The sequence below is a fragment of the Pseudomonas sp. NPDC008258 genome, from assembly GCF_042956345.1.
Taxonomy (GTDB): Bacteria; Pseudomonadota; Gammaproteobacteria; order Pseudomonadales; family Pseudomonadaceae; genus Aquipseudomonas.
The window spans coordinates 1-57671 of record NZ_JBIBGE010000033.1 but is presented as its reverse complement, the minus strand read 5'-3'; the positions used below and the strand labels follow the sequence as shown (position 1 = coordinate 57671).

Here is a 57671-nt window from a genome sequence, read left to right as displayed (position 1 = left end):
ATACGGCACGCCAGAGCCTGGCGAAGATCACTGCACGCCCCGAGTTCGCCCCGCTGCGGCCGATCCAGGCTGGCCAGGCCCATGGCCTGTGGCATGACTTCTACAACTCGCCGTTCAACATCCTGGCGATCGAAGCCATGGCCCGCTGGGTGCACCCGGAGCGCTTCAAGGACCTGGACCCACAGGCGACCATGGGCGAAATCAACCAGATGCTCAAGGTAGGCCTGGACGGCCACTACTGGGTCAGCGCCCAGTGACCGCGCAGGCTCATCCGGGCGCCGCGCAGGCCGCCTGGCACTACCGCCGGTTGCTGTGGCGTCGTACCTGGCTGGTGGTGGGCCTGGCCCTGTTGCTACTGCTGTCGGTGCTGGGTGACTTGGCCAGCGGCGCTTCTGGCATGAGCCTGGGGCGCCTGCTGCAAGGGCTTGGCGACCCGGCAACGCTCACTGCCACCGAGCGGGTAATCATCTGGAACGTGCGCCTGCCCTACACGCTGATGGCCGTGCTGGTGGGCGCGGCATTGTCGCTTGCCGGCGCCGAGATGCAGGCGATCCTCGACAACCCGCTGGCCAGCCCGTTTACCCTGGGTGTGTCGTCATCCGCTGCGTTGGGCGCATCGCTGGCGATTGCCTACCCGCTGGGCATCGCCTGGCTGGCGCCCAGTGCGCAGGTGACCGTGATGGCGTTTGTTTTCGCCTGCCTGTCGGTGGTGCTGCTGCAGGCCATGTCGCGCTTGCGTGGCGCCGGGGTGGAAAGCCTGGTGCTGTTCGGCATTGCCCTGGTGTTCAGCTGCAACGCGCTGGTGTCGTTGCTGCAACTGCTCGCCACCGAGGACGTGTTGCAGCAACTGGTGTTCTGGACCTTGGGCAGCCTGGCGCGGGCCGATTGGCAGAAGCTCGGCATCCTGGCGTTGGTGCTGGCGCTGTTGCTGCCGTTCTCGCTACGGGCGGCACCCGCCATGACTTTGCTGCGCATGGGCGAGGACCGCGCGCGCAGCTTTGGCGTGGACACCCGGCGCCTGCGTCTGGCCTCGCTATTGCGCATCAGCCTGCTGTCGGCAACGGCGGTGGCGTTCGTCGGCACCATCGGTTTCGTCGGCCTGGTCGGGCCGCACATCGCCCGCCTGCTAGTGGGCGAGGACCAGCGCTTTCTGCTGCCGGCCAGTGCGCTGGTGGGGGCGCTGATGCTGTCGCTGTCGTCGATTGCCAGCAAGGCGATCTTGCCGGGTGTGATCGTGCCGGTGGGTATCGTCACCGCGTTGGTGGGGGTGCCGGTGTTCGTGGTGTTGGTATTCCGCCGTGGGAGAAGGTTGTGAGCCTGTTGATCGAGGGTGTTTCGGTGGCGTACGGCGCACGGCAGATCCTGCATGGGGTGAGCCTGCCGGCCTTGCCGGCCGGTAGCCTGGTGGCGCTGGTCGGGCCCAATGGCGCGGGCAAGTCGACGCTGCTGAGGGCATTGGCGGGGCTGGAACGGATGCGCGGCGGCGTGAGCCTGGATGGCCAGGACGTGACCCGGCTGGGTTTTGCCGAACGCTCGCGGCGCCTGGCCTACATGCCTCAACAATTGCCGCCCGGCATTGCCTTGGGCGTGCTGGAAAGCATTGTCGCGGCCTTGCGCGTGAGTGGCAGCGACGACCTGCTGGGGAGTGCTTACGAGGCGTTGCGCCAGTTAGGGATCGAAGCGTTGGCAGAGCGCTCGCTGGACGGCCTGTCTGGTGGGCAGCGGCAGTTGGTGGCGCTGGCACAACTGATGGCGCGCAATCCGCAGGTTTTGTTGCTGGACGAGCCGACCAGTGCGCTGGACCTGCATTACCAGTTGCGGGTGATGGATGCAGTGCGCGAGCGGGTGCAGGCGCATCGGTTGCTGGCGGTGGCGGTGCTGCACGATATCAACCTGGCAGCCAGCCATGCCGATTGGCTTGTGGTGTTGCGTGAGGGCAGGGTGGTGGCCTGCGGGGCGCCGGCGGATGTATTGCAGCCGGGGTTGCTGGCTGAGGTGTATGGCGTGGAGGCGCGGGTGGAGTGTTGTTCGCAGGGGCGCTTGCAGGTGCTGGTGGACCGAGCGTTGGCCTGAGGCCTTGTAGCTGCCTGTGCTGGCCTATTCGCGGGCGCGCCCGCTCCCACAGGATTATCACAGGCCCTGAACATGTGCATTTCCTGTGGGAGCGGGCGTGCCCGCGAAGGGCCGCTCAGCGGCCCCTATTCGGGCAACAAACGGTCGCGGCTGTTGGACAGGTGCAGGCAGATCGCCGCCCGTGCTGCATCCGGGTCTTGGCGGCGGATGGCGTTGAGCACCGCTTCATGCTCAAGATTGGCCAGGTACGCCTGCCGCGCCAGCTTGGCCCCGCCGCGTTCGGCCAGGGCCATGCGGTTGCGCGGGATCAGGCTGTTACCCAGATGCAGCAGCATCTCGGTGAAGTACAGGTTGCCAGTGGCCTCGGCGATCAGCAGGTGAAAGCGCCGGTCGGCCTCGATGCAGCTATCGCCAGCGGCCGCCAGGTCCTGATAGTCATCCAGCGCCTGGCGCATGCGTGCCAGGTGCCCCTCGTCACGGCGCAGCGCAGCCAGGGCGGCGGCCTGGCCCTCCAGGCCAATACGCAACTCCAACAGGTCGCGCACGCTGGCCGCGCTTTCTGCCGCGATGCGCAGCCCGGCCTGGGCCTGGCGCTCCATTACGAAAGTACCGATACCGTGGCGCGGCTCCACCAGCCCCGAGGCCTGCAACTTGGACAAGGCCTCCCGCACCACCGTGCGGCTGACCCCATGCTCGCGCACCAGCGTGTTCTCTGACGGCAACTTGTCACCCGGTTTGTAGGTGCCCAGCAAAATCTGCTGGGTCAGGCTGGAGACCAGGTCATGGGCGCGGCTGTGGCCACGTTTGTGCGCGTGTACGGATTCCACGGTGTGATCCCTTTCTTGTTTTGCTTGTACGACAAGTTAATCGATAGAAATATTTTTTGCCGAATTTTCCGATGGGCAATGCAGCGTTTAACCAAGCTATTTTTGCAAGATCGCAACATATTAGCGTTGTGACAGCTTGTATTTTGCTATTTTGCCGACGTTATTGATCTTGTCGTACAACCGCGCTGCGCATATGCTCATCCCCACTGCCCTGTCAGACAACCAATACCCGCACAAAAACAATTAGTGGGAGATTCACAAGTGAACGACACCCTCGCTCCGCTTGCCCGGAATGACGGCGACGCGTTGGCCAGTGCCGTGGCCAAGGTCAAGCGCCACGTCCTGCCGCTGTTCGTCATCATGTTCATCGTCAACTACCTCGACCGCGTCAATATCGGCTTCATCCGCCCGCATCTGGAAAGCGACCTGGGCATCAGTGCCGCAGCTTATGGCTTTGGTGCCGGCTTGTTCTTCATTGGCTACGCATTGTTCGAAGTGCCTTCGAACATGTTGCTGCAGAAGGTGGGGGCGCGGCTCTGGCTGACCCGCATCATGTTCACCTGGGGGCTGGTGGCCACGGCCATGGCCTTTGTACAGAACGAAACCCAGTTCTATGTGTTGCGCTTTCTGCTGGGTGTTGCCGAAGCGGGCTTCTTCCCGGGGGTGATCTACTACTTCACCCGCTGGCTGCCAGGCGCCGAGCGCGGCAAGGCAATTGCCATCTTCCTCAGCGGCTCGGCGCTGGCCTCGCTGATTTCCGGGCCGCTGGCCGGTGCGTTGATGCAGATTCAGGGCCTGGGCATGCACGGTTGGCAATGGATGCTGTTCATCGAAGGCATGGCCTCGGTGGTGCTGTGCTTCTTCGTGTTCTTCTGGCTGGACTCCAAGCCCCAGGATGCCAAGTGGCTGAGCCAGGCCGAGCAGGAGGCGCTGGTGGCCACCATCGACCGCGAGCAGCGTGAACGCGAAGCCGTTGGTGCGGTGAAGCCTTCTGCCTGGAGCCTGCTGAAAGACCGCCAGATCGTGCTGTTCTGCCTCATCTACTTCTGCATCCAGCTGACCATCTACGCCGCCACCTTCTGGCTGCCGAGCATTATCAAGCGCATGGGCGACCTCAGCGATTTGCAGGTCGGCTTCTTCAACTCGATCCCGTGGCTGATCTCGATCATCGCCATGTACGCCTTCGCGGCCGGCTCTGCGCGCTGGAAGTTCCAGCAGGCGTGGGTGGCCGGGGCACTGGTGGTTGCCGCAATCGGCATGTTCATGTCCACCACCGGCGGGCCGGTGTTTGCCTTCGTGGCCGTGTGCTTTGCAGCCATCGGTTTCAAGTCGGCGTCGTCACTGTTCTGGCCGATCCCGCAGGGTTACCTGGACGCCCGCATCGCGGCGGCCGTGATCGCCCTGATCAACTCGGTCGGCAACCTTGGCGGCTTCGTCGCCCCTACCACGTTCGGTTTCCTGGAGCAGCAGACCGGCTCGATCCAGGGCGGGCTGTACGGCCTGGCGGTAACCTCGGTGCTGGCGGCCATTGCCATCTTCTTTGTACGCACTCGCCCAAAGGGCGCTCCTTCTGACGACCTCAAGGCCCCTGCGGGCCTGGGCCAGACCCACTGATGACTGCGAGACAACAACCATGAATATGCAGACCAATCCCGCCGTTCACACCAGCACACCTGTGGTCACCGACCTGCGCGTGATCCCCGTGGCTGGCCACGACAGCATGTTGCTGAACCTCAGTGGCGCCCATGGCCCGTACTTCACCCGCAACGTGGTGGTGCTGCGTGACAGCGCTGGCAACACCGGCCTGGGTGAAGTGCCGGGTGGCGAGAAGATTCGCCAGACCCTGGAAGACGCCCGCAGCCTGGTGGTCGGCCAGCCGATCGGCCACTACCAGCGTGTGCTCAACGCCATGCGCCAGACCTTTGCCAACCGCGACTCGGCGGGCCGCGGCCTGCAGACGTTCGACCTGCGCATTACCGTGCATGCGGTAACCGCTATCGAGTCTGCGCTGCTCGATCTGCTTGGCCAGCACCTCAATGTGCCAATGGCGGCGCTGCTGGGCGAGGGGCAGCAGCGCGATGCGGTGAAAATGCTGGGTTACCTGTTCTATATCGGCGACCGCCAGCAAACCGACCTGGCTTACCGCAATGAAGCCGATGCCGATGACGACTGGTTCCGTGTGCGCCACGACAAGGCCCTGACCCCGGAAGCGGTGGTGCGCCTGGCCGAGGCGGCCAAGCAGCGTTATGGCTTCAGTGACTTCAAGCTCAAGGGCGGTGTGTTGCGTGGTGAGGAGGAGATGGAGGCAGTGACGGCGCTGGCCGAGCGCTTCCCCGAAGCACGTATCACCCTCGACCCGAATGGCGCCTGGTCGTTGAAGGAGGCCATTGCGCTGTGCCGCGACAAGCACGATGTCCTGGCCTACGCCGAAGACCCGTGTGGTGCCGAAAACGGTTACTCGGGCCGTGAGGTGATGGCCGAGTTCCGCCGTGCCACCGGCCTGCCCACCGCCACCAACATGATTGCCACCGACTGGCGGCAGATGGGCCACGCGATCCAGTCGCAGGCAGTGGACATTCCGCTGGCCGACCCGCACTTCTGGACCTTGCAGGGTTCGGTACGTGTTGCACAGATGTGCAATGACTGGGGGCTGACCTGGGGTTCGCACTCCAATAACCACTTCGACATTTCGCTGGCGATGTTCACCCAGGTGGCGGCTGCGGCGCCGGGCGAGATCACCGCGATCGACACCCACTGGATCTGGCAGGATGGCCAGCGTCTGACCCGCGAGCCGCTGCGTATCGTCGACGGGCATGTGCGGGTTCCGGCGCGGCCGGGGCTGGGGGTGGAACTGGATGAAGACCAACTGGCGAAGGCGCATGAGTGCTACCGCAACATGGGCCTGGGGGCGCGGGATGACAGCGTGGCGATGCAGTTCCTGATTCCGGGTTGGAGCTTTGATAACAAGCGGCCCTGCCTGGTGCGCTAAGGCTGCTGGCCCTTTCGCGGGCACGCCCGCTCCCACAGGGTATGTACAGTACCTGTGGGAGCGGGCGTGCCCGCGAATGGGCCATCACTTTTTATCCTGCTTCAAAGAACGCCCGCGCCATTTCTACGAATGCCCCCAGCACCGGGTTGGGGTTGTCCCGGCAGTACGCCAAAAAAATCTCCGCCTGCTGCTCCATCCCCGCCAGCGGTCTGAACACCACCTGCTCCAGGCGCAACGCCTGCGCCGAGGCCGGCACCACAGCGCACCCCAGCCCTACATTGACCAGGCCCAGAATCGAATGCGTCTGCCCCAACTGATGCAGGTACCTGGGCTGCACTTCATGCCGGGCAAAGAGGTTCGCGATGCGGTCATGGAAGTAGCGCCCTTCGTTGGCGCTGTACATCACGAACGGCTGCTCATGAAAATCGCTCGGCCTTATCCGCTCACGCACCGTCAGTGCATGCCCGGCAGGCAGGGCGGCGACAAAGGGTTCGCGGTGAATCGGCACGTACTCCACGCGCGCACTGGGCAGCACCTGGCGTACCAGCCCGACATCGATCAGGCCGGCTTCCAGGTCATGCACCTGGGCGCTGGAAACGCGCTCGCTGAGCACCAGCTCGATGTCTGGCACTGTTTGCCCGGCATGCACCAGCAAGCGCGGGATCATGCTGTAGGCCCCGACCGCCGTAAACCCCAGGGTCAACCGGCCTGCTTCGCCATGGGCGATGCGCCGTGCCGAGTGGCTGGCCGAGTCGGCGATTTGCAGGATGCGCCGGGCGTCTTCAAGGAAGCTCTGGCCCGCCAGGGTCAAGCGCGCCTGGCGGTTGTTGCGCTCAAGCAGCAGCACGCCCAGGGCATGCTCCAGCAGCTGGATCTGCCGGCTCAAGGGCGGCTGGGTCATGTGCAGGCGGGTGGCGGCGCGGCCGAAATGCAGCTCTTCGGCAACGGCGACGAAGCAGCGCAACTGGTGCAGCTCCATGATTCAATTCCTGAATTATTCGATCCACTATCTATATTAGACCTGTATCAATTGCAGGCCTAGCATCAGGTCATGACTCGCAACTGCTGGATGCCTACGATGAACAACAACCCCATTGAAGTGCTGTTGACGCAGCCGGTACCTGAGGCCATCGATGCCCAACTGGTCAGCGCTTATCAGGTACACCGCCTGTATCAGCAGCCCAACCCGCAAGCGCTGCTTGACGCCGTTGGCCCGCGCATTCGTGGCGTGGTCACCGGGGGCGCCAAGGGCCTGGCCAACGCATTGATGGACCAACTGCCGGCCCTCGAAATCATTGCCATCAGCGGCATCGGCACCGACGCCGTGGACCTGCGCCACGCCGCCAGCCGCGGCATCCATGTCAGCACCACGCCGGGCGTGCTCACGGCGGATGTCGCCGACCTGGCCATGGGGCTGATCATCAGCAGCCTGCGCCGCTTGGGCGAAGGTGAGCTGCTGGTGCGCGATGGCTTGTGGGGCAAGGTCGAGCTGCCGCTGGCGCGCCGGGTCAGTGGCATTGAACTGGGCATTGTCGGGCTTGGCCAGGTGGGTAAGGCCATCGCTCGCCGCGCCGCGGCCTTCGACATGCGCATTGCCTACAACGGGCGGCGTGAACAGCCTGATACGGGGTACCGCTATGAGCCCGACCTGGTTGCGCTGGCGCGCTCGGTGGATGTGCTGGTGGTGGCCGCTGCTGCCGACGGCGGGCAGGTGCTGGTGACGGCCGAGGTGCTGGAGGCGCTGGGGCCGCAGGGGTATCTGGTGAATGTGGCGCGCGGCAAGCTGGTCGATGAGCACGCGCTGGTCGAAGCGCTACGCGAAGGGCGCATCGCCGGTGCCGGGCTGGATGTGTTTGTCGATGAGCCGCATGTGCCGCCAGCGTTGCTGGACCTGAACCAGGTCAGTCTGCAACCGCACCGGGGCAGTGCCACGCTGCAGACCCGGTTGGAGATGGGGCGCATGGTTTTGCTCAACCTGGAGGCCTGTTTCCGCGGTGAGCTGCCGCCGAATCGGGTGGTTCACCCTTAGGGCCCTTTCGCGGCGGTTCGACGCCTCGACACGCCCGCTCCCACAGAGGTAAGCACAGGTCCTGAGCAGTGTGCAGTACCTGTGGGAGCGGGCATGCCCGCGAAAGGGCCGGCACTGCCAACACAAGGCTCCAAGAGCCACCCCTTCTGCGCACAAGAACAATCGCTTCCACCGAGAAGCAAGAGGGTTAACATGAACAGCAAATCCGCCGTTGCCGCACCGCAGGCCGTGGCCGGGATCGGTCGCCATCGCTTCCTGGTCCTGGCACTGATCTTCGTCATCACCGTCATCAACTACGCCGACCGCGCCACCCTGTCGATCACCGGCACCGAGGTGCTGAAGGACCTTGGCCTGGATCCGGTCATGCTGGGCATGATCTTCTCCGCTTTCGCCTGGGCCTACGCCCTGGGCCAGGTGCCTGGCGGCTGGCTGCTCGACCGTTTCGGCGCCCGCCGCGTGTATGGCATCAGCCTTATCCTCTGGTCGCTGTTCACGCTGTTGCAGGGGACTGTGGGCTGGATGGGCCTTGCCGGTGTGTCTGCGGCAGTGGCGCTGTTCTCCATGCGCTTCATGCTGGGCCTGGTGGAGTCGCCAGCGTTCCCGGCCAACTCGCGCATTGTCAGTTGCTGGTTCCCTACCCGCGAGCGTGGCACTGCCTCGGCACTGTTCAATTCGGCGCAGTACATGGCGGTGGTGGTGTTCGCCCCGCTGATGGCGTGGATGACCCACACCCTGAGCTGGGAGCAAGTGTTCATCTGGATGGGCGTGTTGGGGCTGGTGCTGAGCGTGGTGTGGTTCCGCCTTTACCACGAGCCGCACAGCGCACCGGGGCTGAGCCGCGAAGAGCTGGACTACATGCGTGAAGGTGGCGCCCTGGTTGACCTGGAGCAGGAACGCAAGGCAACCCAAAGCAAGCCGACCCGTGCCGAGGTCATGCAACTGTTCACCAGCCGCAACCTGTGGGCGGTGTACCTGGGCCAGTACTGCATCACCGCGCTGACCTACTTCTTCATCACCTGGTTCCCGATCTACCTGATCAAGGGCCGTGGCATGACCATCATGGAGGCGGGCTGGGTGGCCGCGCTACCTGCCATCTGCGGCTTCACCGGCGGCATCCTGGGTGGTTTCGTTTCCGACTGGCTGATCCGTCGAGGCGTGCATCCCTCCAGGGCGCGCAAGACGCCGTTCATCATCGGCATGGCGCTGTCGACCAGCCTGGTACTGGCCAACTATGTGGAGGGTAACGCGGCGGTAATCGCCCTGATGACCCTGGCCTTCTTTGGCAAGGGCCTGGCAGCGGTGGGCTGGGCGGTGCTGTCGGATGTGGCGCCGAAGAAGATGGTCGGCTTGTGTGGCGGCGTATTCAACGGCATCGGCAATATCGCCGGCATCATCACCCCGCTGGTGATCGGTTATGTGGTGGCCAGTACCGGCTCGTTCCACAACGCACTCTGGTTCGTGGCCGCCCATGGCGTGCTGGGGATCCTCGCTTACCTGTTGCTGGCCCGGCGCTTCGAGCGTACCGGGCAGGCGTAGGCAGACGCCTTGGCAACAGAGGCCCCGGGAAACCGGGGCTTTTTTGTGGCTGAAAATTGTTGCGTCAGTGCAGGCCTCTTCGCGGGCTCGCCCGCTCCCACAGGTACTGCACGAGCCTCTGTGGGAGCGGGCGCGCCCGCGAAGAGGCCTGCACAGGCAATACACATCCAAATGGAAAACAAAAGCTTCATACGGCCCGGTGGCGCGATCGGGCATGCCATTCGCGACATCTGGCGGTAATGGAACTGCCCTGTCGTGATCGAACAGTTCCGGGGCGTTCTCGTGTAATTTCCCACAGCCCTGCGCGGCTTAAATGAAGCCCGAACCGCACCGGCACGTTGCTTTGTGATGCGCGCCAAAGATCAACAACAGCGCGCCAGCAACCTGTCGACTTACTCAATTCAAAGGAGATATTTTCGCCTACCTCTGCCCCCATCCTTGTGTCAGCAAAAAGAGAACAACATCAATGAGCACCGTGGGATCTGATGGCAACCTTGCACAAGGTTTCAAGCCGCGTCATGTAACGATGCTGTCCATCGCCGGCATCATCGGCGCCGGACTTTTCGTAGGCTCTGGGCACGCCATCGCGGCGGCCGGGCCAGCAACCATAGTTTCTTATTTCGTGGCCGGCACCCTGGTGGTACTGGTCATGCGCATGCTCGGCGAAATGGCCGTGGCACACCCCGATACCGGATCGTTTTCCACCTACGCCGACCAGGCCATCGGCCGCTGGGCCGGCTACACCATCGGCTGGTTGTATTGGTGGTTCTGGGTGCTGGTAATCCCTATCGAAGCCCTGGCCGCAGGGCATGTGCTGAACGCCTGGTTCCCCCAGGTAGACAGCTGGATCTTCGCCCTGGCCTCGGTGTTGCTGTTGGCCGGCACCAACCTGTTCAGCGTGGCCAAGTACGGTGAGTTCGAGTTCTGGTTCGCCATCCTCAAGGTGACGGCGATTCTGGGTTTCATCGGCCTGGGCTTTGCTGCGCTGATGGGCTGGTTGCCCAACCGCGAGGTCAGCGGCCTGAGCGGGCTGATGGCGGAGTATGGCGGCTTTGCGCCGAAGGGCTGGTCGGCGGTGGTGGGGGCGTTCATCACTGTGATGTTCAGCTTCATCGGTACCGAGGCGGTAACCATTGCCGCGTCGGAATCCAGCGACCCGTCGCGCAACATCGCCAAGGCCACCCGCTCGGTGATCTGGCGGATCAGCACCTTCTACATCCTGTCGATCTTCGTGATCATCTCGGTGGTGCCGTGGAACGACCCGCAGCTAGCCGTGGTGGGCTCGTACCAGCGTGCGCTGGAAATCATGAACATCCCCAACGCGGCATTCATGGTTGACCTGGTGGTGCTGGTGGCCGTGACCAGTTGCATGAACTCGTCGATCTACATTGCCTCGCGGATGATGTATTCACTAGCCAAGCGCGGTGACGCCCCGGCCTTCCTCAACAAGACCTCCAAGGTTGGCGTGCCGCGTGCTGCGGTGTTTGGCAGCACCCTGATCGGCGCAGCCATTGCCATCCTCAACTACTTTGCGCCGAAGGGCGTGTTCGAGTTCCTGTTGGCCAGTTCGGGCGCCATCGCCCTGCTGGTGTACATGGTCATTGCCATCTCGCAGCTGCGCATGCGTCGGCGCCTTGAGCGGGAGAACACCGAGCTGAAGTTCCGCATGTGGCTGTTCCCGTACCTGACCTGGGCGGTGATCATCTTCATTGCCGGGGCACTGGCGGTGATGATGTACACGCCTGAGCACCGGGTAGAGGTGAGTTCGACATTGGGCCTGGCGATCGTGATTTCCTTCCTGGGGATCGTGACTTCGCGGGGCCATTCGCAACCCGTGGGGGTGCGTTCGATGGGGTGATCCATATCACCTCGCAGTAAGGCAAAGGGCACCCTGGGATGGGTGCCCTTTGTTTTTTTAGCCGCGCGAGCAAGCCGCCAGTGACGCTGCGCAGCAGGCCAGATCGCGTCGGCGCAAGACGGCCCTGGCCTGTCCCTTCATTGGTAGTGGTTGCGGTCATGGCGACCCTGTCTAACCTTGATTCCTCTCAGTCGGCAATTGAAAATGCCGCGCGCAGTAGATGGCGAACGACCCGGAGTCGATCAAGGCGCAGGTGGAATCATCTCGCACACCGCGCTCAAGTAGATTTTCCAAGTAAGGACACTAGCATGACCAAGTACAAACTCATCCTGCCCCTGCTGGCAGCTGCGGCAATGGCGGGCTGTGTAACCACCGAGCAGATGCCGGACGGGACCACCAAGATTCGCTTTTCGGATGAGGCTGTCAGTTCGCTGACTTCGATGATGCCCAATGCGCTTGTGACCGGGGTTGCGGGTAGTGCGGGTGGGGGGGCGGTCAACCTTATCCCCACTACAAGCCCGCTGGGGACCGGTGAGCAGTTGTACCTCAACGGGCAGTTCGAGCTGCCATGTGCATCCGCTTTGCTATACAGCGCCAAGTCTGGCCGGCCGCTGGATGCAGAGGTCAGCAACAAGTGCCGCTCCAGCTACTTCTTGCGCCAGGAGCAGCTCAGGATGGCGGGTAAGTCGTATGACCGAGGGGCGCCAGCCTATAACCCTTCAAATCCGCCAAATGAGTACTGGGCCAACGTGGTGGGCCGCACGGTAAGCCAGCTGGCGGCTACGGATCAGTTCACTGCGCGGTTTGCCGGGTACCCGCGGATAGAGAGCGGTGGCGGCATTACGATTTCCGTACGTTTGCTGGGGGAGACTCAAGGGGCGTACGCTGCCTTGGCGACCACGCCAGCGCGCACGCCGGTTGTGCTGGATGACGCGCAGTTCGAACTGGGGGTGCGCCAGCGTGCTGCTCGGGCAAACACTCAGGTCGTGGATGCGATCGCGTGCGATGCCGTGCTTGCATACAGCAAGACGCTCGACAAGGGGCCCAGGCCAGCAAGCATTTCTGCCAGTGCATACACGCGGTATGAGGTGTTGTTCACCGTTGCCTCCATGGGGTGCAGGGACAGCACCCGGCAGTTCAAGACTGCTTCGCGCTAGGGTGTGAATTCGCCGGCTTTTGCTGGTGATGCGATCCAGAATCGATTGCCAGCAGAGGGCGGAATTTTACCCGCTCGTGGTTGCATTGGACGGTGACGCGCAATCGTGTGCGCACCTTGATAAGGATATTTGTATGCATGACGAAGACAAACCAGGCAATGGAGCCGGGCCTGCTGTCGAATTGCCTCCCGGCGTATTTCCACCAATGCCAGGCTACACCACTGCAGATCTGCTCGCGGTTGCCAACGCGCCTGTCGAGGCGTTGCTCAAACACACGATATTGACCCGGGCCTGATTCGCGAAACCGTTATTGCCTTGGCCGAGCATTTGTACAGGGCCTTTGAGCGGGACGACATCCAATACCAGATCGCCACGTGGTACCAGAAACCGTATGACGAGCCCTGGATGCGCAAGCACAGTGTCGAAATCATTGCCGAGCAGTTCGGCATCGTTACGGTAGAGGCGGCGGCGGATTCACTGGAAGGGTCACCGCTGCGGGGCTTGGGCAAAACGTTTTTCGGTGAGTTCATCGAAAAGGCCGGCCAGGCCATACAGGCCCATATTCTGAAGTTGAATGAAGGCTGCATTGACTAAGGTTTACCGGCGTATGACCCCGAAGACACGCCGATCCAAGGAGGTGGCGAGATGGACCATAACTGGGCTGCACGCAAGGGCAACATGAGCCTGGACGGCGGTTACAACGGCTCTGTACAGCAAGCCATTGCCAACCTCCATGTAGGCCGCGACCAGGGGCGCCAGGAAGGTTACCAAGAGGGTTACCAGAAGGGTTACCAGGAGGGGCGAGGTCACGGACACAAGCAGGGTTTGCGCAAAGGACGCTCCCATGGCTATACAGAGGGCTGGAGTGCGGGTGTTGCGCGTGCGAACGAGAAGCTTGAGCCATTGCGTGGGTATGTTCGCCAGTATTTTGAAGAAACCGTGCAGCTCAGGGGCGAAGCGGAGCGCCTGCGTGAACTGATCAAACTGATGCACGGGCAAATGTCGCAGATGGCACAGGCGAACCGTGCACACGCCGCACAGGACACCCCGGCGGCTGGCCTGGCCGCGGAGGTTGAAACACTGCGCAACGCCAATCGGTTGCTTCATTCAACCATCGAGGCGATGGAGGCACAGTTCCAGTCCACCTTTGCGCAGTCCGGCCTGAAGACGCAGCAGTACAACAGAACTCTGGTGTTCATGCATGCGGCACAAGGGCTGCTGGAAGAGCTGGTTGCTGACGACACGCCTGATGCGCAACTGATCCGTGAGCGTTTTGTGGAGCGTTACCAGCAGGAGGTTGCGCTGAGCTTGCGCGAAGGAGACATCCAGGTGACCCCAGAATTGGATGAGGCGTTCGGCAAGCAGTTGCCCGAAACGCAAAGGTTCATCATGGCCATGCTGCAATCGGCAACCCCGCAGCAGGGTGCTGACGACGCTGATCCTGCGTCCTGAATGTAGTGCGGGAGACCGCCCGCCTGTGTGGTCGGCTCGTAGCGGTGAGGTGTGAATTACAGTAAAAATAAATGAGGTGTTTTCTCATTCTCGTTCGGCTTGTAGGTAAGGCCGGATTACAGGCCGCCCCGCCGACCCCCTACACGGAGCGAGAGAATGAGTTTTACCCCGGTTCCACAGCGCCACCCATTGAACCGTGCCTTGCACGCCGCACTCTTTGGTCTGGTTGTCAGCACCTATGCCTTGCCGTCGCTGGCGCAGCCTTCGGGCGCTGACCACAGCAGCCCGCTCAAGCAGTGGAACATTCCTGCCGGCCCGCTTGCGCCGGCCCTCGACCGCTTTGCGCGGGAGGCGGGGATCAGCCTTTCTTTCGATGCGCAGAACGTGGCCAACCGCAATACCCAAGGGGTGCAGGGCGCGCTGGATACCCAGTCGGCATTGTCGTCGTTGCTGCAAGGGACCGAGTTGCAGCTTGAGCAGCAGGGCCCTGCTGCCTACCTGGTGGTGCCGCAGCCAAAGCCTGCCGGCCCGCTGGAGCTGGGCGCGACCGAGGACTACCGCCTGGCGCCGGTCATCATCAATGCCAAGGTCAAGGCCAGTGCCGATGACGACACCAACTCGGTGGTTGCCAAGGAGCTGTGGGTAGGCGGCAAGGTGGCGACCAGCATCCTCAATACGCCAGCTTCCGTGTCTGTGGTGACCAACAAGGAAATGCAGCAGCGCAGTGTCAGCACCACGGAAGAGGCGCTGCTGTACACGCCGGGCGTGGTCAGCGACTTCTACGGCTCGGACGACCGCAACGACTACTTCCAGATCCGCGGCTTTCAGGCCACTACCTACCGTGACGGCCTGACCTTGAGCTCGATGCGCGGTGTGCGCGAAGACCCGTTTGCCTACGAGCGCATCGAAATTCTGCGCGGTGCCAACTCCACGCTGTTTGGCCCGGCAGACCCGGGCGGCTCGGTGAACTTCGTGACCAAGCAGCCGCGCTTCGAAAAGTTCGGGCAAGGCTATGTGACCTATGGCTCCTATGATCACGCCGAGACCGGTATCGATGTAGGCGATGCCTTGAACGATGAGCAAACCCTGGCTGGCCGCTTCACCGCCAAGATGCAGAACAGCGACCGCGAGTACGACCATTCGCGGGACGACAACCGCTTCGTGATGGGCGGCCTGACCTGGGCACCTACCGACTTCACCTCGGCTACGGTGATCCTGGACTACCTGAAAACCAACAGCTCGCCGAACAGTGGTGGCTACCCACTGGACAAGGAATACGACCGCAGCGATTTCTTTGGTGAGCCCAGCTACAACTTCCACGATGTGGAGCGCACCAGCCTCAGCGGCAATATCACCCACGACTTCGACAACGGCTTCACCTTGCGCAGCAACCTGCGCTACAGCGAGCTGAGCGATGATTTCGGCTATGTCTACCTGAGCGACAGCGCTTCGCGTGTTGGCACCGTCATTCCCCGCTACGTGTTCGGCACCGACAGCGATGCCGACCAGCTCAACGGCAACCTGATGCTGCAATACGATGCGCAGTTCGAGCACATCGACAGCAGCACCTTGGTGGGTGTGGAATACCTCGACTCAAGCACCAAACAGAGCTCGGTCTACAGCCTTGCGCCGTCTATCGACATCGCCAACCCGGTATTCACCGGCGTTCCGGGCGGCGTCACGCCCTATACCCGCAAGAAGAACGACGCCACCACCAAGGCCGTGTTCCTGCAGCAGAACCTGTCCTTCTATGACCGTGTGATTGCGACAGCAGGTGTGCGTAATGACTCCATGGACCTGTCCAGCACCGAATACGTCGGTGGCGTGAGCAAGCAGAGCGACAACTTCTCCGAAACCTCGTACCGCGGTGCGCTGACCTACATCGTCAACGATGAGGTCTCCACTTACGTGAGCATGGTGGAGTCGGTTTCGCCTCCGCAGGTTGGCGTAACCCCGCAGACCGGCAGGCAGTACGAAGTGGGTGTGAAGTATTCGCCACTAGGCATGGATGCGTTGTTCTCTGCTGCCGTTTATGACCTGACCCAGGAAAACGTCACCATCGCCGTGGTGCTGCCGAGCGGGATCATCGAGCAGCAGACGGTGGGTGAGTCACATGCGCGGGGCCTGGACCTTGAGGCCAAAGCGCAGGTCACGCAAAACATTAGCCTGATCGGTGCTTATTCCTACATGGAGACGGAGGTACTGCGGGGCTCGCTGTATGACGGCTCTTCGCTCAAGGGCAAGGAATTCACCGTAGCGCCGAAGCATACGGCATCGCTGTGGAGCTACTACGACATTCCGGATACTGACGTAAGCGTTGGCCTGGGTGCGCGGTATGTTGGGGGCTACTACATGGATGCTGCCAACACCAAGAAAAGCGATGGGACCACGCTGTTTGATGCGGCTTTGAACTACAAGATTGCCAAGGGCACCGACCTTGCGCTGAATGTCAGCAACCTGTTTGACGAGCAGCATGTGGTGGGGTCGGGGACGGCGAACTACTACAACCCGGGGCGTGAGGTTACGGCCAAGTTGAGTTATAGCTGGTAAGGCTCAAGAGTTGGTTTTTATGGTTTTCTGCCCGCCTCATGGCGGGCATTGCCAACTGGAATCCAAGGTGGGCGGGAATGCTAACGTCTTAAGATTTCGGGTTATGGAAGGGGGCGCTATAGACGCCTCCTTGATTGGAGTCGGGTAATTCCTCCTATCAGCACCTAACTGAAGCTAATAGCGTCGATGAGCTTTGGCAACAATTCCCGAAATTCGGCCGGGGCTCGATGGATCGATACAGGCTATGAAACGGATTTTCTTTTTCAAGGCCTTGGTAGCTGCCGTAAGTGTTTCGCTTTCCTCGAACAATGTGAAGCTGTTGCAGCAGTCCATTGCTAAAACAAGGTCGTGGACGGTATGTTCGCTGAGATCGATCAACTCGCCGTCTTTCGTGCTATTGATGTATTTGACAATGTCCAGATTGTCGAAGATAGCGTAATCAATCCCATCCTGGTTTTTTGCCAGATAGACGTGATGTGGAGCCGATATGGCGCTATCCAGCGTCGTATTGTGTGCGATCGTTACAATGTCTCTGTCAACGATATCTGATAAAAAAGGACCTGCCGCTGCGTTAGCTTTTGGCTTAGTCCGAAGCATGTTCGAAACGGTGCTGTGAGCTTTGACCCAAGTGCTCGTTGATGCGGACCTGTATGCGGTTACGTCAAGAATTTTACGAAGCCAGCAATTAATATCATCGTCAAGAATTGGCTCGTGATGCGCTATTCTGTTTCGAAATTTATTGAGGTCTCTGATGATCGGCTGAAACATTTTTCGGGTAATTGTTGTCTCCGGGAAAAGATTTGGCATGTTCGTCTGCCAAATTGATCGGTCATATTCGTCCCCGAATAAGTTTGACCAGAAGTCCAGGCTCAGCTCTGAGATTACTTCATCCTTTGACGGTATTTTTTTCTTGAAGCGGTTAATTGATTTTTGAAGTGAGTTGTTGCTTTTCTCACTCAGGATATCTCTGAACGACTGTTCGTGAGGCCAATTTTCGCCAAATTGATTGCTGAGAACCGAGTCGATCCCGTTTCGTAGGGAAACCTCCATGATGTGGAGGGGAAACAGGATGGATTTTGCCAGCCGAGCGTTGTAGAGATAGAGTTGAATTGCATAGTTTCTATGGTGGCCAGCACGGCGGACATACGCAGAAAATCTAGGAGATGAGAGATTTAACTCCAGTTCCTGGATCAGTGGCTGGGTGTAGCTGTAGGGGGCTTGACTCTCTGCCATGGAGGGGGTACTGTCCTTGTTCACTAGCAGCTGGTAAGGCCCCTCTGACTTCGGTCAAGCGCTCCAGCACTAGATCCAGATCCCCGGGACCGGCGCAAGCTGCTCCCGGGGTTTCGCTTTTTAAGGGGCTGCATTCCGGCATCTTAGCGCTTGATTCAGGCGCTTGCACCTGCTTCGCTCGGCCCGTGAAAAGCTGCTCAGTAAATGTGCGGCTTTACCCTTCCCTAGTTGATGTGGCAGCCATCTGGTTTGCTTCAAGCCGGCCACTAGCCGTACCAAAACAGCTTCAACGCATCATGCCGAGCTCGGCATCGTCTAGCAGTGCTTTGCCCAAAGCACAGAGGTAGTGTGCCGCCCAGATCAGCTTCGGTTTGTCTTCCATCAGCCCATCGATGGTCAGGTCCCGTGCATAACCCATCAGCTCAGAAGCCTGCTCGCGGGCGCTCTGGCAAGGAATACCTGCTTCGATACGGAACAGTGGGTGAGTCTGGTCTTCGCCTTGAAAGAAGACGGTTTTACCGACTGTGCATTTCGTGTCTTCGCTGGTCATTGATCAATCTCCCTGGTCTTGTGGTTGCCTGGGCTGGCCTTATCGCCGGCAAGCCGGGCTCCCACAGGTTTTCGCTCGGTATGCGAGTCAATGCATCGGTTGCGGGTTTGCTGGCTGCTGGATTAGCGCAAGCGCTGATTCGAGTAATCGGCGCAGGGTTTCAAGCTCGTGCATTGACGCCATGATCAACACCGAAGCGGGAGATCTCGGCTGCATCAGCATCGCCTGCTGGGCTACGGCTTCTGCGCAGAGTGCGTAGTCCGAGGCCAGCATGATGGTGTCTTCCAGGGAGTGGAGGTGAGGCGGGTCAGGAACAATCTTTAGCATTGTGCTGTGTTCTCGATAGGGGCCACCGCCAACCCGCTGTCAAACGGAAAGGTGGCAGCTGTGCATGGGTTGACAGACCGGCGAACACAGAAACCGGCGCACGCGAGCGTGCCCCATGCACAACCGCCATGAACGGTTGAGCGCGCTGTGTATCGTTGCGGCCTGTCAAAGCCGGTCGTTGATGTGCAACGACCCACCGAGACTAAAACCCTGAAAAAATGACCGCAACGGAAAACAGGCGCTGGGAGTATCTTTGGGAAACGCCCTACAAGGAAGGGGTTAAATCCGACTTTTTGACCCGCAGATCGCAAATCCCAGACACAAAAAAAGACGCCCGTGGGCGTCTTCTTTCCAGGATTTGGTGGAGCCGGGGGGATTTGAACCCCCGTCCGCCAGTACTCCGCTGTCGGTACTACATGCTTAGCCGTGTCTACTGATTTAATCCGCAGCCGCCCGACGGGCAGGGTGCTTTGGATGAGTTGTGTAAGTTTTAGTCACTTCGCCCACAACGTGCTACGCGACGATCCTGTTCTGTATGACAATCAGTTCGGGTTTACAGGCATCCCCTAGTGATTGCTGGAGCCGAAGCTACCAGAAGCAACGGGTCAAGAGGGCCGCTTACGCAGCCAGCTTGTACTCCGCGCCGTAGTTTTCGTCATTGGCAACTATAAAAGTTGCAACAGTGGATTTACGAGTTCTGTTACCAACTCGGCATGCACCTAGAGTTTCGCTACCGGCGTCGAATCCTAATCGGCCCCACACTAGCGTTACGCTAACGCACCTTACGGCACGTGGGGTGGAGTATACGGCATTGTGCGGGCGACGTCGACAGCCGGTCCTGTCGCCCGCTTTCAGGCTCACGCGCCGCCGCTGCCGGTGCCGCTGCCTTTCTCGGTTTTTTCCAGGCGTTCCAGCACTTTGCTGGTGATGGCGATGCATTCCTTGGTGTCGCCCGAGGCCTGGGCGGCCTTGGCTTTGTCGACGTGCTCGGTAATGGCTTTGTCCAGGCCTTCGGAGGTGGCGCCGGCGGTGGCCATGCTGTCGTCGATCTTTTGCAGGTTGGTGGTGCAGAGGTCATCGGCGGCGAACACCGGCGAAGCCAGCAGGGTGGCGGCCGCGAACAGGGCCGAAAGCGCGGTACCTTTCATGGGTGTCTCCTCTGGGGCCTCTGGAAGGTGGGCCTGTAAGGTGGACTGTGGGGGATTGGCGGGGGTTCAATCGGGATCGGTGTGGCATGGCACCGGCTTTGCCGGTGTTCGCGGCTGAAGCCGCTCCCACAGGTACAGTGCTAATTCGAATTCAGCGCAGTCCCTGTGGGAGCGGGCGTGCCCGCGAAACAGGCGACGCAGTGGATGGCACCGGCTTTGCCGGTGTTCGCGGGCTCGCCCGCTCCCACAGAGACTGTGCAAGCTTTTAGACTATGAGCAAGACAGTTGCTCCCACAAATGAAGACGGCGCCGGCCTTTAGATGCTGCGTGGCCGGGTAACGCGGTCCACCAGGTAGACCAGCCCGTGGTAATCGATACCGCTGTGGCTACTCAAGCCAATCTCACAGGTGCGGCTGGTGGAGATGCCTTCGCTGCAATACTGCACCGCATCCTTCAGGCTGCGCAGCGAGTGGGCATTGAGCTCGGGGGTGGTGAAGCCTTTGTCACCGGCAAAACCACAGCAATGTATGCCTTCCGGGATCACCACCTGCTTGCTGCAACGCCGCGCCAGGTCGATCAGTGCCTGGCTTTCGCCAAGATGCTGGGTGCTACAGGTCACGTGCACGGCCACCGGCTCGTCCTGGGGGGTGAACTCCAGGCGGTCGAGCAGGTGGGTGCGGATGAAGCGCACCGGGTCGTACAGGTCCAGCCGGGTGTCACCCAGGTCTTGCACCAGGCGCAGGGTGCAGGGGCTGGTGTCGCAGTAGATCGGGTCAAGGCCGCCGCGGCTGGCGTGCAGCAGGGCGTTGATCAGCTCCTGGCGTTTGTGTTCGGCCTGCTCGGGGTAGCCTTTGGAGGCGAATGGCTGGCCGCAGCACAAGCTGTCGGAGTTTTCGGGGAACACCACCTGGTAGCCGGCCTTTTCCAGCAGGCTGCGGGTTTTGTCCAGCAGCGAGCTTTGCTCACGGTCGGCATAGGCCGGGCCCATCACCCGCGATACGCAGGCGGCCAGGTACACCACGCGGGGGCGGGCGTCGTTACTGGCCGGGCCGAAGCTGATCGGGCGCAGGGGTTGTGGCATGGCCGGTGTCCACTGGGGCATGCGGCCTTTGCTTGCTTTGTTCAATGTGGCGGTCAGGCGGCCCAGGCGCGGGGCGCCGAGCAGCTTGCGTGCAGTATTGGCGGCTGTGAGGGTAAGGCGTGCGCCACCCAGTGCGGTGTGGAAGTGTTCGGCCAGCCAGTCGGCGGTTTTGTCATGGTCGGCGGCCTGGCTGCGCAGTTTCTTCACCAGCTCACCGGTGTTGATGCCGACCGGGCAGCGCTGGGCGCACAGGCCGGTGGCGGCGCAGGTGTCGATGCCCTGGTACTGGTAGGTCTGCATCAGCTCGCGGGTGTCGATGCCGGCGCGCTGCCTTGCCTGAATGTCACGCCACATGACAATGCGCTGGCGCGGGCTGAGGGTCAGGCCCTTGGACGGGCACACCGGTTCGCAGAAGCCGCACTCGATACACTTGTCGACGATTTCATCGGCGGCGGGCAGTGGCTTGAGGTTCTTCAGGTGAATGTCCGGGTCTTCACTCAGCACCACGTCGGGGTTGAGGATGCCGTTGGGGTCGAGCAGTCGCTTGAGCTGCCACATCAGCTGGTAGGCGTCATGGCCCCATTCCAGCTCCACGAACGGGGCCATGTTGCGGCCGGTGCCGTGTTCGGCCTTGAGCGAGCCGCCGAACTCCACGGCCACCAGCTGCGCCACGTCGTCCATGAACGCCTGGTAGCGGGCGACTTCCTCGGCGCTGTTGAAGCCCTGGGTGAAGACGAAGTGCAGGTTGCCTTCCAGCGCGTGGCCGAAAATGATCGCTTCGTCGTAGCGGTGCTTGTCGAACAGCTGGATCAGGCGGTTGACGCCCTCGGCCAGTTGCTCGACCGGGAAGGTCACGTCTTCGATGATGACCGTGGTGCCGGTCTGGCGCACGGCGCCGACGGCGGGGAAGGTGTCCTTGCGGATTTTCCACAGCTGGTTGTACACGGCCGGGTCTTCGCTGAAGTCCACTTGCTGTTCCAGCGGGAAGTCAGCGATCGAGGCCATCACTTGTTGCAGTTGCACGTGCAGCAGGCTCTGGCTGGCAGCGCGGGACTCGATCAGCAGGGCGCAGGCATTGTCCGACAGGCCTTTTACCCACAGCGGCATGCCGGGCATGTTCTGCACCGAGCGCAGGCTGCGGCGGTCGAGCAGCTCCACGGCAGAAACCGGCTGTTGCTTGAGCACGGTCACTGCACGGCAGCAGCTTTCGACGCTGGGGAACACCAGCAGTGCGCTGGCCTTGTGTGGGTGGTCGGGCACGGTGTGGTAAGTGACGGCGCTGATGAAGCCCAGCGTACCTTCGGAGCCGACCAGCAGGTGCTGCAGGATGTCCAGCGGCTGGTCGTAATCCACCAGTGCGTTCAGCGACAAGCCGGTGGTGTTCTTCAGCCGGTACTTGTGCCGGATGCGCTCGGCCAGTGCAGTGTTGGCGCGGGTTTCGCGGCCCAGTCGGGCGAGTGATTCCAGCAGCTCGGCGTGGCTGCTTGCAAAGGCGGCGACGCTGGCCGGGTCTTCGCTGTCGAGGCGGGTGCCGTCGGCCAGCACCAGGCGCAGGCCGGCCAGGGTGTGGTAGGTATTTTGCGCGGTGCCGCAGCACATGCCGCTGGCATTGTTGGCAACGATGCCGCCAATCTTGCAGGCGTTGATCGAGGCAGGGTCCGGGCCGATCTTGCGCCCGAACGGGGCCAGCCAGGCGTTGGCCTGGGCGCCGATGACGCCGGGTTGCAAGCGGATCTGCTCACCTTGGCCGCGGATCTCGCGGCCATTCCAGTTGTCGCCGAGCACGATCAGCACCGAGTCGCTGATGGCCTGGCCGGACAGGCTGGTACCCGCAGCGCGGAAGGTGACCGGCACCCGCTCGCGCTGGGCCAGTTTGATCAGGCCGACCACTTCGTCTTCGGATTCGACGCGCACCACCAGTTTGGGGATCAGCCGGTAGAAGCTGGCGTCGGTGCCAAAGGCCAGGGTGGAAGTGGGGTCGTCGAAACGGCGTTCGGCGGGTATCAGGCGCTCGGCATCACGCAGGAACGCGGCGGGCAGGCTCATGCAGTCTCCTCGCGGGGCCGTGGCGTCTGTGCGCCACATGCCCCGGGTCAATCAGGCGGTGTTTCTGGCAGGCGATCAGGCGCCCAGTTCGCGTACCAGCGAGTCGCGGGTGATCTCGCTGATCGACTTGGCACCGGTCAGTACCATGGCCACGCGCATTTCCTTCTCGAACAGTTCGAGCAGGTTTTTTACCCCGGCTTCGCCGTGCACGGCCAAGGCCCACAGGAAGGCGCGACCGATCAGCACGGTGTCGGCGCCCAGGGCGATCATGCGCACCACGTCGAGGCCGCTGCGGATGCCCGAGTCGGCCAGGATCTTGATATCACCTTTGACCGCATCGGCAATCGCCGGCAGGGCGCGGGCGCTGGACAGCACGCCATCGAGCTGGCGGCCGCCGTGGTTGGACACCACGATGCCGTCGGCACCGAACTTGACCGCATCGCGGGCGTCATCGGCATCGAGAATGCCCTTGATGATCATCGGGCCGTCCCAGAACTCGCGGATCCACTCCAGGTCTTTCCACGAAATCGACGGGTCGAAGTTGTTGCCCAGCCAGCCGATGTAGTCGGCAAGGCCCGTGGGGTTGCCGCGGTATTTGGAGATGTTGCCCAGGTCGTGCGGGCGGCCCATCACGCCCACATCCCACGCCCACTCGGGGTGCGTCATGGCTTGCAGCACACGGCGCAGCGGGCCATTGCGGCCGCTCATGCCCGAGTGGGCATCGCGGTAGCGGGCGCCGGGTACGGGCATGTCGACGGTGAATACCAACGTCTTGACCCCGGCAGCCTTGGCCCGCTCCAGGGCGTTACGCATGAAGCCACGGTCCTTGAGCACATACAGCTGGAACCACATCGGCCGGTCGATGGCCGGGGCCACTTCTTCGATCGGGCACACCGACACCGTGGACATGGTGAACGGGATGCCATGGGCTGCCGCCGCACGCGCCGCCTGCACTTCGCCACGGCGGGCGTACATGCCGGTGAGGCCGACCGGGGCCAGCGCCACCGGCATGCTCAGGGTTTCGTCGAACAGGCGGGTAGAGAGGCTGAGCTCGGACATGTTGTTCAGCACGCGCTGGCGCAGGGCAATGCCGGCCAGGTCCGACACGTTGTGGCGCAGGGTGTGCTCGGCGTAGGCGCCGCCATCGGCGTAGTGGAACAGGAAGGGAGGCAGCTTGCGTTGGGCCGCGGCGCGATAGTCGGTAGAGGCAGAAATGATCATGGATTCTCGCAGCGTTGCTTGTGGGGAGTGCCGGGCGCGATGGCGCCCGGCCCCTTTCACTTTAGTGATGAACCAGCATGCCGGTCAGCCAGTAAGCCTGGATCAGGGTGATCAGGCCAACGATGGTGGCGAAGAACAGGCTGTGCTTGACGGTGAAGCGGAACAGGTCGGATTCCTTGCCGACCAGGCCGGTGGCGGCGCAGGCCACGGCAATCGACTGCGGCGAGATCATCTTGCCGGTCACGCCACCGCTGGTGTTGGCAGCTACCAGCAGGGTGTCGTTGACCCCGATCTGGTGAGCAGTGGTGGCCTGCAGCGAGCTGAACAGGGCGTTGGACGAAGTGTCCGAACCCGTCAGGAATACGCCCAGCCAGCCAAGGAACGGCGAGAAGAACGGGAACGCGGCGCCGGTGCCGGCCAGTACCAGGGCCATGGTCGAAGACATGCCCGAATAGTTGGTGACGAAGGCGAAGGCCAGCACCATGCCGATCGACAGGATCGGCCAGCGCAGCTCCCAGAAGGTCTCTTTTAAAGTGGTCAGACCAGTTTTGAAGTTGATCTTCAGCACGGCCATGGAGATCAGCGCCGAGAGGAAGATTGCAGTGCCGGTGGCAGAGATCGGGTCGAGCTTGAACACCGCTGGCATGGCGGTGGGGGCGGCAACGATCGGTGCGGTCTTGATCACCAGTTGGTCGAGGTGCGGGATGGCGAAGTTGAACACGAAGTTGTACATCGCGCCGCCCGGGGCAAAGGCTGCCTTGAACGGCTTCAGGGTCCAGATGGTGACCAGCACGGTCAGGATCAGGAACGGCGACCAGGCTTTGAAGATTTCGCCGAAGCTGTAAGGGGTGGGCTGGCTGCCGCTTGGCTGCACAACCGCTGCGCCGACACTGCCTTTGGCTTCGCTGAACGAACGCTTTGGCTGCCAGACTTTCAGGAACAGGGTAAGGCAGATCAGGCTGGCCAGTGCCGAGGTGATGTCGGGCAGTTCCGGGCCGATGAAGTTCGAGGTGAAGTACTGGGTAACGGCAAAGCTCAGGCCGGCAACCAGGGCGGCAGGCCAGGTTTCCTTCACGCCACGCAGGCCATCCATCATGAATACCAGCCAGAACGGCACGAACAGCGACAGCAGCGGCAGCTGGCGGCCGGTCATGGCGCCGATGTGGAAGGCGTCGATGCCTGTCACCTGGCCGGCCACGATGATCGGGATGCCCAGGGCGCCGAAGGCAACCGGTGCGGTGTTGGCGATCAGGCACAGGCCGGCGGCGTACAGCGGGTTGAAGCCCAGGCCCACCAGCAGCGCGGCAGTGATTGCCACCGGTGCACCAAAGCCTGCTGCACCTTCCAGAAAGGCGCCGAAGCAGAACCCGATCAGCAGCACTTGCAGGCGCTGGTCGTCGGTAATCGACAGCACCGAGCTGCGGATTACTTCGAACTGGCCGCTCTTGACCGTGAGTTTGTACAGGAACACCGCGGCAACGATGATCCAGGCAATTGGCCAGAGGCCATAGAGGAAGCCATAACCCGCGGCGGCAAAGGCCATGTCGACAGGCATCTGGAAGGCGAAGATGGCCACCAGGATCGACAACGCGAGGGTGATGCTGCCGGCGACGTGGCCTTTGAGGCGGAACACGGCGAGGGCAAGGAAGAAGAACACGATGGGAATGACCGCCGCCAGTGCGGACAGGCCAAGACTACCAAGCGGGCTATAGAGTTGTTGCCAGGTTTGCATATGGGGTGGCCCCTAATTGTTGTTGGTCAGCACTGGCATTGGATAATTGGTAAGACCAATTTACAATGGCTGGTCGCTAGGTTAAAAGCGCTGTCAGGGGTGTGTCAATTTGTCCTGTGCAAAACTTTGGTCGCGTGCCGATGAGCGGGCGTCTGATGCGCTGGGAAAATCACGCGTTGATGGGTGTTTGCGCGGGCTGGATCGGCGAGAATAGGCGCCCCCTGATATTTGCCGGGGGTTTGTGGAGAGCATGTGATGGTTTTTGATCAGGTCCGCCAACGGCGCCTGTCCGACGACATCGTCGACCGGTTGGAAGGGATGATTCTGGAGGGCACGCTGACCTCGGGGCAGCGTCTGCCGGCCGAACGCGCCCTTGCCGAACAGTTCGGTGTGTCCCGCCCGTCACTGCGTGAGGCGATCCAGAAGCTGGTGGCCAAGGGGCTGCTTGTCAGCCGCCAGGGTGGAGGCAATTTTGTTGCCGAGTCCCTGGGCTCCACCTTCAGCGACCCGCTGCTGCAGTTGCTTGAGCACAGTGCCGAGGCGCAGCGAGACCTGCTTGAATTCCGCCATACCCTGGAGGCGTCGTGTGCCTATTACGCGGCCCAGCGCGCCACCGAGCCAGACCGTGCGCGCTTGAAGGCGGCCTTTGACGCGCTGCAGGACTGTTACACCCGGGTCGATCAAGTGACCCGTGCGGAAGAGGGTGCTGCCGATGCCAGCTTTCACCTGGCAATCGCCGAGGCCAGCCATAACGCGGTGTTGCTGCACACCATTCGTGGTTTGTTCGACCTGCTCAAGCGCAACGTGGTCACCAACATTGGTGGCATGTACCAGCAACGGACCGAGACCCGGGACATGCTGATCAGTCAGCACCGGGAGCTGTACCTGGCGATTGTCGAGGGCAGGGCGGACGATGCGCGGGAGGTGTCCAGCCGGCACATTCTGTATGTGCAGGAGGTGCTGGAAGAGGCGCATGAGGAAGCGCAGCGGGTGGCGCGGGCGGAGCGGCGTAGCGGGCGCTGATAGCTGCGTGGGCTTCTTCGCGGGCGCGCCCGCTCCCACAGGGTCGCGCATAACCTGTGGGAGCGGGCGTGCCCGCGAATAGGCCAGAACAGGCTTACAGAAGAATCAGTCTTCCTTGCCCTTGTTCCGCACGGCCCGCTGCAGCTCGCGGTTGGAGTCGCGCTCGCGCATGGTGTCGCGCTTGTCGAATTCCTTCTTGCCCTTGCCCAGTGCGATTTCACACTTGATCAGGTGCTTGCTCCAGTACAGCGCCAGGGCTACGCAGGTGTAGCCCTTTTGCGCCACGGCCGCTTCCAGGCGCTCGAGCTCGCGCTTGTTCAGCAGCAGCTTGCGGGTGCGGATGGGGTCGGCGATGACGTGGGTGCTGGCGGTGGTCAGCGGGGTGATGTGGCTGCCGAACAGCCAGGCTTCCCCGTCCTTGAGCAGCACGTAGCTGTCAGTCAGGTGTGCCTTGCCGGCTCGCAGGCTTTTTACTTCCCAACCGGACAGGACCAGCCCGGCCTCGAACTTGTGTTCGATGAAGTAATCGTGACGCGCCTTTTTATTCTGCGCGATGGTCCCTGTCGGATGTTTTTTTTGCTTAGCCATAGGGGCGGCATTATAGGCAAGTCCGTGCGTCGTTCGCTATGGGATTTCGGTGTGCTTGAGCCACCGGAATGAATACCGGACAATACAAGCCCTGTCATACGCACAGAACCTGTTTTCGGCACGCTGCGAAGCGCCGCCACCCAGCCTTGGAAGTGACGCCTGGATGACTACCCATATTCAACGCTCCGCCCTGCTGCCATACCCCGCCCAGGCGCTCTACGATCTGGTCAACGATGTGGCCAGCTACCCTGAGTTTCTGCCGTGGTGCTCTGCCTCGACGGTGATCGACGCCAGTGACACGCACATGCGTGCCAGGCTCGAAGTGGCCAAGGGAGGCATGAGCCAGCACTTTGTGACGCGTAACGTGCTGGTGCCGGGGCAGTCTATCGAGATGAACCTTGAGGAAGGGCCATTCACCCAACTGCATGGTGTGTGGGTGTTCAAGCCGCTGGGAGAAAAGGCCTGCAAGATCAGCCTGGACCTGTCCTTCGATTATGCCGGGCCGATTGTGCGCGCCACGCTGGGCCCGCTGTTCAACCAGGCGGCCAACACGCTGGTCGATGCTTTCTGCCAGCGCGCCAAGCAACTGAATGCCTGACGGATAGCCGCAAACAAAAAGCCCGGACCAGGTCCGGGCTTTTTTTCGGCTGCTGTTCCCGCTTAGCGGGTTTCCAGCGGTGCCGGGGTTGGGACCGGGGTGGTCTCGATGGTGTCGATCTCGCGCTGGATGGACTCTTCGGTCGAGCCAGGCTTGGCCGGTTTTTCCTCGGGCTGTGCGGCTGGCTGCTCGGTCTGGCCTGGCTCGGCGGCTGGGCTGACCGTGGTATCGCTGCTGCCACCAAGGATTTCCTGGTCCTTGCTGACGCCTGGCATGAAGTCGCCAGACAGGCTCACCAGCTGGTCGCTTTCATTGAAGAAAATGCTCATGCGCTCTTGCTGGCGTTTACCGCCACCAGGCTGCAGGCTGTACAGGTAATCCCAACGATTGGTGTTGAAAGTATCCTGAATCAGCGGATTGCCCATGATAAACCTTACTTGCCGTCGGGTCATTCCCGGGCGTAATTGGTCTATCATATCCTGCGTGACGACATTGCCCTGCTGGATGTCGATTTTGTAAACCCCGGGAAACGAGCAACCGGCGAGTGCGAGCAGTCCCGCGAGGGCGAGGCTGTTTAGCAAGAGCTTGGTGTTTTGCATCGGTGGGCGACTTCCACTATCTTGGCTGGACAACGTAAACCCCGATCATACCCGTATTAAGAGAAGCTGCGAAGCAGCATCGGCGAGAAAGCTGACCATGGTTGAAAATAGCGAATTGCGCAAAGCCGGTCTCAAGGTGACCCTGCCTCGAGTCAAGATCCTTCAGATGCTCGACTCTACCGAGCAGCGTCACATGAGTGCCGAGGATGTCTACAAGGCGCTGATGGAGGCGGGCGAGGACGTAGGCCTGGCCACCGTCTATCGCGTACTGACCCAGTTCGAAGCGGCAGGCTTGGTGGTTCGCCACAACTTCGACGGCGGCCACGCAGTGTTCGAGCTGGCTGATGGCGGTCACCACGACCATATGGTGAACGTGGATACCAGCGAAGTCATCGAGTTCATGGATGCCGCGATCGAGAAGCGTCAGCGTGAAATCGTGGAGGAACACGGTTTCGAGCTGGTGGACCACAATCTGGTCCTGTACGTGCGTAAGAAGAAGTAACGATTTTTCGTTATGGACAGCAAAGGCGACCTTCGGGTCGCCTTTGTGCTTTGTGGTTCCCTGAGCACGACGCCGGCCCCTTTGTGGGAGCGGCTTTGTGTCGCGAAAGGGCCGCAGGGCGGCCCCGGGATTTCAGGTTGCCTGCACGAATTGCTGGGGCTGCTCTGCAGCCCTTTCGCGACACAAGGCCGCTCCCACAAATACCGCGCCGGCCTTGCGGGGAGGGATCAGGCCTTGCCGCTCACCACCATCTTGCGCGCATGTGCCAGGGATTCCTTGGTCAGGTCGATGCCGCCGAGCATTCGGGCCACTTCCTCGACCCGCTCACGCTTGCCCAGGCTGGCCACAGCAGTGTGGGTGGTATCGCTGTTGCGCACTTTATGCACGAACAGGTGGTGATGCCCTTGCGCCGCCACCTGCGGCAGGTGGGTTACGGTCAGTACTTGCCCGCGCTCGCCCAGGCGGCGCAGCAACTGGCCGACAATTTCCGCAGTAGGGCCGCCGATGCCCACGTCGACTTCGTCGAACACCAGCGTAGGAATGCGTGATGTCTGCGCGGTGATGACTTGAATCGCCAAGCTGATACGCGACAGTTCGCCACCCGAGGCTACCTTTGCCAGCCCTTTGAGTGGTTGGCCGGGGTTGGCGCTGACCAGCAGTTCGATCTGCTCCAGGCCATGCGGCGACAGGTCTGAGCCTTCGTTCGGCGTCAGTTCGATGCAGAAGCGCCCGCCAGGCATGCCCAGGCGCTGGATTTCCTGCTCCACCGCCACGGCCAACTGCTGAGCGGCTTGCTGGCGCAGGGCGCTGAGCTCGCGAGCCTTCTCTTTATAATGCTGGGCGAAGGCTGCCAGCTCTACGCCCAACTGCTCGATCGACTCGTCGCTGGCGTTCAGGCCCTCGATCTCTTCCATCAGTTGTTGCTGCAGGTGGGGCAGTTCGGTGGGGTGCACACGGTGTTTGCGCGCCAGCGTATAGATAGTATCCAGGCGCTCTTCCAGCGCTTGCAGGCGCATGGGGTCGGCGTCGAAATTGTCGAGAAAGCGGTTGAGTTCGCCCATGGCTTCCTCTACCTGAATCTGCGCGCTGGCGATCAGGTTGGCCGCTTCGCCCAGGGCCTTGGGTGAGTTGGTGGCGGCGCCCAGGCGATTGAGGCTGGCGGTGAGGGCGCTAAGCACGTTGCCCGAGTCGCTTTCGCTGCACTGGTCGATGACCTGTCGGCAGATGCCGAACAGGGCTTCGGCGCTGGTCAGGTTCTTGTGCTCCTGCTCCAGATGCTCCAGTTCGTGCTCGCCCAGGCCGAGGTTGTCCAGTTCTTCCAGCTGGTAGCTCAGCAATTGGTGACGGGCGCGTTGCTCGTCGCCGGAGTTGGACAGGCGCTCCAGTTCCAGGCGGGTCTGGTTCCAGCGTTTGGCGGCAAGCTGCACCTGGCGGGACAGGTCGACGGCGCCGGCATACTCGTCGAGCAAGCGGCGGTGGGTGTCGGTTTTCAGCAGCGACTGGTGCTCGTGCTGGCTGTGGATATCGATCAGCAACTCGCCCAGCGCCTTGAGGTCGCCGAGCGGGCAGGGCGTGCCATTGATGTAGCCGCGGCTGCGGCCCTCGGCGGTAATGACCCGGCGCAGGATGCACAGGCCGTCGTTGTCCAGGTCGCGCTCGGCCAGCCAGGCATGGGCCTCGGGGATGTCCACGAGGTCGAAGGTGGCGAGGATGTCCGCCTTGTCGGTGCCGGGGCGTACCACGCCGCTGTCGGCCCGGTCGCCAAGGGCCAGGCCCAGGGCGTCGAGCATGATCGATTTGCCGGCACCGGTCTCGCCGGTGATGACGGACATGCCGCGGGCAATTTCGAGGTCGAGGTGCTCGACGATGGCGTAGTTGTGAATGGACAGGTGCACCAGCATGGGGCGGCTCCCGAAAAGTCAGGTCTGGTTATTTATACAGTACTTTTTTCAGGCCTGCCAATGCCTGTTGGCAGATTCTGTTGCCGCCCGGAAAACCACCTCGCCCCTTGAAGCTGGTTTTTCCGGCCCCATATAGCCGACATCAAAGGCGAGCCTGGCTCGCAGTCCACAAAATTGCGCAGGAGAGACCCCATGGCTGACGAACAGCTGAACGAGAAAGACCTTAACGTTGAAGAAGTCGGTGCAGAAGTGACTGCTGACGCCCGTGTTCTGGAACTCGAGGAGCAGCTGGCCGCCGCCAAGGATCAGTCCCTGCGTGTGGCAGCAGAGGCGCAGAACAGCATTCGTCGCGCTGAGCAGGAGGTCGACAAGGCCCGCAAGTTCGCCCTGGAGAAGTTCTCCAACGACCTGCTGCCGGTAATCGACAGCCTGGAGCTGGCCCTGGCGCACTCCAGCGCTGATGACGAGCACGTCAAGCAGATCCGCGAAGGCGTCGAGCTGACCCTGAAGATGTTCCAGGACACCCTCAAGCGCTACAACCTCGAAGTTGTCGATCCGCACGGCCAGCCCTTCAACCCTGAGCATCACCAGGCCATGGCCATGCAGGAAAACGCCGAGGTCGAGCCGAACAGCGTGCTGAACGTATTCCAGAAGGGTTACCTGCTGAACGGCCGCCTGCTGCGCCCCGCCATGGTGGTGGTCAGCAAGGCGCCTAGCGCGGCGCAACCCTCGATCAATGAAAAGGCTTGAAATCCGTCGGGGCATCCCCATCTAGGTGTCAAGCCTTCAAGTATTACCGCAGTTGGCCAAAGTAGTCGCTGCTACCAAATTCAAGTTTCGGGAGAGTTAACATGGGTAAAATCATCGGTATCGACCTGGGGACCACCAACTCGTGCGTCTCCATTCTGGAAAACGGTAACGTCAAGGTCATCGAAAACGCCGAAGGTGCGCGTACCACCCCTTCGATCGTGGCCTACGCCAACGATGGCGAAATCCTGGTAGGTCAGTCGGCCAAGCGCCAGGCTGTCACCAACCCGCACAACACCCTGTTCGCGGTGAAGCGCCTGATCGGCCGCCGCTTCGAAGAGCAGGTCGTGCAGAAAGACATCCAGCTGGTTCCGTACAAGATCGCCAAGGCCGACAACGGTGACGCCTGGGTAGAAGTGAACGGCCAGAAAATGGCTCCGCCGCAAATCAGCGCCGAAGTCCTGAAAAAAATGAAGAAAACCGCCGAAGACTACCTCGGCGAGCCAGTGACCGAAGCGGTCATCACCGTGCCGGCCTACTTCAACGACAGCCAGCGTCAGGCCACTAAAGACGCCGGCCGCATCGCGGGTCTGGACGTAAAACGCATCATCAACGAACCGACCGCTGCTGCGCTGGCCTACGGCATGGACAAGGCCAAGGGCGACCACACTGTCATCGTTTATGACCTGGGTGGCGGTACCTTCGACGTTTCGGTCATCGAAATCGCCGAAGTCGACGGTGAGCACCAGTTCGAAGTACTGGCTACCAACGGCGACACCTTCCTGGGTGGCGAAGACTTCGACATGCTGCTGATCGACTACCTGGTCGAAGAGTTCAAGAAAGAAACCGGCATGAACCTGAAAGGCGACCCGCTGGCCATGCAGCGCCTGAAAGAAGCTGCCGAGAAGGCCAAGATCGAGCTGTCGTCCGCTCAGTCGACCGACGTCAACCTGCCGTACATCACTGCAGATGCCACCGGTCCTAAGCACCTGAACGTCAAAATCTCCCGCGCCAAGCTGGAGTCGCTGGTCGAAGACCTGGTTCAGCGTACCATCGAGCCTTGCCGCATCGCCCTGAAAGATGCCGGTATCGACGCCAGCAAGATCGACGACGTGATCCTGGTCGGTGGCCAGACCCGTATGCCGCTGGTACAGAAAACCGTTGCTGACTTCTTCGGTAAAGAAGCCCGCAAGGACGTCAACCCGGACGAAGCCGTGGCCATGGGTGCTGCCATCCAGGGTGCTGTTCTGGCCGGTGACGTGAAAGACGTACTGCTGCTGGACGTCAGCCCGCTGACCCTGGGTATCGAAACCATGGGTGGCGTGATGACTGCGCTGATCGAGAAGAACACCACCATCCCGACCAAGAAGTCGCAGGTGTTCTCGACTGCCGACGACAACCAGGGCGCCGTGACCATTCATGTGCTGCAAGGTGAGCGTAAGCAAGCTTCGCAGAACAAGTCGCTGGGCAAGTTCGACCTGGCTGACATTCCGCCAGCACCACGTGGCGTGCCGCAGATCGAAGTGACCTTCGACATCGATGCCAACGGTATTCTGCACGTTGGCGCGAAAGACAAGGCCACCGGCAAGGCTCAGTCGATCGTGATCAAGGCCAACTCCGGTCTGTCGGACGAAGAAGTCGAGCGCATGGTGCGTGACGCCGAGGCCAACGCCGAGGAAGACCGCAAGTTCGAAGAGCTGGCCGCTGCCCGTAACCAGGGTGACGCGCTGGTTCACTCGACCCGCAAGATGGTCGTTGACGCCGGTGACAAGGTTACCGCCGAAGAGAAAACCGCCATCGAGGCTGCCGTGGTTGCCCTGGAAGCTGCCGTCAAAGGCGACGACAAGGCTGCAATCGATGCCAAGGTCGAAGAGCTGTCCAAGGTCTCCGCTCCGGTTGCCCAGAAGATGTACGCCGAGCAGTCGGCTGAACAGCCTCAGGGTGGCGCGCAGCAGGCCGAGCCGGAAGCCAAGCACGATGACGTGGTTGACGCCGAGTTCGAAGAAGTGAAAGGCGACGACAAGAAGTAATCGTTGCATGTTGTCGGCCGGTTCACCGCCGTTTGGTGGTGAACTGGTAGGATGTCGCCGCGCGGGGGCTTGCTCCCGCGTTGGCGTATCTGGAATTCGAGAATTTTTACAGCATCTGTCAGTGCTCCTGGAGGGGCGGCAGGTGCTGATGGCGCGGCGCAGATGCCAGACGCCCAACAAGGTGCAAATGACCTATGTCCAAGCGTGATTACTATGAGGTTCTGGGTGTCGAGCGCGGCGCCAGTGAAGCTGACCTCAAGAAGGCTTACCGCCGTCTGGCGATGAAGTACCACCCGGACCGCAACCCGGGCGACAAAGAGTCGGAAGACAAGTTCAAGGAGGCCAACGAGGCCTACGAAGTACTGTCTGATGCCAGCAAGCGTGCGGCGTTCGACCAGTACGGTCATGCCGGCGTGGACCCAAGCATGGGTGGCGGCGGTGCCGGCTTCGGTGGTGCCAACTTCTCCGATATCTTCGGCGATGTGTTCAGCGACTTCTTCGGCGGTGGCCGCGGTGGTGGTCGTGGTGGTGCCCAGCGTGGCAGCGACCTGCGCTACACCCTCGAGCTGAACCTGGAAGAGGCGGTGCGTGGTACCACGGTCAGCATCCGTGTACCTACCCTGGTCAACTGCCAGCCTTGCGATGGCTCCGGTGCCAAGAAGGGCTCGACCCCGTCGACCTGCCCGACTTGCGGCGGCATCGGCCAGGTGCGTATGCAGCAAGGTTTCTTCTCGGTACAACAGACCTGCCCGCGCTGCCATGGCCAGGGCAAGATCATTACCGATCCGTGCACCTCGTGCCACGGCGAAGGCCGTGTCGAAGAGTACAAGACGCTGTCGGTCAAGGTGCCGGCAGGTGTCGATACTGGCGACCGCATCCGCCTGTCGGGCGAGGGCGAAGCCGGTACCCATGGTGGCCCGACTGGCGACCTGTATGTGGTGATCAGCGTGCGTGAGCACGAGATCTTCCAGCGTGACGGCAAGCACCTGTACTGCGAAGTACCGATCAGCTACACCGATGCGGCCCTGGGTGGCGAGCTGGAAGTGCCGACCCTGGATGGTCGTGTGAAGCTGAAGATTCCAGAAGGCACCCAGACTGGCAAGCAGTTCCGCCTGCGTGGCAAGGGTGTTGCGCCGGTGCGTGGCGGTGGTGCGGGTGACCTGCTGTGCCGTGTGGCGGTGGAAACCCCGGTCAACCTCAGCCGTCGCCAGCGCGAGCTGCTCGAAGAGCTGCGTGATTCGCTGGAAGGTGACAGCTCCCACTCGCCCAAGGCCAGTGGCTGGTTCGATGGCGTGAAGCGCTTCTTCGGCGATCTCTGACAAGGAAAAGGCTATGCGACGTATTGCAGTGATGGGCGCGGCGGGGCGGATGGGCAAGACCCTTATCGAAGCCGTGCAACAAACCCCGGGTGCGGGGCTGACGGCGGCGATCGATCGCCCTGACAGCTCGCTGGTTGGGGCAGATGCCGGTGAGCTGGCGGCGCTTGGCCGTATTGGCGTGTTGTTGTCCGACGATCTGGCCAAGGTCGCCGACGAATTCGACGTGCTGATCGACTTCACTCACCCTTCGGTAACCCTGAAAAACCTCGCATTCTGCCGCAAGCACGGTAAGGCGATGATCATTGGTACCACCGGTTTTACGGTTGAAGAGAAGCAGCTGCTGGCTGAGGCTGGCAAGGACATCCCCATTGTGTTCGCTGCCAACTTCAGCGTGGGTGTGAACCTCAGCCTCAAGCTGCTTGACCTGGCTGCCCGGGTGTTGGGCGACGATGTCGATATCGAGATCATCGAGGCGCATCACCGGCACAAGGTCGATGCCCCGTCGGGTACCGCCCTGCGCATGGGTGAAGTGGTTGCCAATGCGCTGGGCCGGGATCTGCAGGAAGTGGCCGTGTATGGCCGCGAAGGGCAGACCGGCGCGCGTGACCGCAAGACCATCGGCTTCGCCACCGTGCGCGCCGGCGATGTGGTGGGTGATCACACGGTTCTGTTCGCAGCAGAAGGCGAGCGCCTGGAAATCACCCACAAGGCCTCGAGCCGCATGACCTTTGCCAAGGGTGCCGTGCGTGCGGCGCTGTGGCTGGATGGGCGTGAGCCTGGGCTGTATGACATGCAGGATGTGCTTGAACTGCACTAAGCCGTGGGAGCGGTGTTGGCTTCTTCGCGGGCTTGCCCGCTCCCACAGGTTTTGTGCAAAGCTCAGGCCCTGTGCGATCCCTGTGGGGGCGGGCAAGCCCGCGAAGAAGCCAGCACAAATGTCAGGCTGTCGCATTCATGTGTTTTAGAGACACATATGCGGTAGACCCAAAACGCACTTTTCTGTAAGCTACAGCTTTAGTGTGTCCACTAAAAGCGCGCAGCGAATTGAATTCAGCACATGAAAGCGGGGTGACGTGTCCATACGTCACTCCGCTTTTTTGCAACCTGCGATCGCCCTTTCATGCTTGATTTACGGGAGGTCTTCTTGACAAAGCCAGCCATACTCGCCCTTGCCGACGGCAGTATTTTTCGCGGTGAAGCCATTGGTGCCGACGGTCAGACCGTTGGTGAGGTGGTATTCAACACCGCTATGACCGGCTACCAGGAAATCCTTACAGACCCTTCCTACGCGCAGCAAATCGTTACCCTGACCTACCCGCACATCGGCAACACCGGCACTACCCCGGAAGATGCCGAGTCGAACCGCGTCTGGTCCGCTGGCCTGGTCATCCGTGACCTGCCGCTGCTGGCCAGCAACTGGCGTAACACCCAGTCGCTGCCTGAGTACCTCAAGGCCAACAACGTGGTTGCCATCGCTGGCATCGACACCCGTCGCCTGACCCGTATCCTGCGTGAAAAGGGCGCTCAGAACGGTTGCATCCTGGCGGGTGACAACATCAGCGAAGAAGCCGCCATCGCCGCTGCCCGCGCTTTCCCGGGCCTGAAGGGCATGGATCTGGCCAAGGTCGTTTCCACCACGGAACGCTACGAATGGCGCTCCAGCGTGTGGGAGCTGAAAACCGACAGCCACCCGACCATCGAAGCTGCCGACCTGCCGTACCACGTGGTTGCCTTCGACTACGGCGTCAAGCTGAACATCCTGCGCATGCTGGTAGCCCGTGGCTGCCGCGTGACCGTGGTGCCTGCCCAGACCCCGGCCAGCGAAGTGCTGGCACTCAACCCGGACGGCGTGTTCCTGTCCAACGGCCCTGGTGACCCTGAGCCGTGCGACTACGCCATCCAGGCGATCAAGGAAATCCTCGAAACCGAGATTCCGGTATTCGGCATCTGCCTCGGCCACCAACTGCTGGCCCTGGCGTCCGGCGCCAAGACCGTGAAAATGGGCCACGGCCACCACGGTGCCAACCACCCGGTGCAGGACCTGGACACTGGCGTGGTCATGATCACCAGCCAGAACCACGGCTTTGCCGTTGACGAGGCCACCCTGCCGGGCAACGTCCGCGCCATTCACAAGTCGCTGTTCGACGGCACCCTGCAAGGTATCGAGCGCACCGACAAGAGCGCGTTCAGCTTCCAGGGCCACCCTGAAGCGAGCCCAGGCCCGACCGACGTCGCGCCACTGTTCGATCGTTTCACCGATGCCATGGCCAAGCGCCGCTGAGCATCCTGCTTCAAGGCCCCGGGCCGGCTTGCGCCGCGCCCGGCAGCGCCTGACCCAGATTGTTCAAAGCGGCTTGCCGACTGACCCCGGATTTGAGTGACAACCATGCCAAAACGTACAGACATCAAAAGCATCCTGATTCTCGGCGCTGGCCCGATCGTGATCGGCCAGGCCTGCGAATTCGACTACTCCGGCGCCCAGGCTTGCAAAGCCCTGCGCGAGGAAGGTTTCCGCGTCATCCTGGTGAACTCCAACCCAGCCACCATCATGACCGACCCGGCCATGGCCGACGCCACCTACATCGAGCCGATCAAGTGGCAGTCGGTGGCCAAGATCATCGAGAAAGAGCGCCCGGACGCCGTCCTGCCGACCATGGGTGGCCAGACTGCCCTGAACTGCGCCCTGGACCTGGAGCGCCATGGCGTTCTGGAGAAGTTCGGCGTAGAGATGATCGGTGCCAACGCCGACACCATCGACAAGGCTGAAGACCGTTCGCGCTTCGACAAGGCCATGAAGGATATCGGCCTGGAGTGCCCGCGCTCCGGTATCGCCCACAGCATGGAAGAGGCCAATGCGGTCCTCGAGAAGCTCGGCTTCCCATGCATCATCCGCCCGTCGTTCACCATGGGCGGTACTGGCGGTGGTATCGCCTACAACCGTGAAGAATTCGAAGAAATCTGCACCCGTGGTCTGGACCTGTCGCCGACCAAGGAACTGCTGATCGACGAATCGCTGATCGGCTGGAAAGAGTACGAGATGGAAGTGGTCCGCGACAAAAAGGACAACTGCATCATCGTCTGCTCGATCGAAAACTTCGACCCGATGGGTGTGCACACCGGTGACTCGATCACTGTTGCCCCGGCACAGACCCTGACCGACAAGGAATACCAGATCATGCGCAACGCCTCGCTGGCGGTGCTGCGTGAAATCGGTGTCGAGACCGGCGGTTCCAACGTGCAGTTCGGTATCTGCCCGAACACCGGTCGCATGGTTGTGATCGAGATGAACCCGCGTGTTTCGCGTTCGTCGGCACTGGCCTCCAAGGCCACCGGCTTCCCGATCGCCAAGATCGCCGCCAAGCTGGCCATCGGCTACACCCTCGACGAACTGCAGAACGACATCACCGGCGGCCGCACCCCGGCGTCCTTCGAGCCGTCGATCGATTACGTCGTCACCAAGCTGCCGCGCTTTGCCTTCGAGAAATTCCCGAAAGCCGACGCCCGCCTGACCACCCAGATGAAATCCGTGGGTGAGGTCATGGCCATCGGCCGTACCTTCCAGGAGTCCCTGCAGAAAGCCCTGCGCGGCCTTGAAGTTGGCGCCTGCGGCCTCGACCCGAAAGTCGACCTGGCCAGCGCTGAAGCTGCCAGCATCCTCAAGCGTGAGCTGACCGTGCCGGGTGCCGAGCGTATCTGGTATGTGGCTGACGCGATGCGTTCTGGCATGACCTGCGAAGAAATCTTCAATCTGACCGGCATCGACATGTGGTTCCTGGTACAGATGGAAGACCTGATCAAGGAAGAAGAGAAGGTCAAGACCCTGGCCCTGTCGGCGATCGACAAGGACTACATGCTGCGCCTCAAGCGCAAGGGCTTCTCTGACCAGCGCCTGGCTGTGCTGCTGGGTATCACCGACAAGAACCTGCGTCGCCACCGCCACAAGCTGGAAGTGTTCCCGGTGTACAAGCGCGTCGATACCTGCGCTGCCGAGTTCGCCACCGATACGGCATACCTGTACTCCACCTACGAGGAAGAGTGCGAGGCCAACCCGTCCACCCGCGACAAGATCATGATCCTGGGTGGTGGCCCGAACCGTATCGGCCAAGGTATCGAGTTCGACTACTGCTGCGTACACGCCGCACTGGCACTGCGTGAAGACGGTTACGAGACCATCATGGTCAACTGCAACCCGGAAACCGTCTCCACCGACTACGACACCTCCGACCGCCTGTACTTCGAGCCGCTGACCCTGGAAGACGTGCTGGAAGTGTGCCGCGTCGAGAAGCCGAAAGGCGTGATCGTCCATTACGGCGGCCAGACCCCGCTGAAACTGGCCCGTGCCCTGGAAGAAGCCGGCGTACCGATCATCGGTACCAGCCCGGACGCCATCGACCGCGCCGAAGACCGTGAGCGCTTCCAGCAGATGGTACAGCGCCTGAACCTGCTGCAGCCGCCAAACGCCACCGTTCGCAGCGAAGACGAAGCCATCAAGGCTGCTGGTGCTATCGGTTACCCGCTGGTGGTGCGCCCGTCCTACGTGCTGGGTGGCCGTGCCATGGAAATCGTCTACGAGCTGGACGAACTCAAGCGCTACCTGCGTGAAGCCGTTCAGGTTTCCAACGACAGCCCGGTACTGCTCGACCACTTCCTCAACTGCGCCATCGAGATGGACGTGGATGCAGTGTGCGATGGCACCGACGTGGTGATCGGCGCGATCATGCAGCACATCGAGCAGGCCGGCGTTCACTCCGGTGACTCTGCTTGCTCGCTGCCACCTTACTCGCTGAGCAAGGAAGTGCAGGACGAGGTCCGCGTACAGGTCAAGAAAATGGCCCTGGAGCTGGGCGTTGTCGGCCTGATGAACGTGCAGCTGGCCCTGCAGGGCGACAAGATCTACGTGATCGAGGTCAACCCGCGCGCCTCGCGTACCGTGCCGTTCGTTTCCAAGTGCATCGGCACTTCCCTGGCCATGATCGCCGCCCGCGTAATGGCTGGCAAAACCCTGAAAGAGCTGGGCTTCACCCAGGAAATCATCCCGAACTTCTATAGCGTCAAGGAAGCTGTCTTCCCGTTCGCCAAGTTCCCAGGGGTTGACCCGATCCTCGGCCCTGAGATGAAATCGACCGGTGAAGTCATGGGTGTCGGTGACACCTTCGGTGAAGCATTCGCCAAAGCCCAGATGGGTGCCAGCGAAGTGCTGCCGACCGGCGGTACCGCGTTCATCAGCGTGCGTGACGACGACAAGCCACAAGTGGCTGGCGTTGCCCGCGACCTGATCGCCCTGGGCTTCGAAGTGGTTGCAACTGCTGGCACCGCCAAGGTTATCGAAGCGGCTGGCCTGAAAGTGCGCCGTGTGAACAAGGTGACCGAAGGCCGCCCGCACGTGGTCGACATGATCAAGAACGACGAAGTGTCGCTGATCATCAACACCACCGAAGGTCGCCAGTCGATCGCCGATTCCTACTCGATTCGTCGCAATGCGCTGCAGCACAAGATTTACTGCACCACCACCATTGCGGCCGGTGAAGCCATCTGCGAAGCGCTGAAGTTTGGTCCGGAAAAGACCGTTCGCCGCTTGCAAGATCTGCATGCAGGACTGAAAGCATGAGCATTACCAAGTACCCGATGACCGTCCAGGGCGCTCGCGCCCTGGAAGAGGAGCACCTGTTCCTGAGCAAGACCGAGCGCCCGCGCCTGAGCCAGGCAATCGGCGAAGCGCGCGAACTGGGTGACCTCAAGGAAAACGCCGAATACCATGCCGCCCGCGAGGAGCAGGGCATGGTCGAGGCGCGTATCCGCGATATCGAAGGCCGCCTGCAGAACTCGGTGGTGATCGATGTGACCACCATTGCCCACACCGGCAAGGTCATCTTCGGTACCACTGTAGACCTGGAAAACACCGAAACCGGTGACCAGGTGACCTACCAGATCGTTGGCGAGGACGAAGCCGACATCAAGAAGGGCAAGCTCTCGGCCGGTGCGCCGATTGCCCGTGCCATCATCGGCAAGGAAGAAGGTGATATTGTCGTCGTCAAGACGCCTAGTGGCACGGTCGAGTACGAGATTGTCGAAGTCAAGCACATCTGACCGGCGCCTGCGGGCGCCGTCCCTCGAGGGGATCCTCTGGCAACTGGCCCAGGTTTTCTGGGTCGGAGGCCTTTGGGTGTTTCACGTAGGGCTGGTGCCCGCGCTCAAGGTCAGTGGCCTGGCGCCGCTACTGGTGCAGGATATCGCCGGGCAGATCGACCGTTGGTTGATCGGCGTGGCATTGCTTGGTTTGTTGACCCAGCTGGCAGTGCTGGCAAGGGTGGACGGCCTGGCGGCCTGGTGGCGGCAGTTTCGTGGGCAGATGCTGTTGCTCGGCTTCGGTGCCTGCGTGGGGTATTACACCTTGCGCTACGGTATTTCCGTGGGTGAGCGCTGGCAGATGTTCTGCTTCCTGGTACTGGGCTTTTCCGGCATCGTGCTGGTGGCCCAGCCGGTGCCGGTCAGGGCCCGCCGCTAACCGGCCCGAGAACGCTGGGGCCGCTTTGCGGCCCATCGTCGGCAAGCCAGCTCCCACAGGTAGGGCGCATGGCTTGAGTTCGATGCGGTCGGTGTGGGAGCTGGCTTGCCGGCGATGGGCTGCAAAGCAGCCCCCTTGCCGTTACTTGTAGCGGTGGATGTTGGACAGCTGCTTGTTCGGCTGTGGGTTCTTGCGGTAGATCAGGGCTTTCTTGCCGATGGTCTGCACCAGCTCGGCACGGCCGGCCTTGCACAGCTCGGCAATGGTTTCGGCGCGTTCTTCGCGGTCTTCCGAGCGAATTTCGACCTTGATCAGTTCATGGTCGACCAGCGCACGTTCCAGTTCGGCGATGACGCCTTCATTCAAACCGTTGCCAGCAACGATCAGGACCGGCTTCAGGTCATGACCAATGGACTTGTATTGCTTCTTCTGCTCGTTATTGAGCGGCATAATCTGACCCTTTCCGTCTGATTCTGTAAAATTGACTGGCATTTTACCCGAGGGCCACCGGCTCCGCCCAGTCAATCACGACGCATATCATCGAGGTGCCCCGTGGTACAACGTTCCAAAAGCAGCGCAAACTGGCTGCGAGAGCATTTCAACGATCCTTTTGTGAAGCAGGCGCAAAAGGATGGCTACCGTTCGCGTGCGAGCTACAAGCTGCTGGAGATCCAGGAGAAGGACCGCCTGATCCGCCCCGGCATGAGCGTAATCGACCTTGGCGCGGCCCCGGGTGGCTGGTCGCAGGTGACCAGTCGTCTGATTGGTGGCCAAGGCAGGCTGATCGCTTCCGATATCCTGGAAATGGACTCGATCGCCGATGTGACCTTCATTCAGGGCGACTTCACCCATGACGAAGTGCTGCAGCGCATTCTCGAAGCAGTCGGTGATTCGCACGTAGACCTTGTGATTTCCGACATGGCCCCCAATATGAGTGGTACGCCCGCGGTGGACATACCGCGTGCCATGTTCCTCTGCGAACTGGCCCTCGATCTGGCGACCCGCGTGCTTAAGCCCGGCGGCGACTTCCTGATCAAGATTTTCCAGGGCGAAGGTTTTGACGTGTACCTGAAGGACGTGCGTAGCAAGTTCGACAAGGTGCAGATGCGCAAGCCGTCGTCGTCGCGGGACCGTTCCCGTGAGCAGTACCTGCTCGGCAGGGGTTTCAAAGGGGCATGAAAGGCGTGAAGCGGGGTGGCCGATAGTTAATTCCAATCGGCCACTGCGTAAGGATTGTCCGAACTTCGTGTAGTCTAGCTTTCACAAAGGGTTACAGACGGTGCCTGCGGCTGCGTGGGTAATGTAGTAAGTTAGGGCGATGAATATCATGCGAGGCACGGCTGCGTCGTGCGCCGGCCTCAGAGGGTAGCGAATTGAACGACATGGCAAAGAATCTGATCCTGTGGTTGATCATCGCAGCTGTCCTGGTGACAGTGATGAACAACTTCTCCAGCCCTAACGAGCCGCAGACCCTCAACTACTCCGACTTCATCCAGCAGGTCAAGGATGGCAAGGTCGAGCGTGTGACCGTCGACGGCTACATCATTACCGGCAAGCGCGCCGATGGCGACAACTTCAAGACCGTGCGCCCGGCCATTACCGACAATGGCCTGATCGGTGACCTGGTCGACAACCACGTCGTTGTCGAAGGCAAGCAGCCTGAGCAGCAGAGCATCTGGACGCAGTTGCTGGTCGCCAGCTTCCCGATCCTGGTGATCATTGCCGTGTTCATGTTCTTCATGCGCCAGATGCAGGGCGGTGCGGGGGGCAAGGGCGGACCGATGAGTTTCGGCAAGAGCAAGGCGCGCCTGCTGTCCGAAGACCAGGTCAAAACCACGCTGGCCGACGTTGCAGGTTGCGACGAGGCCAAGGAAGAAGTGGGCGAGCTGGTCGAGTTCCTGCGTGACCCGGGCAAGTTCCAGCGCCTGGGTGGCCGCATCCCGCGCGGCGTGCTGATGGTCGGCCCGCCTGGTACCGGTAAGACCCTGCTGGCCAAGGCCATTGCCGGCGAAGCCAAAGTACCGTTCTTCACCATTTCCGGTTCGGACTTCGTGGAAATGTTCGTGGGTGTCGGTGCCAGCCGTGTGCGCGACATGTTCGAGCAGGCCAAGAAGCACGCTCCGTGCATCATCTTCATTGACGAGATCGACGCCGTGGGTCGCCACCGTGGCGCTGGCATGGGCGGCGGTCACGACGAGCGCGAGCAAACCCTCAACCAGTTGCTGGTAGAGATGGACGGCTTCGAAATGAACGATGGCATCATCGTCATCGCCGCCACCAACCGCCCGGACGTGCTGGACCCGGCGCTGCTGCGCCCTGGTCGTTTCGACCGCCAGGTGGTGGTCGGCTTGCCGGACATCCGTGGTCGTGAGCAGATCCTCAAGGTACACATGCGCAAGGTGCCGGTCGGCGAAAACGTCAACCCGGCAGTGATTGCCCGTGGTACCCCGGGCTTCTCCGGTGCCGATCTGGCCAACCTGGTCAACGAGGCTTCGCTGTTTGCAGCACGCTCCAACAAGCGCCTGGTCGAAATGAAAGAGTTCGAACTGGCCAAGGACAAGATCATGATGGGCGCCGAGCGCAAGACCATGGTCATGTCCGAGAAGGAAAAGCGCAACACTGCCTACCATGAAGCGGGCCACGCCATCGTGGGTCGCCTAGTGCCTGAGCACGACCCGGTCTACAAGGTTTCGATCATTCCGCGTGGTCGTGCCCTGGGCGTGACCATGTTCCTGCCGGAAGAAGACCGCTACAGCCTGTCCAAGCGTGCGCTGATCAGCCAGATCTGCTCGCTGTACGGTGGCCGTATCGCCGAAGAGATGACCCTGGGCTTCGATGGTGTCACTACCGGCGCGTCCAACGACATCATGCGTGCCAGCCAGATCGCTCGTAACATGGTCACCAAATGGGGTCTGTCCGAGAAGCTCGGCCCGCTGATGTACGCAGAAGAAGAGGGTGAGGTGTTCCTCGGTCGTAGTGCCGGCAGCCAGCACGCCAGTGTTTCCGGCGAGACTGCCAAACTGATCGACTCCGAAGTGCGCAGTATCATCGACCAGTGCTACGCCACTGCCAAACAGCTGCTGATCGATAATCGCGACAAGCTTGAGGCAATGACCGAAGCACTGATGAAGTATGAGACCATTGATGCCGATCAGATCGATGACATCATGGCTGGCCGTACGCCACGCGAACCGCGTGACTGGGACGATGATAAGGATTCGGGTACGCCTGCGGCCCAGAATGACCGTCCGGAATCGCCAATCGGCGGCCCAGCAGCTCAACACTAAGGGCATCTATGAGCTCAGTGCAGTACCCGACCCGGTTGCCTTGCGGCAACCGGGTTCTTGATTTGTCGCGTACCCATGTCATGGGTATTCTCAATATCACCCCTGATTCCTTCTCCGATGGCGGGCGTTTCAGCCAGCGCGACGAGGCCTTGCGCCATGCCGAGGCGATGGTTGCCGCCGGCGCCACGTTGATCGACATCGGTGGTGAGTCCACGCGCCCTGGTGCGCGGGCGGTATCGGTAACTGAGGAGCTTGAGCGTGTCGCGCCCATGGTCGAGGCCATTAACAGCCGCCTCGATGTGGTCATCTCGGTCGATACCTCCACGCCTGCCGTCATCCGTGAATCGGCCCGTCTTGGTGCCGGACTCATCAATGACGTGCGGGCATTGGAGCGCGATGGCGCCCTGGATGCTGCGGCAGATACCGGCCTGCCGGTGTGCCTCATGCACATGCGTGGCGAGCCGGGCAACATGCAGGACGACCCGCATTACGATGATGTGACCGCTGACGTTACGCGTTATCTTGAGCAGCGGATGGCCGCCTGTGCGGCGGCGGGCATCGACGCAAACAGGATCATCCTTGACCCGGGCTTTGGTTTTGCCAAGACACTGGCGCACAACCTGAGCCTGTTCAAGCACATGGAAGCGCTCTATCGCCTTGGGCGCCCACTGCTGGTGGGTGTTTCACGAAAGAGCATGATCGGCCTGACGCTGGAACGTCCGGTCGGCGAGCGCTTGTACGGCAGCCTTGCGCTGGCGGCGTTGGCCATGACCAAGGGGGCGAGCATACTTCGTGTCCATGACGTGGCCGAAACTGTCGATGTAGTGCGCATGATTGCTGCGGTGCAAAACGCCGAATAAGAACATTGGAGTCCCTATGAGCAGAAAATACTTTGGTACCGACGGCATTCGTGGCCGCGTCGGCGAATTCCCGATCACGCCTGACTTCATGCTGAAGCTTGGTTGGGCGGCCGGCATGGCTTTCCGCAAGCAAGGCCATTGCCGTGTGCTGGTGGGCAAGGACACGCGTATCTCGGGCTACATGTTCGAGTCCGCACTAGAAGCCGGCCTGGCTGCAGCGGGTGCCGACGTGATGCTGCTGGGGCCCATGCCTACGCCGGCCATCGCCTACCTGACTCGTACTTTCCATGCCCAGGCTGGCATTGTCATCAGTGCCTCGCACAACCCGCACGAAGACAACGGCATCAAGTTTTTCTCGGGCCAGGGCACCAAGCTGCCGGACGAAGTCGAATTGATGATCGAAGAGCTGCTTGACCAGCCGATGACGGTTGTCGATTCGGGCAAGCTCGGCAAGGTTTCGCGCATCAACGATGCTGCCGGCCGCTATATCGAATTCTGCAAGAGCAGTGTGCCCACCGGTACCGGCTTTGAAGGCCTGAAGCTGGTGGTCGATTGCGCACACGGTGCCACGTACAAGGTTGCGCCGAGCGTGTTCCGCGAGCTGGGCGCCGACGTGACCGTGCTGCATGCACAGCCGGACGGCCTGAACATCAACGAAGGTTGCGGCTCGACCCACATCGAATCGCTGCAGGCTGCCGTGCTGGTGGGTCATGCCGACCTTGGTATTGCCTTCGACGGTGACGGCGATCGCGTGTTGATGGTCGACCACACTGGCGCCATCGTCGATGGTGACGAGTTGCTGTTCATCATTGCCCGGGATCTGCACGACCGCGGCAAGCTGCAGGGCGGCGTAGTGGGTACGCTGATGAGCAACCTGGGCCTGGAGCTGGCACTGAAGGATCTGGATATTCCGTTCGTGCGTGCCAAGGTCGGCGACCGTTACGTCATGGCCGAGCTGCTGGAGCGTGAGTGGCTGATCGGTGGTGAAAACTCCGGCCACGTCGTGTGCTGCAACCACACCACCACCGGTGACGCGATCATTGCCGCGCTGCAGGTGTTGATGGCGCTCAAGCGCCGTGGTGAGACCCTGGCGCAGGCGCGTCAGGCCCTGCGCAAGTGCCCGCAGGTGCTGATCAACGTGCGCTTCGGTGCCAGCAAGGTCGATCCGCTGGAGCACCCTGCAGTCAAAGAGGCCAGTGCCCGTGTGACCGAGGCTTTGGCCGGTCGCGGGCGTGTGCTTCTGCGCAAGTCGGGAACCGAGCCGCTGGTGCGGGTGATGGTCGAAGGCGAGGACGAAAGCCAGGTGCGTGCCCATGCTGAAGCATTGGCCAAACTGGTCAGCGAAGTTTGTGTCTGAAGGCGCTTGCCAGCGCAGATCTGGTTGGGTAAGATCTGCGCCCACTTTGACCGACGAGGTAAAGCATGCGTCGCCCTATGGTAGCTGGTAACTGGAAGATGCACGGTACCCGCGCTAGCGTCGCTGAGCTGACCGAAGGCTTGAGCAATCTCGCCTTGCCGAGCGGAGTGGAAGTCGCGGTATTTCCACCGGCCCTGTTCATCAATCAAGTGATTGATGGCCTGGCAGGTAAAGAAATTACTGTTGGCGCACAGAATTCTGCTGTACAACCCGAACAGGGTGCGTTGACCGGGGAAGTTGCTCCGGAGCAGCTGGTCGAAGCAGGTTGCAAGTTGGTGTTGGTTGGTCATTCGGAGCGTCGCCAGATCATTGGTGAAACCGACGAAGTGCTCAATCGCAAATTTGCAGCTGCCCAGGCCAAAGGTTTGAAGCCAGTGCTTTGTATCGGGGAAACCCTTGAAGAGCGCGAGGCTGGCAAAACGCTCGAAGTTGTCGGGCGTCAACTAAGCAGTATCATCGATGCATTCGGTGTTAAGGCTTTTGCCAATGCAGTAATTGCCTATGAGCCTGTATGGGCCATTGGCACCGGCCTTACGGCCACGCCACAGCAGGCCCAGGATGTGCACGCCGCCATCCGCAGCCAGCTGGCGGCAGAAGATGCTGAAGTGGCTGCGAAGGTGCAGTTGCTCTACGGCGGCAGCGTGAAGGCGGCCAATGCGGCCGAACTGTTCGGCATGCCGGATATCGATGGGGGTCTCATTGGTGGGGCTTCCCTGAACGCAGACGAATTCGGTGCAATTTGTCGCGCCGCAGGAAACTGAACAAATGCTGGAAACAGTCATCGTTGTTTTTCATCTGTTGGCAGCGCTGTCGCTTGTAGTGCTGGTTCTGTTGCAACAGGGTAAGGGTGCGGAAGCAGGTGCATCTTTCGGCGCGGGTGCCTCAAACACCGTGTTCGGGAGCCAGGGTTCTGCAACGTTCCTAAGTAAATTAACTGCTATACTCGCTGCCACTTTCTTTTTGACAGCACTTGGGTTAGGATACTTCGCGAAGCAACAAGCTCACCAGCTTAGCCAAGCAGGTCTTCCAGATCCAGCGGTGCTAGAAGTGAAAGAGCCGCAGAAACCGGCAGTTAATGATGATGTACCGGTGCTCCAGCAGCAGAAGAGTGAAACCACCACTAACACTGGTGATGTACCTCCTCCGGCAGAAGAGCAGAAGTAACGGGTTTCAAGTAGTAGTATTGCCGAGGTGGTGGAATTGGTAGACACGCAACCTTGAGGTGGTTGTGCCCATAGGGTGTAGGGGTTCGAGTCCCCTTCTCGGTACCAATTGAAGCATGAGAGCCCGCTTTAGCGGGCTTTCTTGCAGGTGAAGGTTCGGATTTGACCCTCGGTAGGGTTCGGTCTTATACTTTCGCCCCAGCTTTGTCGCGGGGTGGAGCAGCTTGGTAGCTCGTCGGGCTCATAACCCGAAGGTCGTTGGTTCAAATCCAGCCCCCGCAACCAGCTTCAGCGGAGCCCCTTTTCAGGGGCTTTTTGCTAACCGAACAGTATTCGGCGTCGTTGTCCAACGGCGCTTTCAGGGATGGGCGCTTCGCCCATTTTTTATTTGCACAGCATGCACGAGGGGGTTCAGGTGTCGAGCAAGCTAGAACAGTTGCAGGCCTTGTTGGCCCCGGTTGTCGAGGGTCTGGGCTATCAGTGCTGGGGGATCGAGTTCGTTTCCCAGGGTAAGCATTCGGTACTGCGCATCTACATCGACAAGGAAGGCGGCATTCTGGTGGACGACTGCGAAGCGGTCAGCCGTCAGGCCAGCGCCATTCTCGATGTGGAAGATCCAATCAGCAGTGAGTACACCCTCGAGGTGTCTTCTCCAGGCATGGATCGCCCACTGTTCACTCTGGAACAGTTTGCCTCGCATGCCGGCGAACAAGTGAAGATCAAGCTGCGCTCACCCTTCGAGGGTCGTCGTAACTTCCAGGGCCTTCTCCGCGGTGTGGAGGAGCAGGACGTGGTGGTCCAGGTGGACAACCAGGAATTCCTTCTGCCGATCGACTCGATCGACAAGGCCAATATTATTCCCAGTTTTGACTGAGACGTGCCGGGCCCGGCGGACTATCCGGGCCCAATGGCTTGCGCAAGGCGAGGCGTACGATGAGCAAAGAAGTACTGCTGGTTGTTGAATCGGTATCCAACGAAAAAGGTGTACCGCCCGGCGTCATTTTCGAAGCGCTGGAAGTGGCCCTGGCCACTGCGACCAAAAAACGTTTTGAAGACGAAGTCGATCTGCGTGTGGAAATCAACCGCCACACCGGTAGCTACGAGACATTCCGTCGCTGGACCGTGGTCGACGAAGCCGATCTTGATGATCCGGCAATCGAGACCTGGCTGGACAAGATCAAGGACACCCACCCTGAAGCCAAGGTTGGTGACGTGATCGAAGAGAAGATCGAGTCCATCGAATTCGGTCGTATCGCCGCCCAGACCGCCAAGCAGGTCATCGTGCAGAAGGTCCGTGAGGCCGAGCGCGCCCAGGTGGTCGATGCCTACCGCGAGCGTGTCGGCGAGATCATTTCCGGTACCGTTAAAAAGGTTACCCGCGACAACGTCATCGTTGACCTGGGCAACAACGCCGAGGCCCTGCTGGCTCGCGAAGACATCATTGCGCGTGAAACCTTCCGTGTCGGCGTGCGCCTGCGTGCGCTGCTCAAGGAAATTCGCACTGAAAACCGTGGCCCACAGCTGATCCTGTCGCGCACCGCGCCGCAGATGCTGGTCGAGCTTTTCCGCATTGAAGTGCCGGAAATTGCCGAGGGCCTGATCGAAGTCATGGCTGCTTCCCGTGATCCGGGTTCGCGAGCCAAGATCGCCGTCCGCTCCAAGGACAAGCGTATCGACCCGCAAGGCGCCTGCATCGGCATGCGTGGTTCGCGCGTCCAGGCCGTATCCGGGGAGCTGGGTGGTGAGCGTGTGGATATCGTCCTGTGGGACGATAACCCGGCGCAGTTCGTTATCAACGCCATGTCGCCGGCTGAAGTCGCGGCGATCATCGTTGATGAAGATGCCCATGCCATGGACATCGCCGTCGCCGAGGACAACCTGGCCCAGGCCATTGGCCGTGGCGGTCAGAACGTTCGCCTGGCCAGTCAGCTGACTGGCTGGACCCTGAACGTGATGACCGAGAAGGACATCCAGGCCAAGCAACAGGCCGAAACCGGTGACATCCTGCGCAATTTCATCGAAGAACTGGAAGTCGACGAAGAGCTGGCCCAAGTGCTGGTCGACGAAGGCTTCACCAGCCTTGAAGAAATTGCCTACGTACCGTTGGAAGAAATGCTCAACATCGATGGCTTTGACGAAGATATCGTCAATGAGCTCCGCGCTCGAGCCAAGGACCGTTTGTTGACCAAGGCCATCGCTACCGAAGAAAAACTGGCAGACGCCCACCCGGCCGAAGACCTGCTCTCCCTTGAGGGCATGGACAAGGACCTGGCGGCTGAACTGGCGGTGCGCGGCGTGGTTAACCGCGAAGACCTGGCCGAGCAGTCGATCGACGATCTGCTCGACATCGACGGCATCGACGAAGAGCGTGCCGGCAAGTTGATCATGGCCGCCCGAGCCCACTGGTTCGAGTAATTAGGCGCGGCCTGAGGAGAGAAGTGCATGACGCAAGTCACGGTGAAAGAACTGGCCCAAGAGGTCGAGGCACCGGTAGAGCGCCTGCTGCAGCAGATGCGTGAGGCAGGTCTGCCGCACACCGACGCCGGTCAGGTAGTGACCGACAATGAGAAGCAGACCCTGCTGACTCATTTGAAAAGCAGCCACAAGAGCAAGGCGGAAGAGCCGCGCAAGATTACCTTGCAGCGCAAAACCACCAGCACCCTTCGTGTCGCCGGTAGCAAAAGCATCAGCGTAGAAGTACGCAAGAAGAAAGTATTCGTGCAGCGCAGCCCGGAAGAGATCCAGGCTGAGCAGAAGCGTGAACAGGACGAGCGCCGTGCGGCTGAAAACGCTGCTCGCGACAAGGTTGACGCCGAAGTTCGCCAGCGCAACGAAGAGCAGGCTCGCCGTCAGGCCGCCGAAGCGCCTGCAGCTGCGCCAGCGCCTGCCGCCAAGCCAGAGCCGGCACCCGCCGCTGCTCCAGCCCCGGTAGTCGCCGACGCCCCTGCGTCCGAAGACGCCGCAGCCCGTGCTGCCGAGCGCAAGAAGGACGAGACCCGTCGCAACGAAAGCCGCACCCGCGATGACGACCGTCGTCGTGGCGAGGCTCCTCGTGTGTCGATCAAGGTCAAGGTCAAGGAGAAGGAAAAGGCGCCGACTCCACGTGCCGCTCCACGCACCACCGACGAAGAGAGCGATGGCGCTCGTCGTGGCCGTGGTGGCAAGAGCAAGCTGAAGAAGCGCAACCAGCACGGCTTCCAGAACCCGACCGGCCCCGTCATCCGTGACGTGACCATCGGCGAGACCATCACGGTCTCGGAACTGGCCAACCAGATGTCCGTCAAGGGCGCTGAAGTGGTCAAGTTCATGTTCAAGATGGGCACCCCGGTTACCATCAACCAGGTACTTGACCAGGAAACCGCTCAGCTGATCGCAGAAGAGCTGGGCCACAAGGTTACCCTGGTCAGCGATACCGCCCTGGAAGACTCCCTGGCCGAATCGCTGAAGTTCGAAGGTCAGACCGAGTCGCGTGCGCCGGTCGTTACCGTCATGGGTCACGTTGACCATGGCAAGACCTCGCTGCTCGACTACATCCGTCGTGCCAAGGTTGCCGCTGGCGAAGCCGGTGGTATCACCCAGCACATCGGTGCTTACCACGTGGAAACCGACCGCGGTATGGTCACCTTCCTCGATACCCCGGGCCACGCTGCGTTCACTCAGATGCGTGCACGTGGTGCCAAGGCGACCGACATCGTCATCCTGGTGGTGGCAGCGGACGACGGCGTGATGCCGCAAACCCGCGAAGCCGTTCAGCATGCCAAGGCAGCTGGCGTTCCGCTGGTGGTTGCAGTCAACAAGATTGACAAGCCGGGTGCCGACCTCGATCGCATCCGTAACGAGTTGGCCGTTGAAGGCGTTACCTCCGAGGATTGGGGTGGTGACACGCCGTTCGTCAAGGTATCGGCCAAGATGGGTACCGGCGTTGACGAACTGCTCGAAGCCGTCCTGCTGCAGGCCGAGATCCTCGAACTGACTGCAACCCCGACCGCTCCAGGTCGTGGTGTGGTTGTCGAATCGCGCCTGGACAAGGGCCGTGGCCCAGTGGCGACCATCCTGGTTCAGGACGGTACCCTGCGTCAGGGCGACATGGTCCTGTGCGGTTCCAACTATGGTCGCGTGCGTGCCATGCTCGACGAGAACGGCAAGCCTGTGAAGGAAGCCGGCCCGTCGATCCCGGTCGAAATCCTCGGCCTGGACGGTACCCCGGAAGCCGGTGACGAGCTGTCCGTGGTTGCCGACGAGAAGAAGGCCCGCGAAGTTGCCCTGTTCCGTCAAGGCAAGTACCGCGAGGTCAAGCTGGCCCGTGCTCACGCCGGCAAGCTGGAAAATATCTTCGAGACCATGGGTCAGGAAGAGAAGAAGACCCTCAACATCGTCCTCAAGACCGACGTGCGTGGTTCCCTGGAAGCACTGCAGGGTTCGCTCGGCGGCCTGGGCAACGACGAAGTTCAGGTGCGCGTGATTGGTGGCGGCGTTGGTGGTATCACCGAAAGCGACGCCAACCTGGCGCTGGCTTCGAATGCAGTACTGTTCGGCTTCAACGTGCGTGCCGATGCCGGCGCGCGCAAGATCGTCGAGCAGGAAGGTCTGGATATGCGTTACTACAACGTGATCTACGACATCATCGAAGACGTCAAGAAGGCCCTGACCGGCATGCTCGGCAGCGATGTTCGCGAGAACATCCTGGGTGTCGCCGAAGTGCGTGACGTGTTCCGTTCGCCGAAGTTCGGCGCCATCGCTGGCTGTATGGTCATCGAAGGTACCGTATACCGCAACCGTCCGATCCGCGTACTGCGCGAAGACGTGGTTATCTTCGAAGGCGAGCTGGAATCGCTGCGTCGCTTCAAGGACGACGCCTCCGAAGTGCGTAACGGCATGGAGTGCGGTATTGGCGTCAAGAGCTACAACGACGTCAAGGTCGGCGACAAGATCGAAGTCTTCGAGAAAGTCCAGGTTGCTCGTACCCTTTAAGGGTGAGCTGGCTGCAAACCGCTGCTCTACGCGGCGGTTTTCAGCACCTCTACAGGTAGCGCCCGGTCAGGCATTGGTCTGACCGGGCGTTTGCCGCTTTAAGTTACAGGTAGCAAGAATGGCCAAAGAATATAGCCGTACCCAACGTATTGGCGATCAGATGCAGCGCGAGCTGGCCGAGCTGATTCGTCGCGAAGTCAAGGACCCACGTGTTGGCCTGGTGACCATCACTGCCGTGGACGTCAGCCGCGACCTGGGCCACGCCAAGGTGTTCATCACCGTCATGGGCGAAGAAACCCCGGATGCCGTGCAGCAGTCGCTCAAGGCGCTGAACAGCGCTGCCAGCTTCCTGCGTTTGCACCTGGGCCGCTCGATGCAACTGCGTAGCGTGCCGCAGCTGCACTTCCACTTCGATGAAAGCGTCAGCCGCGGTGTGCACCTGTCGGCGCTGATCGAGCGTGCAGTGGCCGAAGACCGCCTGCACAAGGATGCCGACAAGACGGACGCCGAGGAGTAATCGGTGGCCCAGGTCAAACGTATCCGCCGCAACGTCAGCGGCATCATCCTGCTCGACAAGCCGCTGGGCTTTACCTCCAACGCCGCCCTGCAAAAGGTGCGCTGGTTGCTCAATGCTGAAAAGGCCGGCCACACCGGCAGCCTCGACCCGCTGGCAACCGGCGTGCTGCCATTGTGCTTCGGCGAAGCGACCAAGTTTTCGCAGTACCTGCTCGATTCCGACAAGGGCTACGAAACCGTCATGCAGATGGGGCAGACTACCAACACCGGCGATGCCGAAGGTGAAGTGCTGCAGACCCGCGATGTGACCGTTGGTCGCGCCGACATCGAAGCGCTGCTGCCACGTTTTCGTGGCCCGATCAGCCAGATACCGCCGATGTACTCGGCGCTCAAGCGTGACGGCCAGCCGCTTTACAAACTGGCGCGTGCAGGAGAGGTAGTGGAGCGCGAGGCGCGTTCTGTTACTATTAACCGCTTGGAGTTGCTCGAGTGTGAAGGCACGCGTGCACGGCTGAGCGTAGGATGCAGCAAAGGCACCTATATCCGCACCCTGGTGGAGGATATCGGCGAGGCCCTTGGTTGCGGTGCCTATGTCGCCGAACTGCGCAGGACCCAGGCCGGGCCCTTCGCGCTGGCACAGACGGTTACCCTCGAGGAGCTTGAGCAAGCTCACGCCGAAGGTGGCAATGAAGCGCTTGATCGCTTCCTGATGCCATCGGACAGCGGTTTGCAGGACTGGCCCATGGTCAGCCTGTCCGAACACAGTGCGTTCTACTGGCTGCATGGGCAGGCAGTACGCGCGCCGGACGCGCCACAATTTGGCATGGTCCGGGTGCAGGATCACAATGCGCGCTTCATTGGTATCGGTGAAGTGAGCGAAGACGGGCGCATTGCGCCACGTCGGCTGATTCGGTCGGAATGACCGAAACCGCGGGGTGAGGCTTTGGCCGAGCCCTACGGGAACAAGGGTGGCTGTCAGTAGGCACGGTCACACCTTTTTTATTAATACAGGGATTTGTCCCTGGCCTATTGGACCCCGCTCGCGGGATCCGTTATCAGGAGAAGCCAAATGGCCCTCAGCGTTGAAGAAAAAGCTCAAATCGTTACCGACTTCCAGCAAGCCGCTGGCGACACTGGTAGCCCGGAAGTTCAGGTTGCTCTGCTGACCGCGAACATCAACAAGCTGCAAGGCCACTTCAAGGCCAACGGTAAAGACCACCATTCGCGTCGTGGCCTGATCCGTATGGTTAACCAGCGTCGTAAGCTGCTGGACTACCTGAAGGGCAAAGACACCACTCGTTACAGCGCCCTGATCGGTCGCCTGGGCCTGCGTCGCTAATAGCGGCCTGGTCAGTGGTGTGCATGGCGTGTCTCATGCATTGGCAGCGCTGCCTGGCAGCGTTGTCTATGGGCACGTCATGCGTATCTCCGAGGTTGGCAGCCTGGTGAAGTCGAGCGGTTTTCCGCTCTTCAGCCAGGCTCCCAGCCTCGTGTTGTATCTGGACGGTCAATGGGGCCGATTCCCCGTTCTGCCCAAGAATTCGCAAGAAACCAGTTCCCCCAAGAGCCACTGAAAAAGGTAGGAAACCGTGAACCCGGTAATCAAGACTTTCCAGTTCGGTCAATCGACCGTTACTCTCGAAACGGGCCGTATCGCCCGTCAGGCAACCGGCGCCGTGCTGGTTACCGTCGATAACGATGTCACCGTGCTGGTGACCGTGGTCGGCGCCAAGCATGCAGACCCAAGCAAAGGCTTCTTCCCTCTTTCTGTTCATTATCAGGAAAAGACCTACGCTGCCGGTAAGATCCCTGGTGGCTTCTTCAAGCGTGAAGGCCGTCCTTCCGAGAAAGAGACCCTGACCTCGCGCCTGATCGACCGTCCGATCCGTCCGCTGTTCCCGGAAGGCTTCATGAACGAAGTGCAGGTCGTCTGCACCGTGGTTTCCACCAGCAAGAAGACCGACCCGGACATCGCTGCGATGATCGGTACCTCGGCTGCCCTGGCCATTTCCGGTATTCCGTTCGAAGGCCCGATCGGCGCTGCGCGCGTCGCCTTCCACGAAAGCACCGGTTACCTGCTGAACCCGACTTACGAGCAACTGGCCGCTTCGAGCCTGGACATGGTCGTTGCCGGTACCTCGGACGCTGTGCTGATGGTTGAATCGGAAGCTCAAGAGCTGACCGAAGACCAGATGCTGGGCGCCGTACTGTTCGCCCATGACGAATTCCAGGCTGTTATCCAGGCTGTCAAAGAGCTGGCTGCTGAAGCTGGCAAGCCAACCTGGGACTGGAAACCGGCCGTTGCCAACACTGAACTGTTCAACGCCATCCGCGCCGAATTCGGCGAAGGCGTTTCGCAGGGCTACACCATCACCGTCAAGGCCGACCGCTATGCGCGCCTGGGCGAGCTGCGCGATCAGGCGATCGCCAAGTTCTCCGGTGAAGAAGGCCAGCCATCGGCTTCCGAAGTGAAAGAAATCTTCGGCGAAATCGAATACCGCACCGTTCGCGAAAACATCGTCAACGGCAAGCCACGTATCGACGGCCGCGACACCAAGACCGTTCGTCCGCTGAACATCGAAGTGGGTGTTCTGCCGAAGACCCACGGTTCGGCACTGTTCACCCGTGGCGAAACCCAGGCACTGGTCGTTGCGACCCTGGGTACTGCCCGTGACGCACAGCTGCTGGATACCCTCGAAGGCGAGAAGAAAGACCCCTTCATGCTGCACTACAACTTCCCACCGTTCTCGGTAGGTGAGTGTGGTCGCATGGGTGGTGCTGGCCGTCGCGAGATCGGCCACGGCCGTCTGGCCCGTCGTTCGGTCCAGGCCATGCTGCCTGCTGCCGACGTGTTCCCGTACACCATCCGCGTGGTTTCGGAAATCACCGAATCCAACGGTTCCAGCTCCATGGCTTCGGTCTGCGGTGCTTCCCTGGCCCTGATGGACGCCGGTGTGCCAATGAAGGCGCCGGTTGCCGGTATCGCCATGGGCCTGGTCAAGGAAGGCGAGAAATTCGCCGTTCTGACCGACATCCTGGGTGATGAAGACCACCTGGGCGACATGGACTTCAAGGTAGCCGGTACCGCCAAAGGCGTCACTGCGCTGCAGATGGACATCAAGATCAACGGCATCACCGAAGAGATTATGGAAATCGCCCTGGGCCAAGCCCTGGAAGCGCGCCTGAACATCCTCGGCCAGATGAACCAGATCATTGGTCAGTCGCGTACCGAGCTGTCGGCTAACGCCCCAACCATGATCGCGATGAAGATCGACACCGACAAGATCCGTGACGTCATCGGTAAAGGCGGCGCCACCATTCGCGCCATCTGTGAAGAGACCAAAGCTTCGATCGATATCGAAGACGACGGCTCGATCAAGATCTTCGGCGAAACCAAGGAAGCGGCAGATGCTGCCAAGCAGCGCATCCTGGGCATCACTGCCGAGGCCGAGATCGGCAAGATCTATGTCGGCAAGGTTGAGCGCATCGTCGACTTCGGCGCCTTCGTCAACATCCTGCCTGGCAAGGACGGCCTAGTGCACATCTCCATGCTGAGCGATGCTCGCGTCGAGAAAGTCACCGACATCCTGAAAGAAGGCCAGGAAGTCGAAGTACTGGTACTGGACGTGGACAACCGCGGCCGTATCAAGCTGTCGATCAAGGACGTTGCCGCGGCCAAGGCCTCGGGCGTGTAAGCGATTGCACCGCAACAGAAAAAGGGCCCTTCGGGGCCCTTTTTTCAGGTTCTTCACGGAATCCCGGGAAAGACAGAAACAAGAACGCCGGTTTGATGGATGATGTTCGTGCGAGCAAACACATCAACAAACCGGCGTTCT

The 57671-nt window shown here is 61.1% G+C and carries 48 protein-coding genes, 2 tRNA genes, 1 other RNA gene and 1 pseudogene (1 of these 52 running past the window's edge); 38 read left to right on the top strand and 14 right to left on the bottom strand.

Translation table 11 applies throughout. The features are described 5' to 3' along the window. The 3 genes in view from ACFY9W_RS23325 to ACFY9W_RS23315 are tightly spaced (each overlapping or abutting the next) and all read left to right on the top strand, a layout consistent with a single transcriptional unit that may run on beyond the window. Positions 1-257, top strand: partial view of an ABC transporter substrate-binding protein gene (locus tag ACFY9W_RS23325; protein ID WP_391135330.1) — the 3' end only. The gene continues 859 nt to the left of window position 1, outside the view; only the last 257 of its 1116 coding nucleotides appear in the window; the start codon falls outside the window, past its left edge; its stop codon occupies positions 255-257. Continuing rightward, positions 254-1315 carry an iron chelate uptake ABC transporter family permease subunit gene (locus tag ACFY9W_RS23320; protein WP_391135327.1) on the top strand — a complete coding sequence of 354 codons (1062 nt, stop codon included), beginning with the start codon at positions 254-256 and terminating at the stop codon, positions 1313-1315. Before ACFY9W_RS23325 ends, ACFY9W_RS23320 begins: the two co-directional genes overlap by 4 nt. After that, positions 1312-2073 carry an ATP-binding cassette domain-containing protein gene (locus ACFY9W_RS23315; RefSeq protein WP_391135324.1) on the top strand — a complete coding sequence of 254 codons (762 nt, stop codon included), beginning with the start codon at positions 1312-1314 and terminating at the stop codon, positions 2071-2073. The genes ACFY9W_RS23320 and ACFY9W_RS23315 overlap by 4 nt, the downstream gene beginning before the upstream one ends. A gap of 125 nt (positions 2074-2198) precedes the next feature. Here ACFY9W_RS23315 and ACFY9W_RS23310 read toward each other — a convergent pair whose 3' ends face one another. Beyond that, a complete protein-coding gene (locus tag ACFY9W_RS23310) occupies positions 2199-2900 on the bottom strand; it encodes an FCD domain-containing protein (RefSeq protein ID WP_391135321.1) in 702 nt (233 codons plus the stop codon). Between the two features lie 261 nt (positions 2901-3161). Here ACFY9W_RS23310 and ACFY9W_RS23305 point away from each other — a divergent pair, with 261 nt between their 5' ends. Together ACFY9W_RS23305 and gudD are read left to right on the top strand one after the other, a co-directional pair. Then, positions 3162-4514, top strand: a complete 1353-nt coding sequence (locus ACFY9W_RS23305; protein ID WP_391135318.1) for an MFS transporter — start codon at positions 3162-3164, stop codon at positions 4512-4514. Positions 4515-4533: 19 nt separating this feature from the next. After that, the gene (gene gudD, locus ACFY9W_RS23300; RefSeq protein ID WP_391135315.1) at positions 4534-5889 is read left to right on the top strand and encodes a glucarate dehydratase; all 1356 of its coding nucleotides are present in this window, start codon (positions 4534-4536) and stop codon (positions 5887-5889) included. A 91-nt stretch (positions 5890-5980) separates the two neighbouring features. Here gudD and ACFY9W_RS23295 read toward each other — a convergent pair whose 3' ends face one another. Continuing rightward, on the bottom strand, positions 5981-6868 hold the full coding sequence (locus tag ACFY9W_RS23295) for a LysR substrate-binding domain-containing protein (protein ID WP_391135312.1): 888 nt from the start codon (positions 6866-6868) through the stop codon (positions 5981-5983). Positions 6869-6967: 99 nt separating this feature from the next. On the opposite strand from ACFY9W_RS23295, the gene ACFY9W_RS23290 reads away from it, so the two are divergent. From ACFY9W_RS23290 to ACFY9W_RS23260, 7 genes and pseudogenes are all read left to right on the top strand, one after another. Beyond that, a complete protein-coding gene (locus tag ACFY9W_RS23290; RefSeq protein ID WP_391135310.1) occupies positions 6968-7918 on the top strand; it encodes an NAD(P)-dependent oxidoreductase in 951 nt (316 codons plus the stop codon). Positions 7919-8110: 192 nt separating this feature from the next. Then, a complete protein-coding gene (locus tag ACFY9W_RS23285) occupies positions 8111-9454 on the top strand; it encodes a D-galactonate transporter (protein ID WP_391135307.1) in 1344 nt (447 codons plus the stop codon). Between the two features lie 466 nt (positions 9455-9920). After that, entirely contained in the window at positions 9921-11312 is a 1392-nt protein-coding gene (locus ACFY9W_RS23280; RefSeq protein WP_391135304.1) for an amino acid permease, read from the top strand. A 308-nt stretch (positions 11313-11620) separates the two neighbouring features. Further along, positions 11621-12469, top strand: coding sequence for a hypothetical protein (locus ACFY9W_RS23275; RefSeq protein WP_391135301.1), 849 nt, complete (start codon positions 11621-11623; stop codon positions 12467-12469). A 133-nt stretch (positions 12470-12602) separates the two neighbouring features. Beyond that, positions 12603-13063: pseudogene (locus tag ACFY9W_RS23270) on the top strand (hypothetical protein). 51 nt (positions 13064-13114) lie between these two features. Then, positions 13115-13921, top strand: a complete 807-nt coding sequence (locus tag ACFY9W_RS23265) for a hypothetical protein (protein ID WP_391135298.1) — start codon at positions 13115-13117, stop codon at positions 13919-13921. Positions 13922-14077: 156 nt separating this feature from the next. After that, positions 14078-16471, top strand: coding sequence for a TonB-dependent siderophore receptor (locus ACFY9W_RS23260; RefSeq protein WP_391135295.1), 2394 nt, complete (start codon positions 14078-14080; stop codon positions 16469-16471). Between the two features lie 174 nt (positions 16472-16645). Here the strand turns inward: ACFY9W_RS23260 and ACFY9W_RS23255 are convergent, their stop codons facing one another. The 8 genes from ACFY9W_RS23255 to ACFY9W_RS23220 all read right to left on the bottom strand — a co-directional run bounded on the left by ACFY9W_RS23255 (position 16646) and on the right by ACFY9W_RS23220 (position 25809). Beyond that, complete coding sequence (locus tag ACFY9W_RS23255; protein ID WP_391135292.1) at positions 16646-17704, bottom strand: hypothetical protein; 1059 nt, start codon at positions 17702-17704, stop codon at positions 16646-16648. A 286-nt stretch (positions 17705-17990) separates the two neighbouring features. Then, entirely contained in the window at positions 17991-18254 is a 264-nt protein-coding gene (locus tag ACFY9W_RS23250; protein WP_391135289.1) for a DUF3077 domain-containing protein, read from the bottom strand. A gap of 87 nt (positions 18255-18341) precedes the next feature. Next, positions 18342-18581: a hypothetical protein gene (locus tag ACFY9W_RS23245; RefSeq protein WP_391135286.1), complete on the bottom strand. Its 240-nt coding sequence runs from the start codon at positions 18579-18581 to the stop codon at positions 18342-18344. A gap of 359 nt (positions 18582-18940) precedes the next feature. Next, positions 18941-19339, bottom strand: a transfer-messenger RNA (tmRNA) gene (gene ssrA, locus ACFY9W_RS23240). A 99-nt stretch (positions 19340-19438) separates the two neighbouring features. Beyond that, entirely contained in the window at positions 19439-19729 is a 291-nt protein-coding gene (locus ACFY9W_RS23235) for a hypothetical protein (protein WP_025754271.1), read from the bottom strand. Positions 19730-20045: 316 nt separating this feature from the next. Beyond that, positions 20046-22856 carry an FAD-linked oxidase C-terminal domain-containing protein gene (locus tag ACFY9W_RS23230; RefSeq protein WP_391135282.1) on the bottom strand — a complete coding sequence of 937 codons (2811 nt, stop codon included), beginning with the start codon at positions 22854-22856 and terminating at the stop codon, positions 20046-20048. Positions 22857-22931: 75 nt separating this feature from the next. Further along, positions 22932-24077 (bottom strand): FMN-dependent L-lactate dehydrogenase LldD, encoded by a 1146-nt coding sequence (lldD, locus tag ACFY9W_RS23225; RefSeq protein WP_391135279.1) that lies wholly within the window; start codon positions 24075-24077, stop codon positions 22932-22934. Between the two features lie 61 nt (positions 24078-24138). Continuing rightward, positions 24139-25809 carry a lactate permease LctP family transporter gene (locus ACFY9W_RS23220; RefSeq protein WP_391135276.1) on the bottom strand — a complete coding sequence of 557 codons (1671 nt, stop codon included), beginning with the start codon at positions 25807-25809 and terminating at the stop codon, positions 24139-24141. Between the two features lie 255 nt (positions 25810-26064). Here ACFY9W_RS23220 and ACFY9W_RS23215 point away from each other — a divergent pair, with 255 nt between their 5' ends. Further along, a complete protein-coding gene (locus ACFY9W_RS23215; RefSeq protein WP_391135273.1) occupies positions 26065-26832 on the top strand; it encodes an FCD domain-containing protein in 768 nt (255 codons plus the stop codon). A 105-nt stretch (positions 26833-26937) separates the two neighbouring features. Here ACFY9W_RS23215 and smpB read toward each other — a convergent pair whose 3' ends face one another. Continuing rightward, entirely contained in the window at positions 26938-27420 is a 483-nt protein-coding gene (gene smpB, locus ACFY9W_RS23210; RefSeq protein WP_012274261.1) for an SsrA-binding protein SmpB, read from the bottom strand. Positions 27421-27583: 163 nt separating this feature from the next. On the opposite strand from smpB, the gene ACFY9W_RS23205 reads away from it, so the two are divergent. Further along, on the top strand, positions 27584-28018 hold the full coding sequence (locus ACFY9W_RS23205) for an SRPBCC family protein (RefSeq protein WP_391135270.1): 435 nt from the start codon (positions 27584-27586) through the stop codon (positions 28016-28018). 62 nt (positions 28019-28080) lie between these two features. Here ACFY9W_RS23205 and ACFY9W_RS23200 read toward each other — a convergent pair whose 3' ends face one another. Next, positions 28081-28617, bottom strand: coding sequence for an outer membrane protein assembly factor BamE (locus ACFY9W_RS23200; RefSeq protein ID WP_391135267.1), 537 nt, complete (start codon positions 28615-28617; stop codon positions 28081-28083). A gap of 97 nt (positions 28618-28714) precedes the next feature. On the opposite strand from ACFY9W_RS23200, the gene fur reads away from it, so the two are divergent. Further along, positions 28715-29119, top strand: coding sequence for a ferric iron uptake transcriptional regulator (fur, locus tag ACFY9W_RS23195; protein ID WP_051101230.1), 405 nt, complete (start codon positions 28715-28717; stop codon positions 29117-29119). 227 nt (positions 29120-29346) lie between these two features. Here the strand turns inward: fur and recN are convergent, their stop codons facing one another. Then, a complete protein-coding gene (gene recN / locus ACFY9W_RS23190; RefSeq protein ID WP_391135263.1) occupies positions 29347-31020 on the bottom strand; it encodes a DNA repair protein RecN in 1674 nt (557 codons plus the stop codon). A 192-nt stretch (positions 31021-31212) separates the two neighbouring features. On the opposite strand from recN, the gene grpE reads away from it, so the two are divergent. From grpE to ACFY9W_RS23150, 8 genes are all read left to right on the top strand, one after another. Continuing rightward, complete coding sequence (gene grpE / locus ACFY9W_RS23185; protein WP_391135260.1) at positions 31213-31770, top strand: nucleotide exchange factor GrpE; 558 nt, start codon at positions 31213-31215, stop codon at positions 31768-31770. Positions 31771-31871: 101 nt separating this feature from the next. After that, complete coding sequence (gene dnaK / locus ACFY9W_RS23180) at positions 31872-33797, top strand: molecular chaperone DnaK (protein ID WP_391135257.1); 1926 nt, start codon at positions 31872-31874, stop codon at positions 33795-33797. 194 nt (positions 33798-33991) lie between these two features. Further along, positions 33992-35116 carry a molecular chaperone DnaJ gene (gene dnaJ / locus ACFY9W_RS23175; protein WP_012274254.1) on the top strand — a complete coding sequence of 375 codons (1125 nt, stop codon included), beginning with the start codon at positions 33992-33994 and terminating at the stop codon, positions 35114-35116. 13 nt (positions 35117-35129) lie between these two features. Further along, positions 35130-35933 (top strand): 4-hydroxy-tetrahydrodipicolinate reductase, encoded by an 804-nt coding sequence (gene dapB / locus ACFY9W_RS23170; protein ID WP_016712092.1) that lies wholly within the window; start codon positions 35130-35132, stop codon positions 35931-35933. 327 nt (positions 35934-36260) lie between these two features. Then, a complete protein-coding gene (gene carA / locus ACFY9W_RS23165) occupies positions 36261-37397 on the top strand; it encodes a glutamine-hydrolyzing carbamoyl-phosphate synthase small subunit (RefSeq protein ID WP_391135252.1) in 1137 nt (378 codons plus the stop codon). A 105-nt stretch (positions 37398-37502) separates the two neighbouring features. Continuing rightward, positions 37503-40724, top strand: coding sequence for a carbamoyl-phosphate synthase large subunit (gene carB / locus ACFY9W_RS23160; RefSeq protein ID WP_391135249.1), 3222 nt, complete (start codon positions 37503-37505; stop codon positions 40722-40724). Continuing rightward, entirely contained in the window at positions 40721-41203 is a 483-nt protein-coding gene (gene greA, locus ACFY9W_RS23155) for a transcription elongation factor GreA (RefSeq protein ID WP_189654514.1), read from the top strand. Before carB ends, greA begins: the two co-directional genes overlap by 4 nt. Further along, entirely contained in the window at positions 41181-41621 is a 441-nt protein-coding gene (locus ACFY9W_RS23150; protein WP_391135246.1) for an MFS transporter, read from the top strand. The genes greA and ACFY9W_RS23150 overlap by 23 nt, the downstream gene beginning before the upstream one ends. 141 nt (positions 41622-41762) lie before the next feature. Here ACFY9W_RS23150 and yhbY read toward each other — a convergent pair whose 3' ends face one another. Further along, positions 41763-42071: a ribosome assembly RNA-binding protein YhbY gene (gene yhbY, locus ACFY9W_RS23145; RefSeq protein WP_003249945.1), complete on the bottom strand. Its 309-nt coding sequence runs from the start codon at positions 42069-42071 to the stop codon at positions 41763-41765. A gap of 102 nt (positions 42072-42173) precedes the next feature. Here yhbY and rlmE point away from each other — a divergent pair, with 102 nt between their 5' ends. The 15 genes from rlmE to pnp all read left to right on the top strand — a co-directional run bounded on the left by rlmE (position 42174) and on the right by pnp (position 57530). Beyond that, positions 42174-42800, top strand: a complete 627-nt coding sequence (rlmE, locus tag ACFY9W_RS23140; RefSeq protein ID WP_012274251.1) for a 23S rRNA (uridine(2552)-2'-O)-methyltransferase RlmE — start codon at positions 42174-42176, stop codon at positions 42798-42800. Between the two features lie 203 nt (positions 42801-43003). Next, positions 43004-44908 carry an ATP-dependent zinc metalloprotease FtsH gene (gene ftsH / locus ACFY9W_RS23135; RefSeq protein ID WP_110639662.1) on the top strand — a complete coding sequence of 635 codons (1905 nt, stop codon included), beginning with the start codon at positions 43004-43006 and terminating at the stop codon, positions 44906-44908. Positions 44909-44916: 8 nt separating this feature from the next. Beyond that, complete coding sequence (gene folP / locus ACFY9W_RS23130) at positions 44917-45768, top strand: dihydropteroate synthase (protein WP_391135240.1); 852 nt, start codon at positions 44917-44919, stop codon at positions 45766-45768. Positions 45769-45784: 16 nt separating this feature from the next. Beyond that, complete coding sequence (gene glmM, locus ACFY9W_RS23125; RefSeq protein WP_391135237.1) at positions 45785-47125, top strand: phosphoglucosamine mutase; 1341 nt, start codon at positions 45785-45787, stop codon at positions 47123-47125. Positions 47126-47190: 65 nt separating this feature from the next. Continuing rightward, on the top strand, positions 47191-47946 hold the full coding sequence (tpiA, locus tag ACFY9W_RS23120) for a triose-phosphate isomerase (RefSeq protein ID WP_391135234.1): 756 nt from the start codon (positions 47191-47193) through the stop codon (positions 47944-47946). A gap of 4 nt (positions 47947-47950) precedes the next feature. After that, a complete protein-coding gene (gene secG, locus ACFY9W_RS23115; protein ID WP_391135231.1) occupies positions 47951-48349 on the top strand; it encodes a preprotein translocase subunit SecG in 399 nt (132 codons plus the stop codon). A 21-nt stretch (positions 48350-48370) separates the two neighbouring features. Then, positions 48371-48456: transfer RNA gene (locus tag ACFY9W_RS23110), tRNA-Leu, on the top strand. A gap of 100 nt (positions 48457-48556) precedes the next feature. Then, a tRNA-Met gene (locus tag ACFY9W_RS23105) sits at positions 48557-48633 on the top strand. A gap of 130 nt (positions 48634-48763) precedes the next feature. Then, positions 48764-49222 (top strand): ribosome maturation factor RimP, encoded by a 459-nt coding sequence (gene rimP / locus ACFY9W_RS23100; RefSeq protein ID WP_009685348.1) that lies wholly within the window; start codon positions 48764-48766, stop codon positions 49220-49222. Positions 49223-49281: 59 nt separating this feature from the next. Further along, positions 49282-50763 (top strand): transcription termination factor NusA, encoded by a 1482-nt coding sequence (gene nusA, locus ACFY9W_RS23095; RefSeq protein ID WP_391135227.1) that lies wholly within the window; start codon positions 49282-49284, stop codon positions 50761-50763. 27 nt (positions 50764-50790) lie between these two features. Next, on the top strand, positions 50791-53319 hold the full coding sequence (gene infB / locus ACFY9W_RS23090) for a translation initiation factor IF-2 (protein ID WP_391135224.1): 2529 nt from the start codon (positions 50791-50793) through the stop codon (positions 53317-53319). A 118-nt stretch (positions 53320-53437) separates the two neighbouring features. Continuing rightward, the gene (gene rbfA / locus ACFY9W_RS23085) at positions 53438-53836 is read left to right on the top strand and encodes a 30S ribosome-binding factor RbfA (RefSeq protein WP_391135221.1); all 399 of its coding nucleotides are present in this window, start codon (positions 53438-53440) and stop codon (positions 53834-53836) included. A gap of 3 nt (positions 53837-53839) precedes the next feature. Beyond that, positions 53840-54757 carry a tRNA pseudouridine(55) synthase TruB gene (gene truB, locus ACFY9W_RS23080; RefSeq protein ID WP_391135218.1) on the top strand — a complete coding sequence of 306 codons (918 nt, stop codon included), beginning with the start codon at positions 53840-53842 and terminating at the stop codon, positions 54755-54757. 147 nt (positions 54758-54904) lie between these two features. Continuing rightward, positions 54905-55174, top strand: coding sequence for a 30S ribosomal protein S15 (gene rpsO / locus ACFY9W_RS23075; protein WP_012274241.1), 270 nt, complete (start codon positions 54905-54907; stop codon positions 55172-55174). Positions 55175-55424: 250 nt separating this feature from the next. Further along, positions 55425-57530, top strand: a complete 2106-nt coding sequence (gene pnp, locus ACFY9W_RS23070) for a polyribonucleotide nucleotidyltransferase (protein ID WP_391135215.1) — start codon at positions 55425-55427, stop codon at positions 57528-57530. The last annotated feature ends 141 nt before the right edge of the window (positions 57531-57671 follow it).

Bases quoted from the DNA above. Each gene is read 5' to 3' on its own strand.
- ACFY9W_RS23280 (WP_391135304.1), top strand. From the start codon at position 9,921: ATGAGCACCGTGGGATCTGATGGCAACCTTGCACAAGGTTTCAAGCCG.
- ACFY9W_RS23215 (WP_391135273.1), top strand. From the start codon at position 26,065: ATGGTTTTTGATCAGGTCCGCCAACGGCGCCTGTCCGACGACATCGTC.
- secG (WP_391135231.1), top strand. From the start codon at position 47,951: ATGCTGGAAACAGTCATCGTTGTTTTTCATCTGTTGGCAGCGCTGTCG.
- ACFY9W_RS23265 (WP_391135298.1), top strand. From the start codon at position 13,115: ATGGACCATAACTGGGCTGCACGCAAGGGCAACATGAGCCTGGACGGC.
- tpiA (WP_391135234.1), top strand. From the start codon at position 47,191: ATGCGTCGCCCTATGGTAGCTGGTAACTGGAAGATGCACGGTACCCGC.
- rbfA (WP_391135221.1), top strand. From the start codon at position 53,438: ATGGCCAAAGAATATAGCCGTACCCAACGTATTGGCGATCAGATGCAG.
- greA (WP_189654514.1), top strand. From the start codon at position 40,721: ATGAGCATTACCAAGTACCCGATGACCGTCCAGGGCGCTCGCGCCCTG.
- ACFY9W_RS23205 (WP_391135270.1), top strand. From the start codon at position 27,584: ATGACTACCCATATTCAACGCTCCGCCCTGCTGCCATACCCCGCCCAG.
- ACFY9W_RS23255 (WP_391135292.1), bottom strand. From the start codon at position 17,704: ATGGCAGAGAGTCAAGCCCCCTACAGCTACACCCAGCCACTGATCCAG.
- ACFY9W_RS23290 (WP_391135310.1), top strand. From the start codon at position 6,968: ATGAACAACAACCCCATTGAAGTGCTGTTGACGCAGCCGGTACCTGAG.
- ACFY9W_RS23250 (WP_391135289.1), bottom strand. From the start codon at position 18,254: ATGACCAGCGAAGACACGAAATGCACAGTCGGTAAAACCGTCTTCTTT.
- ftsH (WP_110639662.1), top strand. From the start codon at position 43,004: ATGGCAAAGAATCTGATCCTGTGGTTGATCATCGCAGCTGTCCTGGTG.
- dapB (WP_016712092.1), top strand. From the start codon at position 35,130: ATGCGACGTATTGCAGTGATGGGCGCGGCGGGGCGGATGGGCAAGACC.
- ACFY9W_RS23285 (WP_391135307.1), top strand. From the start codon at position 8,111: ATGAACAGCAAATCCGCCGTTGCCGCACCGCAGGCCGTGGCCGGGATC.
- dnaJ (WP_012274254.1), top strand. From the start codon at position 33,992: ATGTCCAAGCGTGATTACTATGAGGTTCTGGGTGTCGAGCGCGGCGCC.
- ACFY9W_RS23200 (WP_391135267.1), bottom strand. From the start codon at position 28,617: ATGCAAAACACCAAGCTCTTGCTAAACAGCCTCGCCCTCGCGGGACTG.
- ACFY9W_RS23245 (WP_391135286.1), bottom strand. From the start codon at position 18,581: ATGCTAAAGATTGTTCCTGACCCGCCTCACCTCCACTCCCTGGAAGAC.
- grpE (WP_391135260.1), top strand. From the start codon at position 31,213: ATGGCTGACGAACAGCTGAACGAGAAAGACCTTAACGTTGAAGAAGTC.
- nusA (WP_391135227.1), top strand. From the start codon at position 49,282: ATGAGCAAAGAAGTACTGCTGGTTGTTGAATCGGTATCCAACGAAAAA.
- ACFY9W_RS23260 (WP_391135295.1), top strand. From the start codon at position 14,078: ATGAGTTTTACCCCGGTTCCACAGCGCCACCCATTGAACCGTGCCTTG.
- ACFY9W_RS23235 (WP_025754271.1), bottom strand. From the start codon at position 19,729: ATGAAAGGTACCGCGCTTTCGGCCCTGTTCGCGGCCGCCACCCTGCTG.
- ACFY9W_RS23220 (WP_391135276.1), bottom strand. From the start codon at position 25,809: ATGCAAACCTGGCAACAACTCTATAGCCCGCTTGGTAGTCTTGGCCTG.
- gudD (WP_391135315.1), top strand. From the start codon at position 4,534: ATGAATATGCAGACCAATCCCGCCGTTCACACCAGCACACCTGTGGTC.
- dnaK (WP_391135257.1), top strand. From the start codon at position 31,872: ATGGGTAAAATCATCGGTATCGACCTGGGGACCACCAACTCGTGCGTC.
- recN (WP_391135263.1), bottom strand. From the start codon at position 31,020: ATGCTGGTGCACCTGTCCATTCACAACTACGCCATCGTCGAGCACCTC.
- ACFY9W_RS23230 (WP_391135282.1), bottom strand. From the start codon at position 22,856: ATGAGCCTGCCCGCCGCGTTCCTGCGTGATGCCGAGCGCCTGATACCC.
- ACFY9W_RS23295 (WP_391135312.1), bottom strand. From the start codon at position 6,868: ATGGAGCTGCACCAGTTGCGCTGCTTCGTCGCCGTTGCCGAAGAGCTG.
- carB (WP_391135249.1), top strand. From the start codon at position 37,503: ATGCCAAAACGTACAGACATCAAAAGCATCCTGATTCTCGGCGCTGGC.
- yhbY (WP_003249945.1), bottom strand. From the start codon at position 42,071: ATGCCGCTCAATAACGAGCAGAAGAAGCAATACAAGTCCATTGGTCAT.
- ACFY9W_RS23275 (WP_391135301.1), top strand. From the start codon at position 11,621: ATGACCAAGTACAAACTCATCCTGCCCCTGCTGGCAGCTGCGGCAATG.
- rpsO (WP_012274241.1), top strand. From the start codon at position 54,905: ATGGCCCTCAGCGTTGAAGAAAAAGCTCAAATCGTTACCGACTTCCAG.
- fur (WP_051101230.1), top strand. From the start codon at position 28,715: ATGGTTGAAAATAGCGAATTGCGCAAAGCCGGTCTCAAGGTGACCCTG.
- infB (WP_391135224.1), top strand. From the start codon at position 50,791: ATGACGCAAGTCACGGTGAAAGAACTGGCCCAAGAGGTCGAGGCACCG.
- smpB (WP_012274261.1), bottom strand. From the start codon at position 27,420: ATGGCTAAGCAAAAAAAACATCCGACAGGGACCATCGCGCAGAATAAA.
- glmM (WP_391135237.1), top strand. From the start codon at position 45,785: ATGAGCAGAAAATACTTTGGTACCGACGGCATTCGTGGCCGCGTCGGC.
- folP (WP_391135240.1), top strand. From the start codon at position 44,917: ATGAGCTCAGTGCAGTACCCGACCCGGTTGCCTTGCGGCAACCGGGTT.
- lldD (WP_391135279.1), bottom strand. From the start codon at position 24,077: ATGATCATTTCTGCCTCTACCGACTATCGCGCCGCGGCCCAACGCAAG.